Here is a 57,671-nt window from a genome sequence, read left to right as displayed (position 1 = left end):
ATAACTCTTGTGTGTCGTAAAATACACCTGCGGTTACACGCCAGCGATTTTCAGCTGAGGTATTCATACGCAATTCGTGGGTAGTACGAGAAGAGCTAGTTTCTTCTTTATAATACTTAGTCGGGTCAAGACATTCTTGTTCTGCTTCAGGAACGCCTGAATAGTTACAAACATAATAAGCAGAAAACGAACCACCGTTAGTGTAGCCAGTGTAATCAATCGTTGAATTGATATCTCGGTCGAGATAACCACCGGTATAAACCACGGTAAGATGCTCAAGTCGGCCTTCTAATGTCCAAGTCGTTAAACCAAAATCATCATTGTTGTTTTCTGGTACAAAGCGGCTTGTTGATGTTTCACCTTTAAGGTTTGGATCATAAGAAAACACACCTTCGGTATCAAGAGACTGTTGAGTATGTTGAACTAAAAGATCCCAGTCATTATTGATTAAATAAGATAAACCAAAGCGAGCACCGGCATAGCTTGCCGTGTTAAAGTTTTCTTCTACTAAAGCCGCATTTTGTGGTGCGGTAACAGAAACATTTTCAGGATTAGTTAATGCACCACCAGAAATTCGACTAATAACTTCTGCACTACCGGTATAACCATTTTCACCGGGAACATTGAGTACATTATCTATCCAACCACCTTGGTAGTCGTTGTAAGCAGTAACACGTACAGCCAACGAGTCAGATAAAGACATATTAAAATACGCTTCAACAGAGTTACTCATGTCGCCGCCTTTGGTGGTACTTGTGCTGGTATCAAAACCTGCAGCAAAACCATCATGGGTTGGCTTGTTGGTGATTAAGCGTACGGTACCTGATTGAGAGCTAGCACCAAAAAGTGTGCCTTGTGGCCCAGGCAAAACTTCTATACGTTCAACATCAGTAGCATAAATATCTAAGTTACGCCCTTGCATTGATACCGGTTGCTCGTCCAAATAGAAAGCAACAGAAGGTTGTAGTGCTTGAACTGATGAAACTGAGATATTAGTTTGCGTAGTTGCTGCGCCACGAATATATATTTCATTTTGGCCAGGACCTGTACCCTGAAAAACTACGTTGGGTAAAAACTCTACGTATTGGTCAAAATTAGAAACGCCAAGTTTTTCTAAGCTGTCACCTGTTAAGGCGGTAACAGTTACGGGCACTTCTTGAATTGATTCAACGCGTTTAGTTGCTGTAACTTCAATAGTCTCTATTGAAGCTCTTTTTTCTGTTTCTTCAGCGTATAAAGTGCCTGACGCTGCTAGTGCGGTCAACACAGCGTAGTGTAGTTTAGTGAATTTCATATTGATTTTCCCTTGGTATTTTTATTGTGAAGAGCCTAATACGTTTAGAACTCTAACTACAAATACACTTAGAACTCTAAATATAAATACCATTAGAGTTCTAACTATATTTGGTCTTTTGCAGTATCTTAACAAAATATAGGAATTTTTTCAAAAATATAATAGAGTGCTATTTTTTAGTGAAATCTCGTTACACGGGTAATTGTTCACACAAGTGACTATTTACACCTTGATTAACAAGATATAATATCAACACAAATTAAATTTAGGGGAAGGCTTTGTCTTTATCCGCCAATAGTCAATTAAATAAGACAGTATTCGTTAGTGCATCATCTATCATTATTGCGCTTTTACTTTATACAGTAGCACTACCTGAACAGGCTCAGAGCTTGTTTACGCTTATTCAAACAAGCATTGTTGACAACGGCAGTTGGTTCTATGTACTCACCGTCGCTTTTATCTTCTTTTTTGTTATTTTTTTAGGATTCTCTCGTTACGGGGATATTCGTTTAGGGCCTGATCATGCGACCCCCGATTATTCTATGCTGACTTGGCTTTCTATGTTGTTTGCTGCTGGAATGGGCATTGGCTTAATGTTCTTTGGTGTGGCAGAGCCATTGATGCACTATTTGTCGCCACCTACGGCAGAACAAGGCACGGTCGCTGCGGTTCAAGAAGCAATGAAAATGACATTTTTCCATTGGGGATTACATGCTTGGGCTATCTACGCCGTTGTGGCCTTGGTATTAGCTTATTTTAGTTATCGCCATAATTTACCACTAACGTTACGCTCAGCATTATATCCCTTGATTGGTGACCGAATTTATCAATGGCCAGGGCATTTAGTTGATATTTTTGCTGTGGTCAGTACGGTTTTTGGTGTGGCCACCTCATTAGGTTTAGGCGCGTCACAGGTAAATGCAGGTTTCGGCTATTTGTTCGGTATTGAGGTTTCTACGACCAATCAAATCATTATAATGATTGGTATTATTGGACTTGCCATTATCTCTGTTGCGACCGGTTTAGATAAGGGAATTAAAATACTCTCTGAAACCAACATGGTATTAGCGGTTATCTTGTTAACTTTGGTTTTTGTACTCGGTCCAACGGTGTTTTTATTACAGGCTTACTTACAAAATATTGGTGATTATTTAGCTGATATAGTACATAACACCTTTAATTTATTCGCTTATAAAAAGACCACTTGGATAGGTGGTTGGACGATATTCTATTGGGGGTGGTGGCTTGCTTGGGCACCTTTTGTTGGCTTGTTCATCGCTAGAATCTCTCGTGGTCGCACGATTAGAGAATTCATAGTTGGTGTCATGTTAATACCCACCGTATTTACTTTGTTTTGGATGACTATTTTTGGTACCAGTGCCATTGATTTGGTGCATAACCAAGGGGTGGTTGAATTAGGAGAGATGGTCAGTAAAGACTCATCAGTGGCATTATTTGTTTTTCTAGAAAACTTCCCATTATCTACATTGCTGTCTTTCTTTAGTGTCTTGATGATTGTGATATTTTTTGTCACCTCTTGTGATTCTGGTGCGATGGTAGTGGATATGCTCTGTTCACATGGCAGTAATAATACACCCTTGTGGCAACGAGTTTATTGGGCTGTAGGTATCGGCATGGTCGCAGGGATTTTATTGTTAGCGGGTGGACTTGGTGCTCTGCAAACTATGACTATTGCCAGTGCCTTGCCTTTTGCTATCGTACTACTGCTTGCTATTGCTGGCTTGATTAAAGCATTGAGAGTGGAAGCTTTTAAACAAGATAGCCAGCTTATAGCAGCGGTACCTCATTCAAACAATGATCGTGATGATAGCTGGCAGGTGCGGTTAAATAATATTGTTGATTACCCAAATAAGGGCAATGTGAATAAATTTATTAGTAAGACCGTTGTCCCTGCGTTTAAATCCGTTGCTGATGAACTAAAGAAAAACCAAATCAATGTGGTTGTTTCGGATGAAAATGGCCTGAGTTTATTGGTTCAACACGGTGAAGAACAGCAGTTTGTTTATCGGGTGCTTGCTCGAAAGCATTCACAACCGGACTTTGCTAATGAAGACGATGATGATGAACACAGTTATTATCGAGCAGAAGTGCATTTAGGTGAAGGCGGACAAGATTATGACATTATGGGTTGGTCGAAGGCGGCAGTGATCAATAATATTATTGATCAATACCATAAACATTTGCACTTTTTGCATTTGTTACGTTAACAACTAACGGCGTCAGTTTTATCGATATTACTGGCGCTCGTTACATATAATCAGAGCCTATAACAATTTTTGTTATAGGCTCTGTAATTCTAATAGCGGTGCAGCATCTATTTTGTCTGCATCCATCATATTTGATAAACGCTCCATTGAAGACAACAATTGTGATTGTTCCCATTGCTCTAAGTTAGAAAATTTTTCAATAAAATGTTCTTGCAATGCTTGCGGTGCCTTAAGCAAAAGCGCTTTTCCATCATCAGTTAAATACAGGCCGACTTTACGTTTGTCTTGTGTATAACGCACTCTTGAAATAAGGTTTTTATTTTCTAACCGATCAATAATATTGGTCACCGTTGCGGGACTTAAATTAACTTTTTTGGCAACTTGGCTTGAATTGATACTGTATTCTTTATCGATCTCTAACATAATTAATAATTGTGGGCTGGTTAAGCCGGACGTTTTATTAAGATGTTTTGAATGTAAATCAATGGCGCGTATAACTTTTCTTAAGGAAATTAATAATTCCTGGTGTTTTTCCATAACAGTAGACTCCTAACTCCTAACTTTAAAATTCCGTAGTCTAATCAAAATTATAATGACCGACTAGAGAAATTATTGAAATAAACATTATTTAACTAAAATCACTTGGGTGTTTTTAAAATAACGAATAGCTATGATGGCTGAAAAGTCACGATCTCTCAATATAAAAATAACAGAGTAGGTAAATATGAAATTTCCAAAAATAGGACCTGCGTTTCTTGTTACAGCAGCGTTTATTGGTCCAGGGACGATAATTACCGCGTCAATGGCTGGCGCAAATTATGGTGTATCACTTGTTTGGGCATTGCTATTTGCTATGTTTGCGACGTTAATTTTGCAAGAAATGGCGGCAAGGCTAGGTATCGTTAGTCAACAAGGTTTAGGCGAAAATATACGACAGGCGATTAAGCACCCGTTTGCTAAGGCTTGTGTTGTTATGCTGGTGGTGAGCGCTATTGTGGTCGGTAATGGCGCTTATCAAAGTGGTAATATTTCAGGCGCAAGTTTAGGCTTAGTAGGTGTTGCAGAACAGTTAGGTTTTAAAGTTGCTTTTGGAGCTATTATTTTTCCAATCATGATTGGTTCGCTTGCTTTTGTCTTACTTATTACCGGTAGTTACAAAGTCATTGAGCGCGCTTTAGTGGTGTTAGTTGGCTTAATGAGTATTGCATTTATAGTGACATTTTTTTTAAGCAAACCGCAATGGTACGAGTTAATGAGCAGTTTTGTCGCCTTTGAATTACCCACGGGCGCAACACTCACGGTTATTGCCCTCATTGGCACGACCGTTGTGCCCTATAATTTATTTTTACATGCTTCAACGGCCAGTAAAAAATGGCAGTCGGTTAATGATATATCAACAGCAAGGAAAGATTTACTGCTATCTATTCCGCTTGGAGCTTTAATATCAGTAGCTGTACTTTCAACCGCGGCTTCAGCCTTTTTTGGTCAGCAACTCAGTTTGCAAAGTGCTGCCGACATAGCTCCTGCGCTACAGCCGCTATTTGGTGACTCTGCAAGTTTATTTCTTGGCCTTGGCTTATTTTGTGCTGGCATATCATCTGCGATCACCGCCCCTTTAGCGGCGGCCTTCGCGTTAAGTGGTATTTTAAATTTAGACAAAAACCTTAACGCTTTTGGCTTTAGATTGACGTGGATGATTATTTTAATTATTGGTGTTGTTGTCAGTAGCGCAGGTTTTAAACCTGTTGCTGTTATTTGGTTTGCTCAAGTAGCCAATGGTATTCTACTACCTTTGATCAGTATTTTTTTATTATGGATTATGAATACAAAAGTGCTAGGTGAGTACCGCAATAATTTATGGCAGAACATGGCTGCGGCCGGTGTTATTTTGATTACCTTACTCTTGAGTGGGCGTAGCTTGATGTCAGCGTTTGGCTTGCTGTAAGCACTGAGTATTGGTGACGATATAAAAATGCAGCTTATCTAGAACAATATTAATCGTTTGCAATAAATAAAAAGCCCTTAAATCAGCTGATTTAAGGGCTTTTTAGTGTTAACTAATGATTAAAAACCACATTGTTTACCTTGGTTTTTATCTTTTAACCAAGTATGCAAGGGGGCAAAATAATCAAGAATAGCGGTTGCATCCATTTGTTCATTGCCAGTTAATACTTTATAGGCTACTTGCCATGGCTGACTTGAGCCCATCTCAAGGACGGTATTTAACGCGGCACCGGCATCTTTGTTGTTATAAATAGAACAACGATGAATAGGGTCCGTATTACCTGAAATGTCACATAAGGCACGATGAAATTCAAATTGCTGAATATGTGCTAAGAAATAACGAGAATAAGGTACGCCAGCGGGTACATGGTATTTGGCACCCGGGTCAAAAGCATCGATGTTACGATCAATGGGGGCGGTTACCCCCTGGTATTTTTCACGTAATTCCCACCAAGCGCTATTATAGTTTTCAGGGGTGATTTCACCGGAATAAACTTTCCAACGCCATTGATCAACCATCACACCAAAGGGAATAAAGGCAACTTTATCTAGCGCCATTTTCATTAATAACCCAATGTCTTTTGATTCATCAGGAATGGCGTCAATTAAACCAATCTCTTTTAAGTATTTAGGTGTTACTGACAGGGCTATCGTGTCACCAATAGCTTCATGGAAACCGTCGTTAGCACTATTTTGATAATAAACGGGCTGGTTTTGGTAAGCACGTTGATAAAAGTTATGACCTAATTCGTGATGAATAACCGAGAAGTCTTCACCGGTTTTTTGGATACACATTTTAATGCGAATATCATCTTTAGCATCTAAGTCCCATGCTGAGGCATGACATACCACATCTCGATCGGCGGGCTTAGTAAATAATGAACGTTGCCAAAATGTTTCTGGTAAGGCTTCAAAGCCAAGTGAAGTAAAAAAGCTTTCAGCGCCTTTTACCATTTTAATTTCGTCGTAATTATGGCTGGCAAGTTGTTTGGTAACATCATAACCAGGATCGGCATTTTCAGGTGCCACTAAGTCATAAATATTGCCCCACGATTGTGCCCACATATTACCTAATAAATGCGCCGGAATAGGTTGGTCTTGTGGCACTTTATCTTCGCCGTAGGTTTTGCCTAATTCACTGCGCACATAACAATGTAGATCATCGTATAAGGGTTTAATTTGCCCCCATAAACGGTCAAGTTCTTTAGCAAAATCATCAGCAGGCATATCGTAATTAGAACGCCACATTGCGCCTAAGTCTGCATAACCTAGTCCTTGTGCGCCTTCGTTGCCCAATTCTGCTTGGCGAATATATAAGGGCTTCATCGCTGGGCTAATGGTGCGCCAACCTTGCCACATTTCTAATAATTCATCGTAGTTACGAGAGGTTGCCATGGTAGCGGTCATCTCGCCTAAACTTAAGGTTTCGCCCGATTTAGTGGTGTAATTGCCTTTACCATATAGACTATTTAATTCAGCGCCAATTTTTGCTAACTCAGCCGATTTAGCTGGATCTTGTGGTGCTGGCATCACTAAACTCTGCTTTAATATATTGAGTTTTCGGCGTTGATCAGCACTGACTTCTACAGCGTCAAATTTAGCGGCTTGCATGGCAAATCTAACCCCAGCTTCTGTCGACTTTTGATCTGCTGCTGCGGCAAGTGCTGAAGTGTCTTGCGTAATAAAGTTTGAATTGATCCAAGCCGCACGACTGCCTTCAAGGTTAAGTTGCACTAGCTCTTGTTCAGTAGTGGCTAAGAATTTTTCTGCCTCTTGAGCCGTTAACGCTTTATTTACCACAGTGGCCGCTTTAGCTGCATTTTTTACTGTGTTATCACCATTACAAGCACTTAGGCTTGCTGCTACTAAAATAGCGGCTGTGGTTAATTTAAATGTCGATTGCATAAGTATCCATTATTGTTTTTGTTAGCGCTTGATTAACGCTTTAATCAACTTAATCTAGGGTCATGGCTAGTGTAGATTGAGATTAGCAGCTTGGCAATAGTCTTGATTTTGTTGAGTACATTCGGGGGGCGTTGATAAATTTTGGACAAAAAAAAGCCCAGCGAAAGGGGTGCTGGGCCATCATATAAAATATACTAGGGAAAGTATGAAATTTGCGTTTCAAAAATTGCTTCAGGAAATGCCAAAAAATTATAGCTATATTAGGTGTTTTTAACTGTGTTTTTTCTGTAATAGTTTGTAATAAATGAGAAGAGTAATGCAAAAAATTCAGTAATAAAATTTGAAGGTTAAAGTATTATACAGAGAGTAAGTCGAAGTACATTCTTTATCAGCCACTAGGTTACCCGTCACTAGGCAAATATCTATTGAGATAACGTTAAGGTATTAATATTGCTGTAGAGAAAGTTAAATGGGCAAGCATTTTTAATCTAGTGGCCATTAATTGACATTTTTTGGACTTTGTTTGGTATTTTTTTTAGTTCTGCATTTAATCCTAGTTGCGTTAGTTTAAACGCTTGTTTAAACTACCTGTATTAATTTGTTAATTACACTAGAACTACGGCGTTATTTACCTATGAGCACGAAGAATAAAATATTAGATGCAGCAGAAAGTTTGTTTGCAAATAAGGGTTTTAATGGTACCTCTCTACGTGAAATAACCGGTCAAGCCGATGTAAACTTAGCTGCGGTTAATTATCATTTTGGCTCGAAGAAAGAATTAATTAAAGCGGTTATGTCTCGTTACATGAATGAATTATCTCCGCGTTTAGAAAGTGCTTTAAGGCGAGTCTGTGAAATAGAATCACCTAACCTAACTGACGTTTTTTCTGCCTTTATCGATCCGCTATTATCCTTAAACAAGTTTAAAGACAATGGTACCAGTAATTTTTTGCAGCTTTTAGGCCGAGGTTATACTGACAGCCAAGGATTTCTACGCTGGTTTTTAACCACTCAATACCCAGGTGTTATTGATAATTTTGTTTTAGCGGTACAAAAATCCTACCCAGAGCTAAGTGCTGAAGAGATGTTTTGGCGTTTACATTTTACCATGGGCACAGTGGTTTTTACCATGTCTTCAAGTGACGCTTTGATTGATATTGCTAAAAGTGATTTTGACCGTGATCTGCAAATTTCAGATGTTATCCGTAATGTTATCCCCTATGTTGCGGCCGGCGTTGGTGCACCTATGCCTTTGAAACGTTAAGCTGGGCTTGAGCTGAGTTAGCTAGAATATAAGATAAAAATTACAGATTCTGCTTAGTACGCTTATTATTTAATAGCGTTCAAAAACGCTATAATCTTCAGATTTATTTCTCAGATTTATTTCTCAAGTTTATTTTCAGGTTATGACTGGTAAATAGCGCCAACATCTTTGTTTATGCGTGCTAATTAGGTAAAGTAGCAATATCTTAATATTGTAAAGTGTTGTTATGGGTCCAGTCATGTTTGATGTGCAAGGCACATCATTGTCTCAAGAAGATAAAGAAATACTTCAACATCCACTGATCGGTGGATTAATCTTTTTTACTCGAAATTATCAATCACCAGAACAAATGGCTGACTTAAGTCAGCAAATCCGCATGGCAGCTAAAAAGCCTATGTTATTAGCGGTTGATCATGAGGGGGGTCGTGTACAACGCTTTCGAGAGGGCTTTTCTTTAATCCCAGCGATGGGTAAATTATGGCGAATGTCAGAACAAAATCTCGCCTTAGCAAAAGAACTCGCTAAACAAAGTGCGGTCTTAATGGCATTGGAAGTGCAAGCGGTTGGTATAGATATCAGTTTTGCACCCGTATTAGATATTAATAACATTAGCGAGGTTATTGGTGATAGAGCCTTTCATCAACAACCCGATTACGTCACTGAATTAGCTGAGGCATTTATCAGTGGTTTACATCTAGTGGGTATGAAAGCAACCGGTAAGCATTTTCCGGGTCATGGCAGTGTTAAAGCTGACTCTCATATTGATTTACCCATTGATTCACGTACAAGCGCTGAGATTTTCCAACAAGACTTAATACCATTTAAGCAACTTATCAGCAAAGGAAAAGTGGATGCCTTGATGCCTGCACATATTATTTTCCCCGATGTTGATCCTCAAGCTGTGGGTTTTTCTCGTTATTGGCTACAAAACATTTTACGTGAACAACTCGGTTTTAATGGCGTGATTTTTAGTGACGATTTATCCATGCAAGGCGCGGCAAGCATCGGTGGTTATATTGAACGCGCTGAGGCAGCACAAGCCGCAGGTTGCGATATGCTTTTACTATGCAACAACCGTGATGGCTGTGTAGAGGTGCTTGATAATGCCAACATTTCAACATCGTTAGTGAGTAGTGGAAGGCTTGATAAGCTGCTGAAAACGCCAGATAAAAACACTAATTTCTCAAGGCTTAAAGAAAATCTAGTATGGCAACAAGCGAGCGAATACCTTAAGCAATATCGTTGATTTTTAGCCAAGATCGCAGCCATTCAAATTACAAAGCAACAAACTTAAATAATAAAGAATATTAACAACATATCAAAATAAAAATATAATAATAAAAATATTGGATAAATTTATGACACTCACTAAACAGCTATTCATCCCGTTAGCCCCTGTTTTAGCGGTAATATTTCATTTTACCTTGCAAGCTGTTGGCCTGGACAGTAAAGCCTCTATCGCTGCGGCTATTACACTATTAACGGTTATTTGGTGGGTGACCGAAGCACTGCCTATACCTGCTACGTCATTAGTGCCTTTTGCCTTGCTGCCCCTATTTGGCATTGTCGATCATAAAGTGGTTGCATCCGCCTTAGGTAGCCACGTAATTTTGCTCTTAATGGGCGCTTTTATGCTGTCAAAAGCCATTGAAAAAAGTGGCGCACATGAACGGTTAGCGGTTTACATGGTGCGCTTGGTGGGCGTTAATAGCGGCAGGCGAATGGTATTTGGCTTTATGTTAGCGAGTGCACTATTAAGTATGTGGATATCCAACACCGCCACAACCTTAATTATGTTACCTATTGCCTTGGCTATTCTAAAACATATTGATAATCAAAACCTTAAAGTAGCGCTGATTCTTGGTATTGCCTATGCAGCAAGTGTGGGTGGTGTTGCGACCCCTATTGGTACGCCGCCTAATGTGATCTTTATGGGCATTTATGAAGAACAAACCGGCATTGAATTTGGCTTTTTAGAATGGATGAAAATTGGCGTACCTATTGTGATACTTGCTATTCCAATTATGGCCTTTTGGCTTACCAGAAATGTCAAACTTGAACAAGCGGTACACTTACCCGTATTAGGGCCATGGCGCGCGGAAGAAACACGCACCTTGTGGATTTTTGGTTTAACTGCATTAGCCTGGATCACACGTAAAGAACCTTTTGGTGGTTGGAGTGGCGCCTTAGATATTGAGATAGCAGGTGATAGCACTGTCGCTTTATTTGCTGTGGTGTTGATGTTTATTGTGCCCAACGGTAAAGGCTCACGCTTACTCGATTGGGACAGCGCTAAAACTATTCCCTGGGGTATGTTATTGCTATTTGCTGGCGGTATTGCCTTAGCTAAAGGTTTTGTCGCTTCAGGTTTAAGTGATTTATTGGGTGAGTGGTTAGCGTCATTTGCTCACTTACCGGCAATTATCATGATTGTTACTATTTGTTTGGTGGTGACTTATCTAACAGAAATAACCAGTAACACCGCAACAGCCACCTTACTGATGCCCATTTTAGCAGCGGCGGCTATTGCTTCTGGTTATGACCCTAAAGTGTTAATGATACCTGCGGCGATATGTGCCAGTTGTGCGTTTATGCTACCTGTGGCAACAGCGCCTAATGCCATCGCTTATGGCACCGGTGAAATACAAATTAAAGAGATGGTAAAAGAAGGGGCCGTGCTCAGTTTTATTATTTCTTGCTTAGTGGGTATTACTTGTTACTTGTTATTGCTCTAACTGCCTTTAACGTCAAATTTAAATACTCGCGTTATGACCTTGGGTTATAACGCGAGTTTGATAAAAAACGGTTAAAACATTTTCTCTTTTTGCAAACGTGCTAATAAAATAATAGCAAACGCAGCACTATAAACACCAAATATAACTAGCATGACTTGTGGCATGGTAAAGCCTAAGAATTGCCAGTTAATATCACCGCAGTCGCCTGTCGCTTCAAACAAGGCCGGTAACCATTGATGTAGTGGCGCCCAAGTTGGGAAGTTTGGTATAAACTCACAACTAAATAAAAACGACATAGTTGATGATTGCATGTCGACATGTTCTAAAGCAATGATGAACCCCCAAATAGCCCCAGTAGCCCATAAACCATAAGCGGCAATACGTATTAATACAAATTGACAACCTAAAGCCCCAACGACACCAGCTAAAAATATCCCCCAGATGGCGGTGCGCTGATAAATGCACATAATGCAGGGTTCAAGCCCCATCACATATTGAAAGTAGAGTGCGATTAATTCAAAACATAAGGCACTAACAGCGAGCAATTGCCAAGCTCGTTGATTTAAAGATAATTGGCTTAAGAAATTCACAACATGTCGCCCATGATTAATTATTTAAGTAATATTGCTACATATGCTAACAATAATAAAAAAGCGCCACAAGGGCGCTTTTGTTAAATTTTATATCAGCTTATAACTTGAGCAAAACTTATTAGTGACCACCAGGGGCACTAGTTTCAGGCTTTGCACTGTGATGCTGAATAATATTTTCGTCATAAAAATACTGGGTGTATTTGGTTAACTGTCCCGTTGAGATAGCCAGTAAACCAACAAGCGTTAACACTATCGTATAAGGGAACGCCATAATAACCATACGACCATAAGATAAACGAATTAATGGTGCTAGTGCTGAGGTTAATAAGAATAAGAACGCTGCTTGACCATTCGGTGTTGCCACACTGGGTAAGTTTGTACCTGTGTTAATTGCCACCGCTAATAAATCAAACTGGTCGCGGGTAATTTGGCCAGCCATTAGTGCTTTTTGAATCTCTGTAATGTAAACCGTACCAACGAATACATTATCACTTACCATAGAAAGTAAGCCATTTGCCAGATAGAACATAACAAGCTGCATGTTACCTTCAAAGGTTAACACCCAAGTGATAACCGGCGTAAATAAGCCCTGATCGACAATAACAGCAACTATCGCGAAGAACACAGCTAATAGAGCAGTAAAAGGCAAGGCTTCTTCAAAGGCATGGCCAATTTGATGCTCTTCAGTAATACCCGTAAATGCAGTGGCTAGAATGATGACAGATAAGCCAATCATACCAACGGGTGCTAAATGTAATGCCAGACCAACAATTAACCAAACGGCAATCGCACCTTGAATAATAAGTTTGGCATTATCAAGCTTATTACGTTTTTTACTTTCTGCAATATCATAGTCGTTCAAAACATTGTAAACATTTTCTGGTAAAGCAACGCCGTAACCAAACCATTTTACTTTTTCTAAAAGTACACAGGTTATCATGCCAGCAAAAAACACTGGAATAGTTACTGGTGACATACGAATAGCAAACTCAAGGAACTCCCAGCCGGCTTGTTGACCAATAACTAAGTTTTGTGGCTCACCAACTATGGTACATACACCACCTAAAGCTGTACCCACACCAGCATGCATCATTAAATTACGTAAGTAGCCGCGAAACTGCTCTAAATCAGTACGTGAGTATTCAGCTAATTCATGGTCACTGGTATGATCGTGGTCAACTTTAATATCTTTACCCGAAGCAACCTTGTGATAAACCGAGTAAAAACCAATAGCGACACTTATAATTACGGCAATTACGGTAAGCGCATCTAAGAAGGCCGACAAGAAGGCCCCAGAGAAACAAAACAGTAAAGACACCATCACTTTGGAACGAACTTTAGTGACTATTTTAGTGAATAAAAATAGTAACAAGCCTTTCATAAAGTAAATGCCGGCAACCATAAATATTAATAATAAAATCACTTCAAAGTTTAAAATCATCTCATGCATGACTTGATTTGGACTTGTCATACCTATGGCAACTGCTTCAATAGCGAGTAAACCACCGGGTTGTAACGGGTAACATTTTAGTGCCATTGCTAGAGTAAATATAAACTCAACAACCAATGCCCAACCGGCAATGTAGGGGTCGACAACGAAAAATAATAATGGGTTGATTACTAAAAATGTAATTATTGCGATTTTGTACCATTCTGGCGAATTGCCAAGAAAGTTTTTATAAAACGCATTCATGAATGATTGCTGCATGATGAACCTTTTAAAAATTAAGAGCTAGGATTAGTGTGACTTAAACGTTTTTTTAATTATTCTTTTTTAATTATTTTTATAAATTTAAGAGTTCAAGAGTTTAAGCGTTAATTTAACTATTGTAAATAAGTCAGAGCAAGCTTGTTAGGTATTGAAACTGACTGTTGGGACAGTAAATGTAATTTTGGCATAAAAAAGTAAGCTTTAAAAAATGGCAAAATCAGCAGGCATAAGCAAATTTTTTGATTTTAGAACATTTAAAAAATAGCGATAAAGCTAAGGTGAATTTAACACGGTAGCTATTAGGAGATATTTGTTTATGATCAACGCCACTGAAGTTGAGCATTGGATGCATCTCTCACTCATAGCTATCAAAGATTTTACTAAAATGGCTTTTCATGGTGCGGCATCTAAGTTAAGAATAATCTTCACTAGTGACTACTATGTATGCTTTAAAATTATTTTTGATCGATTTTAAAGATTTTTTGATCCCGCTTAGCTTCATAATTTAAATAATATTATTTGATAAATGCTAAAACTATTAAACCACGACTGATTTTTTGATAATGTGACTATTAATTATAGCGGACGATCAGTGTGTTATCTTACGTAGAACGCAACAACTAAATAGCTTTAAAGTTAATTTAACTACTTAGTTGTTATAAAAAAAAGTGGTGTTACCAGCCTGATGTTTGAACGGCTTTATCTGTTGATTCATGTACTTGATTATATTCTGAAATAGATGTTAGTATTTCGATTTCACTCAGTTAGATTATGGGTTGAATCATTAAATGTGTATCTTTAATTATAGCTGTGATCATATTAACTTTTGGTTTTATTGTTAAGTCCCAGTTAAGTGTTTTGACTATATTTTGTCGGTTTATATATAATAGATCGGGTTCTTGAGGGAAATGGCTAGTAGGAAAGCCATAAAGCTGTTTTTAAGCACAATACATTCAACGAGTTATTCAACGATCTATTCAACAAGTTATTCAACAATATTAAAATCATAATTTTTTACTACTAGCTTAAAGCTGATTACTTACCAAGAATCGGTTAAATCACCTTAAGTTCTATGGCCAGTTTTTTTAGACCTGGCAAAGTTCACTAACGTAAAAACAGACATTACATATTGTTTATATAGAGCTTTAATTTTTACTATTTAATATGAGACCTTTTTTATGCTTAAAAACTTTAATAAGTTATCTATTGTTTATCAATTAACAACGATTATTTTTATTATTACATTGACAGTTTTTTCACTATTAACGCTTTATGTTTCTTATGACACCAGTAGAGGCGCAATTAAAGGCGTTGAACAGCAACTGAATCGTGAATTAAAGTCGATATCAGGAAATTTTGAATTTTTTCATGAGACGTTAGAACAAAGGACCAGTCAGTTAGGTGATATTTTCTTTAATATGTTTTCAAGTGATCTGAGCATTGATATGGCTAATATTAGCCGAGTAGGTAACTTTGATGTGCCGACATTAATGCATGGCGATAAAGCAATTAACGGCAATTTTTCATTACCCGATGAATTCACTAAAATGACTGGGGGAAGTGCGACTATATTTATGAAATACAATGATGACTTTATTCGTGTTTCTACTTCTTTACGTAAAGAAAACAATGATAGGGCTTTTGGTACCTTGCTAGGTAAAAGTCATCCTGGTTATTCCACTTTAATGCAAGGCAACACCTATAAAGGATCTGCCTTTTTATTTGGTCGTAACTACATGACTAAATATATTCCTTTTAAAGATGTTAACGGTGCGGTTATAGGAATTATGTATGTTGGTTTTAACTATACGGCATCGCTAGCAACATTTAAGGAAAAATTAGCTAAAATTAAGTTTGGTGATACGGGTTATTTGTATGCAATTTCAGCTAAAAAAGGCCCTAAGCAGGGCACTCTAGTTATTCATCCTTCCATTGAAGGAAGAAACCTTGTCACAATGGAAGATGCGTCAGGCAAAAAAGTTTTTAAAAAATTACTTGATGGTGATTCAGGTGTTATGCATTACCAATGGAATAATGCCCAAGGACAGGCCCAAGATAAATTAGTTGCCTATAAGCATGTTAATGGTTGGGACTGGGTTATTGCTGCAGGAAGTTATACCGATGAATTTATTAAGGAAAGTGTTTCACTGCGTAATAATTTAATTGCAATGACCATTTTGAGTGCGTTGGTTATTTTGGCACTAGTTTATCTTTCGTTAAAGAATTGGTTGAAACCCTTAAATGCCATTGCTCAAAGTTTGAAACTATTGGGACAAGGAGATCTCAGAACGCGTGTTACCGTAAAAGGCTCGGAAGATTTTGAAGATACGTCTAATGAAATACAATTTTTAGCGGGTCATTTAAATAAAATGGCGAAAGAATTTTCAATATTAATTAACAGTATTTTAAGTTCGGTTGATCTGATGGGCATTGCGTCAGAACGTGTCGCAGCGGTTGCTGCACAAACACGACAAGGAGCAGGTCAACAGTTAGATGAAGTAGATCAAGTTGCAACGGCCATAAATGAAATGGCCGCAACAGTGCAAGAAGTAGCATCAAGTGCGGTTACTGCCGACTCCCTCACGAAAGAGTCAAATGATCATGTTCAACGAGGTAACTTGGTTGTTAATAATGTCGCAAGTTCTATTCAAGATTTAGCTATTCAAGTTGAAGAATCGGCAACAGCGATTGAAGCGGTTGAAAGTGAAAGTAAAAGTGTTGAAACTGTTTTAGAGGTTATTCGTGGGATAGCAGAGCAAACTAACTTACTTGCGTTAAATGCAGCGATTGAAGCTGCAAGAGCCGGTGAACAAGGTCGAGGGTTTGCTGTAGTTGCTGATGAAGTGAGAACACTGGCGCAAAGAACACAGACATCAACTGCTGAGATTCGTGTGATAATTGAGCGATTACAACATAGCGCTACACAAGCGGTAGAAAAAATGCAATTAGGCCGAGACAAGGCCAGAAGTAGTGTTGAAGAAGTATCAAAAGCCGACGACGTATTAAATCAAATAACTGAATCTGTTGCATCTATTTCTCAGATGACAGCCCAAATAGCGGTCGCCACTGAAGAGCAATCACGAGTAGCAGAAGATGTGAATCAACGTGTGGTAAATATTCGTGATATATCAAGCGAAACCTCTAATGGGGCAAACGAAATGCTTGAGTCAACATCACAAATGCAAGGTGCTGTAAAACAATTAGAAACCAAGACAACACGATTTACAGTCTAAATTATTTAAAAAATTGAGCTAGCCTGTGACAAATTTTGTGTAACTGCCAGTTTTAAATAAAGTGCTTTAAACGGTCTTCGAATTCAATCATAAATTGATTCAAGGCCGTTTTTTAGTTTTTGTTATAGGGCGTTGTAAATACAAAGGATGCTTCTATAAAAATTTTTGGCATTTTATTACTACTTATTAGTTTTCACTCCTCACTCCTCAACACAGGCTGAAAAAGAACTTATTGTAAAAATACTTCCAGACAAATTAATTTTATCAATAGATTGTGAGGCTAGAACAAACTACAAGTAAAAAATCCCTTGTGTTCTATACTTGCAAAAATTCAGATGATGGCATGTATTTCATGGGATTTCGTTTAAATGATAGCGGTTTAGTCGCCATTTTTAAAAAGAACTCACATAATATTGTTGTTAACTACATTATTGGATATTACAGTCAGGTTAGACCCCCACAGCTACAACAGCGGACTCACATCAAATGAATCAGAAAAAAAGATACTGGCTCGAATACAAATCGGTGGCCAAAATTAATTGACCACTACAATTCTCATTTTTGAAGATATTAACCACTTTCACACAAAAAAACTTTGCCTAAATAATTTTTGAAGTTATTTATGATATCTAATACCTCTGTGTTAACCATTAGAAAAATCAGGTTAAGAGGGGGGAACTATATTTCTTGCTCTTTTAATCAATATTTTAGCCGATAAGCTTTATCAATTTTTTCGCTGTTATGCACCTAAAAATCTCTTGGTGTCCCGTCAATTAAGATGGTTGTATTAGATATTTTTATTTAATTGATATAAAGTGCATTTTAAAATGCTGCTTCCAAAATTCCAAGTTAAATAGTGTTTATAAAAAAGCCATTTCAAATATATTTGTTCAAGAAGAGTTGCTTAAATAATGAAAAAAACCATAAAAATGGACAGATACAACAAGAAAATATTGACTATATTACACCGTGAAGCTGATCTAACAAATGCTGAATTAGCTGAAAGAGTAAATCTTTCTGTTAGCGCGTGCTTTCAACGAGTGAGAATGTTGAAAGAGTCAGGCTACTTTAGAACCTTTCATGCGGATATTAATGTAGAGCTTATTTGCGAACATGTATTAGCATACTTAGAATTTACACTTCATGATAATAGTGCAAAGGTGAGGCGGGAATTTGAAAAAGCCGTAATAAAAATTCCTGAAATAATGGACTGTATGAAATTAAGTGGCGAAACGGATTACTTGTCGTTTTGCTGCTTTACGGATACTCAAAAACTTAATGAAGTTTGTGAGACCTTAAGCTCAAATGAAAGTCTTTCAATTAAAAGAATAACACCAAAGATCATCTTAGATCGACCTAAGTACTTCTTAGGTTTTCCGTTAGATAATCTGAAATGGCATGATGAAATCATTATTGATGAGCAAGAGTAGACATACCAATGCTATTAAAGTATTACCCACTTGTGTTGGTTAAAATAGACCATGTGAGTACTTAGTAAAACCCGTACTCTGAATTACATAAGCTAGTTATTGCTCAGTCGAGCATCTTATCCTGATACCTTCTTCCTCAGCACTACAGGATCAAAAACTTAATCGCATTGGGTTTATTGAGCAGTAGTTGAAATTATTTGGCCAGCGAACAAAACCTAATAGTTCAGAGGCAGGACATTGATGCTAGTTAATGGTTATTTTTGTTAATCACTCTGGCATTAACCTAAAGCTCCTACATCTAGGCAGAAATTTTAGGGTAATGCCAGACGCCGCATATAAGCGGTTAATACTTACTCTTAGAGAGTTAGAACGCGGCAAAAAATTGAAAAATATATTCATTTATCATGGCTATAATTCACAAGTCTAGTTTGCTTGTATAGCCTATTTTAGTTCTAAAGGACTATCTAATAATGCTAAATTTTATTGCTTTCATTTGATGTGGATCGCTTAGAAGATACAGATGATTTTTTAGAAGCTTTTACTAATATCACGTAAACTAGACCTGTGATAAAAATCGCATCTAAAACAGAGATACCGGTTAGATTAAGCCAATCGTAACGGCCATTTAGCACAGAAATGAGTGCACCCATGATCCAAGCAATAAATGCGGGTATAGAAAACTGGCGATTATTAGCAAGGGTCTCTAAGTTATAAGCGTGACCTTTAATAAAGATAAAATCAACGATAATGACACCGGCTACAGGAACAAATATAGTCGATAAGAAAGATAAAAAGCTTAGAAAATTATCCAATATATTCATGAATGCCGCTAACACACCAATAAATCCTAAAACCATTGTTACTATTTTTTGATTAAGTTTTGGAAATGTGGCGGTTATGCTCAAGGTAGTGCTGTATAAATTAAGAGAATTTAATACCCAACAGCCGGTAATAATAATAACAAAAGCCAACAAACCTAAATTTAAACTTAACATCAAATCCAGTACATCTGTGATGCCAGATGCGCTCGCTGAAAAACCGGTAACAAACAGCACCAGCAGTTGGGCAGCGCCATAAGACCAAAAAGCAATTTGAAATCCTCCTGATTTTTGTTTCGAAAATCTTGCTATATCAGGGAGTATGATGGCACCAATAATAATCACACCTACAATTGACGCAACGCCTTCACTTAAACTTAATGTTGATGTTTTCTCCAATACCCAATATTGCACTATACTCATTTCTTCAAGTGAGCCAACAAACATTTTAATAGTCACTAAAACTAATACAGGAATAAGCAGTGTTGATATAATATTAATCGCTTTAAAACCATATAATGTTGTTGTTATCATGCAAATACCAGCGAAAACCTCAATGGGCCATTCTGGTATTATGATATTAAATTGCGCGTTTAATAACCTCAAAACGGCATCTGAAAATAAATCAATATTAACGCCAAACCAACCGAGTAATGATATGGCGAAAGCAATATTCACAATGGCGGCTCCGGTATTACCAAAAGCAATTCTGACTAATAAATACGAGCTTAGTCTACTTTTTATGCCAATAGTGCCCATTATTCCGCCAATAAAAATCAGTAAAAAAGAGCCTATTAATAAGGCAAGCAGAGCATCATGAACGGTAAGTGCCTGCTGAATTTCCAGCCCCGTTATAAACGTAGGTAAAGAAAAGCTAATCATGGCTGATATTGATGCAATTCTGGGCCAAGATACGAGCTCACTGTCGCTGATTTTTAGTTCACTATAGTCATTACTTTCATTCAAAATATGCTTATCCCTGATATATGTGCGGAGCAATATAAATTCTAAAACACTTAAGCCCTAAGACTTTATTTATAATGCTTAAAATTCAATAGGTATTTGATGTCAATCATCACAAAAACGCTATAAATATTTTGCTGCTAATTTATTTGAGTACCAATAATATTTTTCGTTTTTGTTAACTTGGGCAAAATATTTCTAATCGGTGTAAGAACAGCTGCACCTAAAGCCATACTCCTTTGAGCATTCCAACCTTCAATTTTATTCGGTTGATATTTATTATCCGTGAATGGCATCTCGATAGTTAAAGACAAACAATTGAAATATTCACCTACTTGATTACAAGCAATACGTAAATCTCCAGCCCCGGGCAAATTGGCTTTATAGCCGTTTTCAACGCAGAAGTCAGGGGTTGCCTTGTTAAATTGGGCTCGGAAAAATGTATCAAGTAAAGCAAGTTCTTTGGTGTAACTAGGATTACCTTCACTACCAGCAATAAAGGCGTAAGGTATATCTTCATCACCGTGAATATCTAAAAATAAATCAACCCCTATTGATTTCATCTGTTCGAATACAAAGTGTGATTCAGGCGCTGTAAGTTTATTAGGGTTTAACCAAGAGCGATTAAGATCTATGCCTGCTCCGTTGGTTCTCAGATTACCTGCAATAGCACCATCAGGGTTCATATTTGGCAATATGTAGAAAGTAGCGGCATCTAATAAGGCTTTATTTTGTAGACTAGTGCCACTTAATATTTTTTTCAGCAAGCCTTCAATAAACCATTCTGCCATTGTTTCAGCAGGGTGCTGCCTTGCAATAATCCAAATGTTTTTTTTATCGTTTGAGCGGGTACCTATTTGCAATAACTCAATTTGATTGTGCTCAAGGGTTTCACAATAGCTTAATAAAGCGCAGTTATCTTGAGTTAATGACCATGAAATTAAATCAAGGTGCCTTTCGTATGAGTAGGGTTCAAATAAGGCAAAATAGGCAATGTCATTTTCGGCCTGAAGATTAAAAGTTAAAGTTTTACCATTATAGAACGTTGGTACTCTAAACCATTTTTTTCTATCATAGGATGCAACGATAGAGCATGTCGGCCAAGCTTCAGGATAAGAAACGGTGCTTGCATTCGCTATCTCAAAATTACAGCGTATATTTTTTATGCCGGAAGCTCGAAAATAAAACCATTGTTTTTCATCTGACTTTGAATCTTTTTTTATATTTAAACATGCTTTTTCTTTTGAAATATCAATAAGCTCGATATTTCCACCGTCAAATTTGTCATCTACTCTCATCATATCATTCATCTTTATAGGCTAAAGGCATTGCAACAAAGGCTACCTCTGTTGCCATTTTTCTACAAGATACAATCAGTTCTTAAACATTGAACAATGAATATTTTTTGAGAATTACATTTTTTAGAAATAATTTCCTTTGTTGAGATGCTTTTTAAAAAATATTAATTTGCCCCCGTCTTTTATAATTTAAGTAGAACACAATATGTTCATTTGGATATCAATAAATAAGGGCAAATATGAAAAAACTTAACCGTGAAGATCTTTCCGATATTTTATATGGCTGTGCCATTTTAGGTACAGGTGGAGGTGGTGATATTAAAGAAGGTTTTCAGTATATAGATGAAGCACTAGACGCGGGCAAGGAATTCAAACTTATTAGCATTGATGATGTGCCCGCTGGTGAAAATCTTTGCACCCCCTACCTTTTAGGCGCCATTTCGCCATTATCAGCTGAAGAAGAAAAAAAATATAGTTACTTGAAAAAAAGTAATGAGCTGCCAATGATGACGGCCTTTAAACGCCTGAAAGCGTATAGTGGACAAAACTATTATGGCACTATTTGTTGTGAGTTAGGAGGGGCAAATACCGCTATTTCATTTTACCTAGCAGCGATGACCGATAGTTATATTATTGATGCCGATCCCGCGGGTAGAGCTGTTCCAGAAATAACCCACTCTACTTATTATTTTAATGACCTGCCAGCCGCACCGATTGTAGCCGCCAATGAATTTGGTGAGTGTTTTATTTGTGAAAACATTATTGATGATATGAGATCTGAAACGGTTGTTCGCGCCTTATCAAAGGTGAGTAGGAATAATATTTCAGCTATTGATCATGCTCTACCTGTCGAAGTTTTGAAGGGGGCAGTGATTGAAGGCACCATTTCTAAAGCATTAACAATTGGTAAAGCCTTTAGAATAGCCAAAGAAAAGAACACTGATTTAGCTGAAGTCATTGCTGAACATGGCGGAGGTTATGTTGCTTTTACCGGTACTGTAAGTGACTTTAACTTTGAAACTACAGAAGGTTTCACTTTAGGTAATATTCATATTGCGGGAGGTGATGGACATCAAGGAAATACTTATCATATTAGCGTAAAAAACGAAAACATGATGTCACGACTCAATGGTGAAGTTGACGTAACTATTCCAGACCTTATTTGTTGTATTGACCTTGATAAAGGCGAGCCAATATCAAACCCCCATTATACGCTGGGTATGAATGTTGCTGTCATCATTCTTCCAGCAGCAAAAGAATTTACTACCTCGAGAGGCTTACAGGCTTTTGGGCCTGCCTATGTCGGTTTAGATACACCCTATAGACCAGCAATTTCCAATATAAAATAATAACTATATTTACACCTACCATTATACTAGGAAGAAATTATGAACAATAAAGTTACTCATGTTTTTGCAAAGTCGGTTATATGCATAGCTATTACGTCATCTTTTGGTGTTTCTACGTTAAGTTTTGCAAAAGATATACCCACCGAAGCCCAGACTAAAGCCAAAGGTATTGAAGTTATTGCCGTTACGGCTAGTCGACGTAAATCAAGCATCCAAGAAGCGCCGATGAATATCACGGCACTTGATGGTGATACGATGAAAGATCAAAACATCACACAATTATCAGATGTTGCTCGCTGGGTACCAGGATTAACCGTTCCTGACCAAGGTGGTCGAACAGGCTCTCCTATTATTGTACGTGGTTTAAATACCAATGCATCAGGTCCTGATACCGATGGCGGCACAGTTGCCACCTATATAGGTGAAATACCTTTAAGTGTTGATATGAAAATACTTGATGTTGAACGTGTTGAAGTATTAATTGGTCCACAAGGCACATTGTATGGTGCTGGCACTTTAGGTGGTGCAATCAGATACTTACCGAATAAGCCAGTATTAGATGAGACCTCAGGTAGCATTTATGGTCAGGTATCTTCTTTAGCACAAAGTGACGATACTGGCTCAGAAGGCGGTTTCGTTTTTAACACCCCTATTATTAATGATAAATTCGGTGTGCGCATCGCGTTTAACTATTTAAATGACCCAGGATTTATTGATTACAATTATTTGGTTGGTGAACCCGGTGTTTCGATAACCGATCCAAATTGGTCTGATGCCGATGAAGTCAACAGTAACATAAAGCGTAAAAAAGATGTTAATGACGAACAAACCACAACGGCGCGTATTATGTTTCGTTGGACTCCTAATGACGATATAGACACCACGCTGTCTTATTTTTATCAAAAACAAGACATTGGTGGACGTTCGATTGCTCATGGAAATAGTTTAAGTGATGATAATCCATTGTCTAATATTATTGGTGACTATGAGTCGGCTTATCGTGTTGAAGAGCCAATGACTAATGAAACCTCGTTAATCAGTTTAGAAATCAGTGCTGATTTGGGCTTTGCTGAATTGGTTTCAGCAACGGGTTATTCAAAATCTGATTCAGATGGTCAACGTGATCAAACCGATTTATTAATTAGCTTAGATTATAGCTACGAAGAATTTCCAGCATTTACGGCGTTTACCCGTGACATAGATAGCAAAAAAGTCTTTACCGAAGAACTTCGCCTAGTATCAACAAGTGAATCTGATCTCTCTTGGGTCGTGGGTGCTTTCTACAATAAACAAGAAAAAACCAACGAAGGTAAAGAATTTACCCCAGGTTTTGGTGAATATGCTGTTGAATATTGGGGAGGGGATCAAGCAAGACCTGATAATTTAGAATATATTCAACAAAGAGAAGAGGAAATTATCGAAAAAGCCATTTTTGGTGAAGTAAATTATCAAGCCACTGAGCAGTTATCATTAACATTTGGTGCACGTTTTTATGATTATAAAGTTACCTCAGCCATTGGCACTGATTTACCATTACTCAATACGTTGTTTTTCGGTGCTGGCCCTGACGACATTTTTGTCGACTTACAAAGTAGCACCTCCAGCGATAGTGGTAATATCTTCAAGTTTAATGCTGATTATAAATTCAATGATGATGTTATGCTATACGCTACCGTCAGCGAGGGCTATCGCTTGGGTGGCTCAAACGGTGTTCCGGCTTGTCTTAATGATGACGAGGTATACCAAAATATCTGTGGGACACCAGATGAAATGTCTTATAAGCCTGATGCAATAACTAACTATGAACTTGGTTTTAAGAGTACTTGGTTAAGTAATCAATTTCATTTTAATGCCGCTGTTTTCATGGTTGATTGGTCTGATGCACAGGTTGGTACTTTCGCAGAAACTGGTGGTGTTGATGTCACGGTTAATGCTGCAGCAGCAGACGCGCGCGGGTTAGAAATCTCAACTAGAGCACTCATAACCGATCAGTTAACAGGTTTTGCTACCTATGCTTATACCTCATCAGAACTTTCAGCTGATGCGCCGCTGTTAGATGATGGCCTTGGTAATAAGGCATTGGATGGTGCAAGATTACCTGGTACGCCAGAACATCAATTCTCGCTTGGTTTAACCTACATGACAGAAATTACTGATGATATTGGTTTAGATGTTAATTACGGCCTAACTTATCAAAGTGATGTTTATTCTCAGGTCGGTTTGTTAAATATGGGTGAAGCGCTTCCGGGCTATGCATTAAGCAATATGTCAGCGATTTTCAGCAAAGATAACTGGAAAGTTACCTTATATGTAGACAACATGTTTGATAAATATGCCTATGCTTCGGTGAGACGCACATTTGCAGATATTACCGTTAATAATGATCCTAGTATTCAGCGTTATTATGGTCATTATGTGGTAACTCCTCGTAAAGTTGGTTTACGTTTTGAATATTTATTTGATTTATAAAATTTATTGTTCAAATTTAATATTACTTAAGTAAATGAATGAATAAGGCTCTAGGCTATCGTGGTTTAGGGTCATTATCATGAATTAATAGCGGCTAAATTATATGGCACAAACAATAAGTGTTTTACATCAACAAGCACAGCAAGCTATCAATAAAAGCGAGTATCGATTAGCACATCAATGCTTAATTAAAATATTACAGCAAGACAAGCACTTTTCTGATGCTTACTTTTTACTGGCAATGATTGCCAGTGTTCATCACAATATTGACAAGGCTATTTTATTAATTGAGCAAGCTATTGTGCTTGCTCCAAATAATAGTGAGTTTTTAGCACAACTAGCAAAACATTACGCGTTGTCTAAAAACCATCTATTGGCACTGAAAAATGCGAAATCATCACAAACACTTAATCCCACCTCTGCATTAACATGGGACACTTTAGGGGTTACCTATAGTCAAATAGGTCTTCATCAACTCGCTGTCCCATGCTTTGAAAAAGCTATAAAAAAAGATAAAACGGTGACCGAATACTTCTTTAATTTAGGTGCCTCTCAAAAGTTTAACGGTGATTTTATCGGCGCACGTACCAACTACGAACAATGTGTTTTGTTGTCGCCAATGCATTGTAAAGCACATGCTGCATTAACGAGTTTGGGTCAAGTATCTGCTAGCGATAATCATATACCAGCCCTAGAACACCTACACAAAAATATAGCTCAAACCGATAACTTGCTTTATATATCTCATGCATTAGCACGAGAATACGAAGCATTGAAAAACTACGATAAAGCCTTTCATTATTTGCAAAATGCAAAACAAAAAAAGTTAACTCAGCTCGATTATTCAATTAATGATGATAAAACAATGTTTACGGCGTTAGAGCAAACGCTTAAGCAACAACAAGATGTTAAAAAAGGCTTTGCATCAAGCGAAGCGCTATTTGTTGTTGGTATGCCAAGAAGCGGCACCACACTAGTCGAGCGAATAATATCACAGCATAGTGAGGTGACGAGTGCCGGTGAATTACAACACTTTGGTTTGCTATTGAAAAAAATGACAAAGACTACAACGAATAAAGTCATTGATGCTGAAACAGTGCAAGCGGCGTGCAACATCGATTTTTGCCAGTTAGGTAAAGATTATATAGACAGTACACGTGCTATTACCGGTAAAACGGCAAAATTTGTCGATAAAATGCCGTTAAATTTTCTATATGTCGGATTTATTTTACAAGCGTTACCAAACGCCAAAATTATTTGTTTAGACAGAAATCCACTCGATACTATTGTGAGTAATTTTAGGCAGCTATTTGCAGTCAATTTTTCTTATTATAACTATGCATATGATTTATCAACTACCGCAGAATTTTACGTACTATTTAAAAAGCTTATTTCATTTTGGCTTGAGCTATATCCCGATAATTTCTATATCGTTAATTATGAACAATTGGTCAACAATCCAGAAGCAGAGGCCAAAAAACTGGTCGAGTTTTGCGCTTTGTCTTGGCAAGAGGCTTGTTTGCATATTAATGATAATAAGGCACCTGTAGCCACGGCAAGTGCGTTACAAGTACGTGAACCTATTAATAATAAATCGATAGGGAATTGGCAAAAGTATGATAAATATCTTGATGAAGTCAAAGCGCTATTAACCAAGAATCATGGCCTTTAGGCCGTTCTCATTATGTTGTTAGACTAGGGGTTTTGCTAAACGGTTAGTGTTTTTTGTTGTTTAGATGATGGCTCTTGATGCTTTAACTATTAATACAACAGGTTATGATCAGTTTGAAAGCAAGTCGTACTAGTCAATTAACTACTTATGCCCAGAGTAATAAAATCACTACGCTAGTAATGATTAAAGCCATCCCTAAGAACTCTACTAAGGATATTTTTTCTTTAAATATTCTATAGGTAATAAACAAGGTGATGAAAAACTCAACTTGCCCTAATGCTTTGACATAAGCCGCATTTTGAAAGCTTGCTGCTGTAAACCAACCGATAGAGCCTATTACGCTAGTTACGCCAACAAACAAACAAATACGCCAATACTTAACCATTAACAATAATTGATTTTTGTCTTGAAAATAGACATAAACAAAAGATATGACTGATTGAACCGTGATCATAAATACTAAGGTGACCGCAGCACTGAGTAGTAAATCGGTTTCTAATGCTAAACTTGATTGCCTTATCAGCAATGTTGTTATGGCTAAACCTAAACCAGCAGCAAGGCCAAATCCAGCACCCGGGTTACGAAATACATCGTCAAAAGTAAATTTTACTTTTGAAACGAGTAAAACACCGACAACACCAACAGCAACAGAAAACCACCCTAAATAAGTTAAACTTGTTGAAAAGAGTAAGGCGCCAACAACAGCAACTAGAATAGCCTCTGTTTTTGCTAAACTAGAAGCGACGGAAAAATTACGATATTTAAAAGCAATAACTAAGCAAACTGTGCCAATGATTTGGGCAAAACAAGCGATCAGTGCATATTTTAGGAAGTTTGGATTAATTGTTGGCATGTCTAGCTGGCGATATTCAAGTATCCACCATAGATACAACCAAGCAAAAGGTAGCGCATATAAGTAGCGTACACCGGTATTTGCCATGGCATTTAGGTGGCTTGAAAGCTGCTTTTGTCCAGCGGTGCGAATAGCTTGCATAAGCGCCGCTAATAAAGTGAAGTAAATCCAAATGTCCAAAAAAATTCCTAAATATTATTTTATGCTGTTTAATAAATAAAAAGCACGATACAGCAGTTTACCCTATTGGTTAAGTAGCAGTACCGTGAAAGTGAACGTATGGCTTTTATTTTTTAGGTAAATGAATACCAGCCAACATACAGCGAATAGACCCGCCGGCGAGTTCTATTGTAGGTACATCAATAGGGACAATCTGAACGTAATTTTCAATCATCAATACCTGGCTTTCAGTTAACGAAGTATAGGCGGTTGTAGACATAGCTAAAATATTACCGTTAGGTGTTGAAAGCTCTAATGCATTACCGGCAAAGTTACATATTTGCTCATAGGTTAGTTCAATGATTTCTTTATCACTTTGTTGAAAACGTTCGATTAAACTTGTGCGCACTACTAGATTTTTAACACAATCTAATCCAATTAATACAAAGTCAGTCGCCATACTCATTAAAACATTAGTATGGTATACAGCGACATTATCGTCATCTGTGGCCGTAAAGGCGACAGGCTGATAATCAAAGTCTTTACAAAATTGATTCAGCACACGTTCACTCATGCGATTTGAAATAACGGCATAAGCATATCTATTTGAGTGGTCTAACACCATAGAACCAGTGCCTTCTAGAAAAAGATGCTGTTCTTCTAGCATTGAGTAATCGATAACTTTATTGACTTGATATTCTTTTGATAATAATTTTATGATTTCTGGGTTTTTTTCTTTGCGACGACTCTCACAATACATGGGGAAAATGCCAATAGTGCCATCTTCATGTGTTGTAAACCAATTGTTTGGAAAAACAGAATCTGGTGTGTCTTTCGTAAAATCATCAAAAGCATGTACGGTAACACCATGTGATCTCAATATTTCAATCGTTTTTTGAACCTCTTTTCCTGCTTCGGCTGTAATATATTCAGCTGACACATCAGGACTTGTCTGTTGAAATACATTATCCGCTGCGGTTTCTGGATTCGCTATGAAATGGTGCGGACGGATCATAACAACAGCAGAAGGTGATTGATTAGCGTTTTTCATTAAGGTGTCCTTTAAGCTGGCAATAATAACTAGTTCAGTAATTCGAAGAGATTTTTTTGATCTGTAAGCTCAGGCACTAACTCAATAGTTTCGCCAATTTTATGTTCCACGATGAGATCCTTGAGTAATCTCAGTGCTGAATAATCTTCTAATGCAAAACCAACCGAATCAAAGATGGTAATTTCATCATCTGAAGTTCTACCAGAATGCTTGTTAGCAATAACTTGCCAAAACTCAGTAACTGGGTGATCGTCAGGCAATTGTTGAATGTCACCTTCAATTCTTGATTGCGGTGCATACTCAACAAAAATGGAGCCTTTAATCAGAATTTGTGCATCAATTTCTGTTTTTCCTGGGCAATCACCACCCACGCCATTGATATGTACGCCAGCCTTAATCATGTCAGGAGTAATTATCGTCGCTAGTTTTTTATCAGCAGTAACCGTGGTAATAATATCAGCATCTAAGGTGGCTGCTTTTACACTGTCACAAATAATGATGTCTAAGTTAGAGTATGATGAGAGGTTACGTACTAATTTTTCACTTGCCTTACGGTCAACATCAAAGCATTTAATTTTTGTTATGCCTAAAAGGCGATGAAAAGCGATTGCTTGGAAATCACTTTGACAGCCGTTACCAATTAAGGCCATGGTGGTTGAATTAGCTCTAGCAAGCTTTTTAGCCACCATAACTGATGTTGCCGCTGTTCTTAAGGCTGTTGTTAACGTTAGCTCAGATAAGAGTACAGGATAACCCGTATCTACATCAGCTAAAACACCAAATGCCATCACAGTTGAGAAGTTTTTTTGTCCATTATCTGGATGACCATTTACATATTTAAAAGCGTACTGATTAGCATCTGATATTGGCATGAGTTCAATAACGCCCGATTCGCTATGGTTAGCCAATCGAGCTGATTTATCAAATTCTGCCCATCTTAGAAAATCGGACTCTAAATAAGTAACAAGTCTTTCGATGACATGTTCTGTGCCTATTTTTTTTGTCAGTGCAGCGATTGTTTTAACGTCAGTAAAAATGGTCATAATAATTCCTCTGTTTAATTAATAGGAATTATGAACCTGATAAGCGCCAACTATTAGTATAAGCTTTTCACTAAATTGATAACTAACTATGCAGTTTGCTATGTGTTTGTTTTATTTTGATAGGTTTGATTGTGGCGAGCAGGTAAATTTTACACTATTCATTAAAATATAACGCTCAAAGAGTGATATTTTACTATGATCTAATTTGATGGGATGAGAGTAAAATGCTGGTTTCAGAAGCCGAAATTTCGGATATTCCTCTTATTCGACATAATATCCTATCAAACTCTTCAAGTGAGCTTGTTTGCAACTCAACAAGCATATCCCATCGACCATTGGTTGTATGAATAGTACAAACACTAGGCTCTGACATAAGAGCGAACTTAACATTTTTAGTTGAACTGCCCTTTATTTCAATATTCATATGAGCACGAACCAAAGACATTTTATCATCAGTTTCTGTCGAGACTAATATAGTATAACCTGTGATGATATTGCGCTTCTCTAACTTGGTTAATCTATTTTGTACCGTTGCTCGAGAAACATTAATTTTTTTAGCTAAATCGGATACAGAGGTACGAGCATCTGTTCGAAGTATGCTAATTAATTGTCTATCGATATTATCAAGTTCGCTCATATTGAAAGAAGGCCTTAGCAAATTGTAATTCTATTGTACAATACTAGTTAATTTACGAACTAATTAAAAGCAAATGTTTGTGGCACAATAAGTTCATCGATATTAAAAAATAAAAAAATAAAAAAAGAATAATATGAAAAAAATCTTAATTGGCATAATAACATTTTTTATAAGTTTAAGTGCAATGGGCGCTGAGTTAACTATCGATCAAAAGATTGATCAGCTACTTATCCCTGTCGCAGATTTATTTACCGGTATCATTTTTTACAGTGTTGATGTGGCCGGTACTCAGTTTCCGCTTATTGTTCTGTGGCTCATTGTTGCTGCTGTGATTTTTACCTTCTATTTTGGTTTTCTTAATATTCGTGGATTTTCTCATTCTTGCAAGGTTATACGTGGTGATTTCTCAAACCCTGATGATCCAGGTGAAGTCAGCCACTTTCAAGCATTAACCACAGCACTTTCGGGCACTGTAGGTTTAGGTAATATTGCCGGTGTCGCTATTGCGGTTTCAATTGGTGGACCTGGCGCGACATTTTGGATGATCATCGCTGGTTTTATGGGCATGTCGACAAAATTTCTTGAATGTACTTTAGGTGTGAAATATCGGCGCATAAATGCGCAAGGTCAGGTTCATGGCGGACCTATGTATTACCTTAAAGATGGTTTAGCCGAATTGGGTTTTAAAAAACTCGGTAAAGTATTAGCGAGCTTTTTTGCAGTGTGTTGTGTCGTGGCGTCATTGTGTGGCAGCAATATGTTGCAATCAAACCAAGCCTTTCAACAATTTGTTATTGCTATGGGTAATGAAACCAGTTTTTGGGCAGACAAAGGTTGGCTCTTCGGTAGTATACTCGCCGTTGTTATTGGTGTTGTTATTATTGGTGGTATTAAAAGTATTGCCAAAGTTACTGAAAAAGTTGTGCCTTTAATGGCGGGACTTTATTTGTCAGCCGCTCTTTTTGTTTTGGCCTATCACTATACAGAAATTCCGCATGCGGTCAGTCTTATCATTAATGGTGCATTCAATCCTACAGGTGTTGTTGGTGGTATTATTGGTGTGATGATACAGGGCTTTAAACGTTCAACATTTTCAAGTGAAGCCGGTGTTGGTGCCGCTTCAATTGCTCACGCAACCGCCTCTACAAAAGAGCCTGTTAGAGAGGGTTATGTGGCGTTACTCGAACCTTTTATCGATACCATTGTTATTTGTACTATTACTGCATTAGTGATTGTTATTACGGGGGCTTATCAAACAACAGAGGGTATTGATGGTGTTGCGTTAACGTCTAGAGCTTTTGCCAGTGTTATATGGTGGTTTCCGTACGTGCTTAGTGTTGCCGTATTGATGTTTGCCATTTCAACCATGATTTCATGGGCATATTATGGTTCTATTGCTTGGGGATATTTGGTGGGTGAATCGAAAGTGTTAGATTTACTTTATAAGGTTGTTTTTTGTATGTGTACTGCGCTAGGTGCTTCGGTAAGTTTAAATGCTGTTATTGCCATATCAGATTCAATGTTCTTTTCGATGGCCATTGCAAATATCATCGGATTGTATTTCTTAGCACCACAAGTCAAAGTTGATTTGAAGCAGTACCAAAAAACATACTGCCCAAAATAATATCACCCCATTTAAAGATTAAATGCTGAAATAGTATTTAATCTTTAATCTTTGATACCAAGCCATCAGCACTTTTAATTTTTGTCTATAGACTTTCTATAGACAAAAATGAGTGAGTAACGCGCGGCTAACGAAACTTCAAAGGTTCCCGTTTTATTTTTTATTACTATCTGTTATGCTCCTGTCAAACCTAAGCAGTTTCGATGTGAGGACGACCTCACCGCTCTATTTATATCAGAGGACGACCTCTATATTATTGAGTGCTTACATGTCTTGGTTTATCTTATTTATTGCAGGAACCTTAGAAGCTGGCTGGTTAGTTGGTCTTCAAAAATCCGAATCTTTTACGAAACCCTATTATATAATCTTTGCAATTTTCTCGATGACACTTAGTTTAGTGTTATTTTCAATTGCTTTAAAAGAAATCCCTATTACTACAGCTTACATTGTTTGGTTGGCTGTTGGTGCATCATCCATTTCTATCATAAACCATTATTTTTTTGAACAACCAATTACTATTCAGCAATTATTCTGTTTTTGCTTAATATTTATTGGCGTGCTTGGCTTAAAAATATCTAATTAATATAATCAACAAAGTGAGTAAATAAATATGTCTGGTGAAATCGATCTAAAAAAACTAATTGCTGCAATGACGCCCGTTCTTGCTGAAACAGAATATGTTTTTGGCACGCTTGAGACTAATAGCTATGAAAAGCTAGCCCAGTTAGAACCTATTGGTACGTTTCAAGAAAAAGAAGGATTAACGGTTATCGTTAAAAAAGAAAAAGCGGAGGAGTTTAATATTATACATTCAGGTAGATTTAAATGTATCACTTTAGCTGTACATTCTAGCCTTGATGCTGTTGGTTTAACGGCTGCTGTTGCAACCAAATTAACGCAAGCAAATATTAGCGCAAATGTTATAGCGGCGTATTATCATGATCATATATTTATTGCATCACAAGATGCCGAAAAAGCATTGGCTTGTCTAAATGAACTTGTCCTTCAGGAACAATAATAAGGTAAGCCAAGTTATGTGTTTATCAGTAAAATTTGCTGGGTAGTCGCTCAAACTTGACCTGAGGCTTTTAGATATCAGGGCTTAACTAAACCTGCCGGTGACGTTTACTTTAAGCACTTTAAGTGATGTCACACGGCGGAAATATAAGCTTGTCGGGTGATTTTTTGGATTGTAAACAAGTATAAGGTCTACTTTATGCTTGGCAATAATATATCGCCCATAGATTGCCAAAACGTCTGTATATATCTTACGGCATAGCCTATAAACACATTTACTGGAAGCTAATATTGAATGTGTTTATAGGCTAAATAAAATATCGCTTCTAATAATATACTTCACGCCTTGAGTAATCATTTGAGAGCTATGTAAGCAATGTAATGGATGCGTACCATGTGGAAAACATAAAACACCACCAACCGGTGTGCGAACACCTTTTAATTGTGCATTGTTAGGGGTTCTAGCAGGGCGTGTAGGGTCACTTTTATCCACTAAAAATTGTGTTTCTCCACCGGTAAATTCGTCACTTAGAAAAATCAAAAAGGAGTATAAACTATAGCGGTCGCCAAAAGCATCGGTAACGGGTTTTTCATTAACTATTTTACTGCCTGGCCATGCACCATCGGTATGAGTGGAAAAATAGTCACCTTTTTTATAACGATAAAAACGAAAACGTTGATTTAATCCTAATGGTATTTTACCCGCAAAAGGAGGGGTACTTTCTACGTTGACTAATGGAGCTACTCGCAACCAAATAAGTCGTTCAGTGCTTGTATCTACAATACAACTTAGGCTCATGTTATGGCGAATATTACGGCCTAACGATACTGCCGCATCTTCTGTATATTCGATGCTTTCGGTCGTATCAATTAATGCTTGGCATTCTTCTGCGCTTAATACATTTAATAACTAATGACGCGGCAACATGATGAAAAGATAAAGTAGTGACACCTAGAGTGAGCTTGTTTGATACCTTACTTTTCATTATATTTTCCGAATAAGGTGAAGACTAAAAGGTTTTATAAAAAGGTTACAAAACCTTTGGTAACTACTTAAGACAAATATTGCTTAAACGATTACGGTCATTTCATTTAAAACAAACTCTTCAACACAACCTTCTGTTGCCGCCATATAATCAGCTAAATGCTGGTTGGCCATATGTGTTTGCCAAAGTTCACGTGTTTGCCAGTTTTCGTACAACATAAAATGTGCCGGGTTGGCATTGTCTTGATGTAAGTCATAATTGATACAACCAGCTTCAGCACGGGTAATGTCAATAAGCTTTAAAAGCTCTGCTTTTACTAAAGCAATTTTATCTGAATTTGCTTTGATGTTTGCTACTATGGTTAAAGTTGTCATGTTAATTTCCGTTGTCTTTTTAATGCGTTTAATTGTTGTTAACGTTTTTAAATATTTACTTTTAAAAGGTTTTTAAAAACCTTCTAACACTATTTTTCCGATTGATTTTCCTGATTCAAGTTCTGCATGAGCAGCTCTTAAATTTTTGGCATTGATAGTGCCTAAGTTTTTACCCACTGTGGTTTGGATATGACCTTGGTCAATCAAGTCAGAAATTTTATTTAGTAGGCGATGTTGCTCGCTCATATCGTTAGTTTTAAACATAGAGCGGGTAAACATAAACTCCCAATGTAGTGACAAACTTTTTAATTTAAGTTTGCTGATATCAAGGGATTTTGGATCGTCAATTAAGGCAATTTTACCCATAGGCGCTAACAACTCAACATAGCTATCTAGGTATGAATCTGTGTGAGTTAAACTAGCAACGTGCGTTACTTGCCCAATATTTAATTGTTCAATCTGCGCCGTTAATGGTTTGGTATGATCGATAACATGATCAGCACCCAACTTTTTCACCCAGGTTGCCGAACTTTCACGAGAGGCAGTTGCGATAACGGTTGCACCTGTGAGCTTATTCGCTAACTGAACGAGAATAGATCCTACACCACCGGCAGCGCCAACAATCAAAATAACCTCGTTTGACTGTGTTGTTGAGTCAGGTTGTTGCTGTTTTATGGCTAAACGTTCAAACAATAATTCCCAAGCGGTGATGGCTGTTAGTGGTAACGCAGCGGCTTCGCTATCAGATAAGCTTTTCGGTTTATGACCAACGATTCGCTCATCTACTAACTGATATTGAGCATTACTGCCTTGGCGATTTAAATCTCCAGCATAAAAGACCTTATCACCGGGTGTAAAGTGGCTAACTAATTCACCTGTCGCGACGACTTCTCCAACAGCATCCCAGCCGAGTACTTTGTATTCACCTTCTTCTGGTGCAGCATTCTGACGTATTTTGTAATCGACAGGATTAACCGCAATTGATGAGACTTTTACTAATAAGTCAACCCCTGAAGCGGTAGGCTGTGGTAGTTCAATATCAATTAAAGAGGCTGAGTCGTTAATAGGTAATGATTGAGTGTAAGCAATTGCTTTCATGTTTTCCCCTGAGTATGTTTCAATTAATCGTTAAGTTATCTTGGCAGTAATACTAGGCCTTGCTTGATAATAAAGAAACTGCATAATGATTGAATCTTTATCAAATTATTTTTGACAATCATGTTATTAGAAGATCTTAATGTTATTTTAAAAGTCGCTGAATTTCGCAGTATTACCGCAGCAGCAGCGAGCTTAGATATGACTACAGCCACCGCCAGTGCGGCAATTAAACGCGTTGAACGTGCACTTGACGTTGAACTATTTATCCGAACAACTCGGCGTTTAAGGCTGTCTATTGCGGGTGAAAGATACATTCCACACTGTGAACAAGCATTACAAATGCTCGACCAAGCTAAGCAAAATGTTAAAGACGACTTAGATATTATTGATGGTGAGTTAAGAATATCAGTACCGTCTGACTTAGGTCGGCATTTAATTTTGCCCTGGCTTGATGAATTTATGCAAACGCATAAAGGGGTTAGTGTAAAACTTCATATTAGCGATAGTAATATCGATTTTTATCGTGACCCAGTCGATATCGCGCTACGTTATGGCTCACCCACTGATGCTAATTTATATGGTTTCAAAATTTGTAATGTGCCGCGAGTACTTTGTGCAACACCTAAGTATTTAGAAAAAAATGGTGCCCCTAAACATCCTCATGATTTAACCACACATAATGGTCTATTATATCAGCTGCATGACATTATTCATGATGTTTGGGCGTTTTCCCAGCAAGGTAAAATCATTAAAGTAAAAATGCAAAGTAATCGTACGTCAAATGATGCTGAACTGGTTAGACGATGGTGCGTGAGCGGTAAAGGGATAGCGGCGAAATCTAGTTTAGATATGTCAAATGATTTGCTTTCAAATAAGATTATTCCAATATTAACCGAATTTACCCTTAACCCGACTGAGTTATGGCTTATTTGCCCAAGTAGACAAACCATTACTCCTGCCGTTAGATTACTTAGGGAGCATTTAAAAATGAAATGTGCTGAGGTATATAGCCAACTTATTGATAAAGGGATTGTAACTAAGGCAGATGTTGATGAGCGGAGTCAGTTTAGTGTGTAAATGTTATGCTCTCAATATGGCATTTCAACAAAGTGCTCTGAAATGTACATAATAAACTTTCTAATATTTAGCTCTCGTTGTTGAGGTCATGGTGGCATGAGTAAACTGAGGAAGGTTTAACTTAACTGTTACAGCTTTCCCTCTAGACACTGAGTATTTGAAAATTTTCGTATCCGTATCCGTATCCTTATTTTATCTTATGTTAGTTAAGCTGATATGAATAATGCTAGGCAGGAGAATATCCCATGAACATCAGGCTGTATTTTTCAGCACGACTTCGCCAAGGTATCAAGGAAGATATGCTGATAAACTTCGTTTGCCTATTATCAGTTAATTATTTATAAACACAATTTTCTTAATGGCAAACTTGAGGCGCCGACGGCTACTGGATTTTCTTGCACTCCAGCGGTTACAATTTTTGGTCTTGGTCGTTGAGATCCCCGACGAAATTGCGCATATACTTCAATTCTTGGAATCAATTTATCTGCCAAGGCAACAGGTATATGTCCGCCTAGTACAATGGCTTGAGTATCAAGCAATGCAGAACAAGCTGTGGCTACCAAATCTAGAGAATCTTGTACTTTATAAATCCACTCGTCTACACCTGGCCAATTCACATCAAAATGTTTATGCATATCGTAGATTGAATTTACCTCAATATTATTTTTGATTAAAATTCGCTTTAATAATGCCATATTAGGGTGGGAGTATATTTTAGAAGGCAACATATCACCCAACTCCCCAGCATTACCGTAGGTGCCAAGTAAAATTTCATTGTTTGATACTAAGCCACCACCAAAAGCATACGAAATGAAAAAATAAACAAAGTTTTTATAGTTTCTGCCAACGCCGGCAATACCTTCACCTGCCGCCGCGCCAGTTGCATCATTGACAACCCAAGTGGGTAAGTTGAAACGTGATGAGATAATTTCAGCAATATCGACTTGTGCCCATTCTTCAATCAGATGATGGGTGTTCATTTTGCCGTCCATCGAGCTAAAGAAGCCAGAAATTCCTACTCCAATACCTAGTACTTTTGATTCCTGAATATGATTTTTTTTCATTATCTTGGCAATAATGACCTCAGAATGCGATAAGACATTTTCAATACTCATGTCTTTAAGCTCTTCCAATTGAGTCTCAATAACATTTCCTGCAAAATCCATTAATGCTATACCGATTGCATCAAGCAAGATGGACAAGCCGAAGCTGTAGGCAAATGACGGGTTAGCTTCCAGATCAAAACTTGGATTTCCTCTGGATGTCGACGATACTCTGTCAGTTTGACATAATACTCCCCTATCTAAGAGGTTCTTAACCATACGTGATACGGTTTGTTGTGGAATTTTTGTGGTCTCCACTATGGTTCTTTGATTGACGTTTTTTGACCAAAATACTAACTTTAGAACTTCTCTTTCGGCATCTTGAAATAACTTGCCACCTTTACTAAGCTCAAAACCACTTCTTAGATGAATACTGTTCTTTGATGAAAGCATAAAACCACCTTGTTTTAATTTAGCCTAATATAATACAGCAAGCGTTGTAGAAATATCAGTTTTAAACTTTATTATTTATAACCTTTTTTTTACAAACCATTTTGTATTATATTGCCTCGTATCTGCTTGAGTTAGTAGTATAAATAACCTTAAAAGGGATCAATCATAATGACTCTAAAATCATTTACATTAGTATGTGTAGGGCCTGTAATAATTAAATCATTAAGTGGTTTAAAAAAGTTGTAGCTATCATTTGACGCTAAAAACTGTTCTGGTTGTAGTGCTTTTTCCTGAGCACGAGCTAAGGTTTTTTCATCAATATACGCTCCAGCAATATCTTCACTGCCATCAATACCATCGGTATCGCAGGCAAGCGCACAAATACCTTTTGCGCCGTTAAGGGCAATTGCTAGCGCTAGCATGTATTGCTGATTTGGCCCACCTTGACCCGCATTTTTAGCTAAGGTAACTGTGAGTTCTCCTCCTGAAAATAACAGTGTTTTTTGTCCACTTTCATACGCCGCTAACGCAAGCGCTGCGTGTTGCTTAGCAACTTCATTCGCATCGCCTACTTCGTCATAATTGATCACGTGAATTTGCCACTTTGATAAATCAATAGAAGCAATAACTTTATCGATAGACTGACGTGCATTAGCCATAATACTTAATTTATGTCTATTAGCCTGAGTATCGATATTCTTTACTTTATTGGTATTAGTTTGCAATAGTGCTTTTTCAACCGAAGATATAGGCTGCCAGCCATATTTAACTAAGGTCGATAGCGCTTGTGCACCCGTAGTTGAGTTTTCTACAGTTGGACCTGAGGCAATAATTTTAGGATCGTCACCCACAACATCTGAAATGATTAAGGTGTGACTTTTCCCTTTGATTGCTTGTAAAAGCTTTCCACCTTTAACTTTAGAAAGCTGTTGGCGTACCCCATTAATTTCATCAATAGAAGCACCACAACCCAAGAGAAATTTATTGAGTTGCATTTTCTCATCAAAGGTTACTTCATCTATCGGTAGTGACATTAATGCAGAGCCACCGCCTGAGATGAGAAAAATCACAGGAATATCTTCAGGTGTATCTTGGGCAAGTGCTAATATTTCTTTACCCGCAGCTTGACTATCCTTGTCTGGAATTGGGTGACCCGCTGTTAATATCTTAATAGTACCAATATTTTTTTCTGTGGTATAACCGTGGCGAGTGACAACCGTGCCATAACACTTATCACCAAAATATTCATACATGGTTTTTGCCATATCAACCGATGCTTTACCTGCACCAATAACACATAAGCCTTTACTGGCGTCAATATTTGACAAGTATTTAGGCATACAAACAGAGGGTAAACTCTCGTTGACTGCGATAATAAACAAATCTTGTAAAAAGATTTTTGACGAATTCATAAATTTGCCTTGCTGATGTATTAAAAGTGAAAGTAAAAGTAAATTGATTTAGCTAAAAAGCATTGGAATAGACATACATACCGCAATCATAGCCACAAAATAGGACACGAGAATAACAATATCTTTTGTCGTTAAAATGTCATCTTTATTGGAAAGCAATGTTAACGAGGGGTTGTATTTTATCCGGTCATTATTGGTAAATAACAGCACCAAATAGGCCGTTAAACTGGTTACAATTAAACCCACTAGATTCCACCAAAACCAAAAAAGTTGCGGTACACAAAGCCATAGGAAAATATTAAAGGCAACACCCGCTAATAAACCGACATTAATTTGAATAGCGCTTAGTCGTTTATCAAAAACAGCTAAAATAAATATCGCTAAAATAGGACCATAAAATACCGAGCCTACTTTATTAATCGCTTCGATTACCGTTGCTGCAATATCGCCAGCATATAATGAAAGAGTTAGCGTAACTATACCCCAAAATACCCCGGTATATTTTGCATAGGTCATGTAACTTTTATCATCGGGTTCTTTGTTGGTAATACGGCAATAATCTTCAACTGATACCGCTGAAAGCGAGTTGATTGTTGAGCTTAAAGACGACATTGCGGCAGACAAAATAGCAACAATTAATAAACCAATCATACCGTGAGGTAAATAATTGATAATAAAAACAGGCATCATCATGTCACTTTTACCCTCAGGGATCAGTTGAAAAAAGTTAGCGTCCGTTATGGCTAGCGTGCCAATAACTAATCCAGAAAAGCAGTAAAGTAAGGTAATAGGGAAACGTAAAAGACCATTCGCCATCATCATCTTTTTTAAATCTGTTGTATTCTTAGCTGATAAAGCACGCTGCGCCTGTGTTTGATCACAACCATAGTAAGATGCGTACAAAACAATGCCACCAAAAACCATAGGTAAAAAGCCAAAACCATCACCTTCAGTGCCAAACGAAGAGAAATTGATAGCTTGTAAACGAGAATGGTCAACATTAGCAACTAACTCATCGATACCGCCCAAGTTACTTAAGCCAAAATAAACACAAGCGATAGTACCTAATATGATAATAACCATTTGGATGGCATCACCATAGACCACCGCCTTCATGCCACCTTGCAATGAATAAAGAAGCGTTATAACCCCGACAATAACAATAGATTGCCAAAGTGTAATCCCCATAGTGGCAATAAGTATCAGGGATACTGCATAAATCATAATGCCGGTAGAAAATGCTCGACTAAATTGAAATACAAAACTAATTAATAAACGAGAAGAACGACCAAATCGTTGTTCTAAATAATCATAAATACTAACAACACCTGAACGATATAATACCGGTAGTACTGTTTTTAGTACTAAAATCATCGCAAGTGGTACGGCGAGTTCGTAAGACAGCCATTGCATGCCGCCACCTTCTCTTAGACCAACAAATGCGGGGGCTGAAACAAAACTGATTGCAGAGAGTTGCGTAGCCATAACAGATAAAGTTAACGGTTTCCAACCTACCGTACGCCCACCTAAAAAGTAGTCAGATTTGGTGGATTGACCACGTAATTTATACCCCATAAAGATGAGTAAAAAGAGGTAAATACAAATAATACCGTAATCAAAGTAATTCATGAAAAGTGTATCCTAAAGTGAATATTACATTGAGATAAAGCATACCAATTAACATTGCTATGCTTGAAGATTACATTGAGATAGAGCATGCCAATTAACATGACATGCTCTTAGGTTAGCGATTACCGATTAAAAATCGTATCGTGCAGTAATGCTGAATCTACGTGGCAAAATAGGACGACCAACGAAGAAATCTCCACCAGAAACCTGACTATTTCCTTGGCGCGGTGAACCTTCAGTAATTCCCTCACTGTTAAAAGCGTTAAACACCCCTAGACCTAATCTAATTTGCTCATCATTAGAAAATTCCCAAGTATAACCAACATCAAAGGTTGCAATGCTGTGGCTATCTAATTCTACCGTATTACTGTTATTGGCAAAATTATCGCCAAAGTAACTTACGGCTAAACGTGCATCAAGAAAACCATTGTCGTATGCTAAACCAAGGTTACCAGAGAACTCTGGTTGTCTGGCAGGTTCTAGACCATCATTAGCACCTTCTGAGAATTCAGCATTTTGATAAGTAACATTACCATCTACCGTAAATTCATCAGAAATATTCCAACGAGCAATGACTTCAGCCCCTTGGGTTGCTGTTGAAAGTGTAGTAACAGTTTCCTTAAGGCCGCCAGAACCATCATTTACAAAATCAACGTTGCGTCTATTATCCAAGTTGGCCATAAATAATGAAGCATCAATGTATAAGTCATCAGGGAAATATTTAAAACCAATAGACGCTAGCGTGATATCTTCACCTTCGTAGCTTTGTGGTTCGCCATTAGTATCGAATTTAATACTTCTTAGTTGTGGGAAGAAATAACCTTGTGACGCATTAGCGTAAATATTAAGGTTTTTGTCATCCATTTTATAAAGCACAGCCGCTGAGAATGCCGCTTCAGTAGTTGACACTTCACCGTAAGTAAATTGGCCATTACCTGCTTTATTAACTTGTAGGTTAGGCGCTAAACCAGGATCGTTAGAAACAGTTACAAACTCACTTCCTTCAGATTTTTGTGTACCTGTTGCCTGCTCAACCCTAACACCCAAATCTATTGCCCAGGTATCATTTTCCATTTGATCTGTGACGTAAATCGCTACGCGATCAGATGTTAAACGCTTATTGGTATAACTAGTACCAGGACCTACAACACCATTTTTAGAGTATTGAACTTCATTGCCTTGGTCATCAGTGAAAGACAGATCAACCAAGCGAGCATTTTTACCGTTAGAAAAATCGGCTAAATAACTTGATATAATATTGTAGTCCATTTGCTCTGCGTGAATAAAGAAAGTCCCTATATTAACGGTATGATCAAATGTGCTGCCTTGTAATGCACCGGTAAGGTTAAATTCAGTACTATAGAAGCTACCATCACGTTGGCGATCTAATAAACGGTTACCAAATAAAAGATAATCGTCAGGTAAAGCATTACCTGTTTCAGACCATGTGTAGTTAGCTGTTCCGTATAAATCAGTTAAAGATTCACCACCGAAACCATGACTAGGGTTAGCAGCATAACCATCTTGCGGCTCAGGTGAGTTGGCTACGCCGTCACCATCAAGGAATAAGTTAAACGTATGTATGTAATCTGCCGCTTTTGCCTTACCAGTTAAAGTCCAAGTATTAGTAAGCTCTTTCTCAAAGTGGACAGCAAGTGAACCACCTTCTGTTGAAACGCCATCTCTAATTGTTGACTCATACTTACCTGTTGATGTTGGGTAAGATAGTTCAGCAGCCGCTACTGTTTGAGCAACGTATACCGTCTCACCGTCGTTACCGGTTAAACGCTCTCGGCTTCCTCCATCTAAAGGTAAAGGTAAGAAAAATTGTACTGAATCATTAATTAACTGACCTGAAACCTTCAAAAATCCATTGTTGAATTCTTTAAGAATATTACCGCGTAATTGATAACCTTCAGTTGCTAATCCTGTATCTAATGGGCCTTCATCGTGACGATAATAACCAGACATAGCATAGTATAAATTTTCATCACTCGATAAGGCGCCGCCAGTGAAAAAATCAGTTCTCATGCGGCCATCTTCTGCAAGTTCAACTTGAACAGTGCTTTCAGGAACATCAGATCCCGTTTTTGAAATATAGTTAATGATACCGGCCACTGAACCAGGGCCAAATAAGTTAGAAACACCACCACCAACAAATTCTACTCTTTCGATACCAATATCAGGTCTAAAGTAAACATCTTGTGCTGAAGATGACATACCCGATTGAAATGAAGGCATCCCATCATAATTTAATGGCGTAAATTGAAATTGCCCGCCAGAAGGTAGCCCTCTAACAAAAGCATTGGTTGCAACTTCACCACCACCACCTTCTACTTTGATACCCGGCACACTCATTAGAATATCAGCTTGGCTAGTAAAACCTCGACGAGATATATCTTCATTGTTAAACAAGGTTGTTTTAGCGGGTGTGTTTGCTTCTGTACGTTTTACACTAGAGCCAGTGACAATAATTATTTCTGTATCATCTTTTTCTTTTTTTATTTCTTCTGCTGCCCATGCTGTACTTGCTGATGTTGCAAGCGCCATCATAATGATTTTTGATAATTTAGTTAGTTTCATTTTATTTCCCCATTTCTCATTTTACATGTTTATGTTTATTTTTTTTAGTCATATTATTTTCAGCAATTTATCTATCAAAACTGAACTCAATATTTTTCACTTGGTTTAATTTTGTTCACTAATTACTCACTACAGTTAAGCATATAGTTTTTGCCATTACAACCCAAAATAAGTATTAATATCTTGATAAGTGACTTTGAATAGTGCTTTAATACCCATATCGGGTTTTATGGTGTGAAAAAAGTGGGGATATTATGAAGAACAATGAAAAGTTAATAGAGCAAGCAAAAAATATTTTATATAAAAATGATGTAGATGGTTATACCGTACCAACACATGGTTTATATCCATTTCAATGGAATTGGGATGCAGCAATCACCGCGTTAGGATGGATGAAATTTGATGAACCTAGAGCATGGCAAGAATTAGAATTTTTGATTAGTGGGCAATGGGAAGATGGCATGATCCCACATATTCTTTTCCATAAAGAATCTGATACCTATTTTCCAGGTCCTGATGTTTGGGGATCAGACAAGCTAGTTAAAAGTACTTCTATCTCTCAACCTCCAGTATTGACCACAATAGTCAAAATGCTTTTTGAAGAAGCAAAAGACGCTGAACTTAGAGATGAAAAACTAGCAAAAATTTTACCCAGTTTAATTCAATATCACCTCTGGTGGTATCGAGACAGAGATCCAGAAACAACAGGCTTAGTTGTAAGTTATCATCCTTGGGAATCAGGCATGGACAATAGCCCTGCTTGGGATAGTGCACTTGATGCTGTTCCTCAGGTAACTTGGGAATATCAAAGACAAGACTTGAATCATATCGATGCATCTGAAAGACCTCATAAAGAGCAATATGATAGATATTTGTACCTTGTCGAATTTTTTAAAAATAAACATTTTGATAGTAATGACATTTACCGTGATTGCCCTTACAAGGCGAATGACGTAAGTCTTATTTCAATTTTACAACGTGCGACTTTAGATTTACTTGCACTGTGCAAACAACTTAACGTGACAGGACCAGACATTGAAAGCTTAAAAGTAAGTGTGGGTCTAACAAAAAATGCAATAAACGACTTATGGTGTGAAGAAACTTCTTTCTTCTATTCTAAAGACTTAATAACAAACTCGCTTTGTAAAGTGAAAACAAATGCCGGATTTTTAACGTTATTTGGTGAGTTAGCTAACGATGAGCAAGCAGAGAAATTGGCTAAAGAAGCTGTTGAGTGGATGTCTGCTAGCGCTTATGCCATGGCATCAACAGACCCAAGAGAAAGCAAATACGAGCCACAACGATACTGGCGTGGGCCCGTTTGGTTACATATTAACTGGATGATTGCTTTGGGTCTTGAGTTGAATGGTTATTCTGAAACTGCTGCACAAGTTAAAGAAAAGACAGACATATTATTTAAAAAGTCTAAATACTTTGAATACTTTAATGCAGAAACTGGCGAAGGGTGTGGTGGCGACAACTTTTCTTGGACTGCGGCAATAGCTTTACATTGGTTGTTATAAAGTTTAGGAGAATAAAATGAATCCAGTAATTTGTTTTGGTGAGGCATTGATTGACTTTTTAATGATCAATGCACTTGATGAACAACCGTTATTATTAAATGAGTTTCGCCAATATCCGGGCGGAGCGCCTGCAAATGTTGCGGTAGCCATTGCCAAACTTGGTGGTAAAGCATTATTTGCGGGTCAAGTAGGTAAAGACTCCTTCGGGGATTTTTTACAAAATGCACTTGAGGTTTATCAAGTAGATACTAGATTAATGAGTCGTCATCCACAGGCTAAAACGGCCTTGGCTTTTGTTATGTTAGATAGTGTTGGCGAGCGAAGCTTTTCTTTTTATCGTGATCAAACGGCTGACTTGTTATTTGATAAAACTCAGGTAGGGCAAGACTGGTTCACCCCAGCGTCGATATTTCATTTTTGCAGTAATACATTAACGCAAAAAAATATTGCTGACACAACCCAATATGCTTTGTCATTGGCAAAGTTAAAAGGAGCTACTATTAGCTTTGATGTAAATTTAAGAGCTAATTTATGGCCTGAAGGCGTTGTTGAAAGAATAGAAGTAAATAAACTGGCCAAGCAAGTTGACGTATTAAAGTATTCTAAAGATGAACTGCTTTATCTTGCTGAAGGTGATGAAAAAACATATATCAATAATTTGATTCACAATGGTGTTTCATTAATTTTAGTCACTGACGGTGCAGACATTATTCATTATTATTGCGCGAATGAATCAAGTCAGGTTGTTCCTCCAACTGTCAACGCTATTGATACCACTGCTGGCGGAGATGCCTTTATTGGTGCATTTTTATTTGGCTTAAGCCAAGTGAGTCAACCTAAGAAATTTCTGTCTCAAGCAAAATTATTTGTGCCATTGATATCATTTTCAGCACATTGTGGTGCTCACGCGGTTGCTCAACAAGGAGCATTTCCTGCATTACCTACGTTTGCCGATGTCAGTTCACATTGGCAAAATGTGCAAACGGAACAACTTTAGAGAGGTTACCAATGAATTTTTATAATGCTGAATTTTTAACAAACCATAGTCAATCTATTCTAGATTTTTATGATCCACGTGTTGTAGACAAAACGGGCGGTTATTTTCAAAATTTTTATGATGATGGTAAAACATTTAATGCCGGCTTTCGCCAATTAGTGAGTAGCACACGCATCATCGTCAATTATGCCATGGCGAGTATCGCTTTAAATAAACCCGAGTATCGTGAAATAGCCAAACATGGTCTTAATTATTTAGAGCAGGTTCATTGGCAAGAAAACACCCAAACCTATGCCTGGACCCTCGAAAATCACCAAGCGGTAGATATGACGCAACAGGCTTATGGTTATGCCTTTGTGTTATTGGCTTATGCGGCCGCCAAAAAAGCCGACATTATTAGTGCTAATGCGCCACTTATTGCCACCTATGACCTACTTGAAAAACGTTTTTGGCAGCCAGAGTTTGGTTTGTACGCGGATGAAATTAATGTCGAGGGTGTTTTAAGTGATTATCGTGGCCAAAATGCCAATATGCATTTGTGCGAAGCGATGATAGCGGCTTATGAAGCCACCAACGAGATGATGTTTTTAGACAGAGCATTTTTGATTGCTGAAAATATTGTTCAACGTCAAGCCAGCCATACAGATGGTTTGATTTGGGAGCATTATCAAACAAACTTCTTACCTGACTGGGAATATAATAAAAATGACCCTAAAAATTTATATCGGCCTTGGGGATTTCAGCCTGGACATCAAACAGAATGGACCAAACTGTTATTAATGCTTCATCGCCATCGTCCCGCTGATTGGTTAGTTAAAGCGGCTAAAAGCTTATTTGATCGAGCGATGGAACTTGCTTGGGATAAAACACACGGTGGCCTTATTTATGGTTTTGATCCCCAAGGTAAATGGTGTGACGATGATAAGTATTTTTGGGTGCAAGCAGAAAGTTTTGCTGCTGCCGCTATGTTGTATCAAACCACCAAAGATGAGGTTTATTTAACGCATTACAATAATCTTTGGCAATACAGTTGGCAGCACATGATTGATCATCAACACGGTGCATGGTTTAGGTTACTCAATCGCAGTAATCAAAAATACTCGAACAAAAAAAGCAGTGCGGGTGCCAAGTGTGATTATCACTCGTTAGGTGCTTGTTTAGAAACGTTACGAACATTTTCGCTTTAATATATAGGTTTTTCTTATGAATAAAAATAACTTGCCTGCCAATCGAGTTTTACTCGAAAGCTGGAAATCTTTGGTTGAACATGCCAAGGAGATGAAAACTCAGCATATGAACGACTTGTTTAATGCAGACAAAGATCGCTTTGAGAAATTTTCGGTTCAATTGCCAGCAATGCTACTTGATTATTCTAAAAATCTTATTACCGATGAAACCTTAGCTAAATTAATTGCTTTGGCAAAAGATTGCGAAGTTGAGTCTTGGCGCGATAAAATGTTCGCGGGAGAACGTATTAATCGCACAGAAGATCGTGCGGTTTTACACACAGCTTTACGCAATAGAAGTCAACAAGCGATAATGCTAGATGGAAAAAATATTACCGACGATGTTGAAGTATCGCTGAGTAAAATGAAAGCTTTTACCGATAAAGTACGGCAAGGAAAATGGCTAGGTTATTCAGGAAAACGCATCACAGATATTGTAAATATTGGGGTGGGTGGTTCAAATCTTGGACCGCAAATGGTGACTGAAGCATTAAAGCAATACAGCGATGACAGTGTGAATGTTCATTATGTTTCAAATGTAGATGGTACGCAGATTGCCGAGGTTTTACGTCCATTAAAACCTGAGCGGGTATTATTTATCATTTCAAGCAAAACTTTTACCACCACAGAAACAATGACAAATGCAACCACTGCGCTAAATTGGTTAACGTCTTCCTCTTTTGATTACAAAGCCGTATCAAAACATTTTGTTGCTGTTAGTTCGAATAAAACTAATGCTATGGCCTTTGGCATTGATGAGAATAATATTTTTGATATCTGGGATTGGGTCGGAGGGCGCTTTTCATTATGGTCAGCCATTGGTTTACCTATCGCATTGGATATCGGTTTTGAAAAATTCATCGAACTCTTAGAAGGTGCGTATGAGGTAGACACCCACTTTCGTGAAGCACCTTTAGCAGAAAATGCGCCAGTTATTTTGGCCTTATTAAGCGTCTGGAATTGCACGTTTTTAGGCGCACAATCTCAAGCTATACTACCTTACGATCAATCATTACACATGCTATCGGCTTATATGCAACAGGCCGAAATGGAAAGTAATGGTAAGTCGGTCACTTGGGATGGTCATGAAATTGATTACCCCACGGTTCCTTCTATATGGGGTGAGTTGGGCATTAATGGTCAACATGCTTTTTATCAATATTTACATCAAAGTAATAATATTGTTCCTGCCGATTTTATTGGTTCTGTAGAAAGTGTGACGCCCGTTCAAGGACACCATGAAACATTAATGGCTAACTTTTTTGCTCAAACTCAAGCATTAATGTCTGGCGTGAATGAGCAACAAGTTAGAGAGGATCTTAAAAGATCTGGGCGGCCACAAGCCTATATTGACAAAGTAGCACCTCATAAAGTACATAAAGGAAACAGGCCGACTAATACCTTATTAATGAAGCGAATATCGCCTAAATCGTTAGGCAGTTTAATCGCCTTATATGAACATAAAATATTTGTTCAAGGCATTATTTTACAGGTTTGCTCTTTTGATCAATGGGGTGTTGAGTTGGGTAAAGGCTTAGCTAACGCCATTGTGAAAGAGCTAACAAGCGGCGATATTAACAAGAGCCATGATAGTTCAACCAAAGGCTTACTTGAATATTATTGTTCGGCAAAGTAATAAAATAGAAAAGACTGTTGTACGGCAGGAAAGGTTTAAATTAAATAATGATTAAAGGTAAGGGAACTTTAAAGCATATTGATGCTCTTACCACATGAAGACATTTATTTCCCTGAGTGTTTCATGTTTTTATAATGCGTTTACTTGATTTCAGGTAAACGCTTTTTTTTGTCTGAAATATAGTTTAATACAGGGCTTAAAGCTTTATAAACTTTTTTATCAAGTATCAAGTATCAAGTACCAAGTATCAAGCAGCCGAGTGTCTTCGCTATTTTCTCTTCATTAATACCTTCAAGATACCGTATGATCAAAAATCTGCTAAGGCTAATCAGTGCACGGTTGATTACCTCGAAGGCTTTAACGGATATTTGTAAGTGGATAACGTTGCGGGTTATGAATAAAAGCACTTAAAAATCGTCAGTATGAAACTCGCTAACTAGTATTTCTGGTCGAATAAAGGCGGCGACTCGTTGATGATAAAAGACGATTTACCAAGCGCTTGATAAGCGATTTTAATCAAGTTGATGATACAGCTAATAAAATTATTTAGACATATGCCAATTCATACCGGTAGAATAACGGTGATCAAATCCTTTCCATGGTTTTGGTGTTTTTCCATCAACAGCAACTTGATTCGAACTGCTAGATAAATCAAGGTATTCACACTGATCTAATTGTTGTTTTAAATAACAGTCCATCATAGCGAGTGTGAAATGCTTATTGGTGTTGTTTAATACCAAACTATCCCAAGAGGCCTCATAGTAATGGCCGATGTCTATTTCACTTATTTTAGAAACTGATGGAGCAGGGTGAGGCGCTATATTGTGTCGTGCATTTTGATAGGTTAGTAAATATTTATCTTTACTGCCTGTTTTTTCATAAAGTGATTTAATGCCGTCATAACCAGAAATATCATCTAATGATCCACCAACATATAAAATTGGAGTATTCATTTTCGCCATCGCTTCTTGCTTAAACAGATTATGTTGTCCGCCCCATGGAGCCATAGCAACAACAGCCTGCCATTTATGGTCAACGCTTGCATTTTTATATTGACCACCTGCACAACTATTCAATAATGACATGACTTTTTGTACTTGCTCGGGATCTTTTAAACCTGTGAATGCTGATGCAGTCGCTGGAGTAAAGTTATAACAAGCGCCAATCGTATTAATAGCACCAAAACCACCCATTGAATAACCCACTAGACCTGCCTTATTATTGTCGATAGCGGCAGAAGCAAAGTGTGTCATCTTTGTTAGGTAGTTAAGGGTAAATTGTTGGTCACGAGAGCGATTTAATAAGGTACTGAAAAAGCCTGATACTGGATTAATGTTAAAATCAACGTCAGCATTAGTTGAGTCTGTATGATCAATAGCGGCAACAATATAGCCATGTGAAGCTAAGTGCTCTGCCAAATAAAACATGATAGTGCTATAACCGGTATAGCCGTGAGAGATAACAACCAAGGGGAATTTAGTGTCATCGTTTGGTGATAATACAACAGCATCCCGATAGGCATTAGCTTGTAGCGAAAACTCAATGCCTGTGCGCGTTTCATTTTCATAGCTGGTTTTAATACTAGTGCTAGTCGTATTACTTGGGTACCAAACTTCAACGACTAATTTTCTATCTTTTGTTGTTTGTGTCGCAGCATCGAATTGGTCAGGGTTGACGATCTCTATTGTTTTAACACCGACCTTAAATTTTCCGAGTGAAGCCAGTTCAGGAACAACATCTGAGGGTAAGGGTGAGTATAGCTGCTCGGGTACTAGCGTTAGCTGAGTATTTGATGGTGTATTCGCAAGTACGGTATGTGAAAATTGTAAATAACAACATAGTAGCGTACTGATTATTAATGTTTTTTTATTTTTAACTCGCATAATAGTTCCATGTTTTTTTGTTTATTACTAAGACTCATTTGCGTATTTAAGACCCCATTGGGCACGAATGGTATCCATGGTTGTTATCATGGCTAAGGTTTTAGCCAGTGGTAAAGTATCACTTTGGCTTTTACCTTGGCGAATACATTGCATGGCGTCAGCTATTTCAAAGGTAAAACTTTCATCTTCATCAAAAGGAAACTCTAACGTTTGAACCGCTTCGTTGCCTATATACAGTTGTAATGTTTGAGCGGCAAGAAAATTCGGCAATCGGATATAGCCTTTACTGCCTGATATAATCGCTTCGGTCGGCGCATTATCTATAAAAGAGGAGGACAGCGCTGCTCGCTGTCCTTGTGCATATTCAAGCAGATAAAAAGAGCTTTCATCAACCTCTGTTTCCCCTAGCACTGCAGAGCTCTTTATTTTCGTTGGCTGTTCATTAAAAACAAGGGCCGCTAAGGTTAATGGGTAAATACCTAAATCGAGCAAAGCTCCACCGGCAAGATCTTTGTTTCTTAATCGATGTTCAGGAGAAAAATCCCCTGAAATACTGAAATTAGCTTTAACTGTTTGCACATCGCCAATAACGCCTTGTGCCAACAAAACGTTTAAATGCTTAATAGCCGGTAAAAATCGAGTCCAGACACATTCCATCATGAAACATTGTTGCTTTTTAGCTAAAGCTACCAGTATTTTTGCTTGTTGCGCGTTGACAGTGAAAGGTTTTTCACAAAGTACATGTTTACCTTTTTCTAAACAAAGTTTAATGTTTTCAAAGTGAAAATTATGCGTGGTAGCGATGTAAACGGCATCAATTTCAGGATCAGAGGCTAAAGCTTCATAGTTAGTATAAGCGCGTTCAATGCCAAATTTTTTAGCGAATGCTTCCGCCCGTCCTGCGGTGCATGACGCACCAGCAAGCAGGTTGCAATGCGCTAACCTTTGCACACCTTTAACAAATAATTGAGCAATGCTCCCACAACCAATAACCCCAAAATTAATCTGTTTAATATTTTACCCCGGTACTTTTTAAATTTATTTTAAGATATCAATGGCTTTATAATACGGTCACTTGTAAACCGTCACCTGCTTTACCAACATAGATAGACGCCTGAATATTAAAGCGAGAAAAATAGTGTTTCTCTACGGCACTTTTAATCTTATCGATATCTGAATGGCGACATAAGCAGACAATTGCTCCGCCAAAACCACCGCCTGTCATACGGACAGCACCTTTATCACCCAACGCTTCTTGACATATGTCCACCAAACCATCAGTTTCAGGTACGGTTACTTCAAAATCATCTCTTAAAGATTGATGAGAAGCCGTCATCAGCTCTCGTAACTTTGGCATATCATTGTTTTTTAAAGCTTGGGTTGCCTTAATTACACGTGAATTTTCAGTGATAACATGATGAGCACGTTTATACTCATTGTCTGACATTGCAGAACGAGCAGCATTTAATTTTTTAATGTCGGCATCACGTAAAGTAGCAATAGACATTTTTTTTGCGGCTTGTTCGCAATCAATTCGACGTTGATTATATTCACTATCAACCAATTTCCTAGGATAATTTGAATTAACAATGACAATAGATAAATCTTCAGGAATTGCGACTGACTCAGTTGTTAAACTTTGACAGTCAATGAGTAATGCTTGGCCTTTTTGTCCGTTAGCAGATACGAGTTGATCCATAATGCCACACTGACAATTCATAAAATCATTTTCAGCTTCTTGGCCTAATAGTGCAATCTCTTCACCTGACAAATTCAGTTGGCATAGATGATTGAAGACACCTCCGACAGCAACTTCTAAAGCGGCAGAAGAGGATAAGCCACTGCCTTGTGGTACCGTACTATCAATAAGTAAATCAACGCCAGATAACAGATGGCCTTGACGTTTTAATACATACGCCACGGCACGAATATAGTTACCCCATTGAGAATCACCACGGCTAATTTCGTCATCAATACTAAATTTGTCACATTCCCCAGGGTAATGTAACGAGTGGACAATAACTTGATTATCATCGCGTTTTCTAAAAAGTATTCTTGTCGTGAACTCTAAGGCACAAGGTAAAACAAAACCGTTATTATAATCGGTAAATTCACCTATTAAATTGACACGTCCCGGTGCTGTAGCTAATGCTTCTGCAGGCTTGTTATAAAGTTGTTCAAACTTAGTATTAAATAAATCAACTGGCATGAGTTTGGTCTTTTTTATAGTGAGAGGTACTGGCTGAACGTAATATTTTAGCAGCGGTTTCAGCCGTTAAGTCTCGTTGACTCTCTGCTAGCATTTCATAGCCAACCATGTGTTTTTTAACCGTTGATGAACGTAATAGTGGCGGATAAAAATGGGCGTGTAAGCGCCAGTGGCTATTGTCGTTAAGGTTTTCAGGTGCATTGTGCCACCCCATAGAATAGGGGAAACTGCAATTAAATACATTGTCGTAACGTATAGTCAATTCTTGCAATGCTTGAGCTAAGCTATTTTTATGTTGTTCATTTAATTGACCAAAGTGTTGAATATCGTCTTTAATAACTAATAAGGTTTCAAAAGGCCAAGCCGCCCAAAATGGCACAACTACTAACCAATGCTCATTTTCAACTACTATGCGATCCTTTTGTAGAATTTCATGTTCTACATAGTCAGCTAATAATGCTTTCCCATGGTTTTGCTGATAAGTCAGTTGTTGCTGATCTTCTTGTGCTATTTCAGTTGATAAATGTTGATGTGCCCATATTTGTCCATGTGGATGTGGTTGAGAGCAACCCATTACGGCACCTTTATTTTCAAATATATTAACGCAAGCATAAGTTTTTGCTAATTCAACATAGTTTGATTGCCAAGTATTCACAACCTTTTCAATTTCAGAAACCGTTAGTTCGGGTAATGATTTATTATGATCGGGAGAGAAACACACGACTCTACATTCACCATTGGCAACATTGGCCTGAAATAAGGGATGTTGACCATCACTTTCTTCAACGGACTCAGCTTGTTTTTCGGTCAATGCACCAAAGTCATTAATAAAAGCATAGGTATTTTGATAATTAGGGGTTACTGCATTGTTTGCTCTGTCATTACCTGGACATAGCGGGCAACTTGCATCGTATTTGGGTAATTCATCAACTGCTTCTGCTTCTGTAGCGCCTAACCAGGGACGATTATTTCTGTGTGGCGAAACTAAAACCCAGTCTCCGGTTAATGGATTTTTGCGACGGTGTGTACATTCTAAATTTTTCATATTAATCTTCCAAGCCGTTAGGGTATTTTGATTGCCAACGCCAAGTATCGTCAGTCATTGCTTTAATGTTTAGTTTGGCTTTCCAGCCTAGTTTTTCTTGTGCTAATGATGCGTTAGCAAAATTACTAGCGATATCACCAGCACGTCTTGGCGCAAACTTATAATTGATTTCAACATTTGCTGATGATGAGAAAGCAGTGATTATTTCTAAAACCGTGTAGCCTTTACCTGTACCTAAGTTATAGACAAGTGATCCTGAATCTTTTTGGTGTGTTGAAAATGCGGCAACATGTCCTTCAGCTAGATCCATAATATGAATGTAATCTCGAACGCCAGTGCCATCTTCTGTGTCATAGTCGTTTCCAAAAATGTTAACAAATTCACGTTGGCCAACAGCTGTTTGCGAAATATAAGGCATTAAGTTATTAGGAATACCGGTAGGGCTTTCGCCGAGTAAACCGCTAGGATGAGCCCCCGCAGGGTTGAAATATCTAAGCGCAATGGCAAGGTTCTGCTCATTAGCTAGGCACCAATCATTTAGAATTTGCTCCACCATAACTTTTGTCCAACCATAGGGGTTTGTCGCAGTTATTGGGTGCTTTTCATCTATAGGTAGATATTGAGGATCGCCATAGACAGTCGCCGAGGAACTAAATATTATTTGCTTAACTGCTGACTTTTGCATAGCAGTAAGTAGAGTGACGGTGCCTGATACATTATTATCGTAATAGCGTAATGGTTGCTCAGTTGACTTGCCAACAGCTTTTAAAGACGCGAAATGAAATACAGCTTTAATATTATAATCGTTCAATGTGGCTTCGAGCTTATCCCTATCATTAATATCACCTTCTACAAATTCAAAGGTATGGTTGGCAATAATTTTTAATTGCTCCAATACTTTAATACTTGAATTCGACAAATTATCGTAAATAATAGGGGTGAAACCTGCTTTATATAATGCTAAACAGGTATGACTGCCTATGTAACCCATTCCACCAGTAACTAATATATTCATTATCAACGCCTCTTATAAATCTTATTTATAAGATAAATAATAATAGTGCAAATAGCAACTGTTATTTGTTGGACTCTCAGTTGTTCAGTTGATCAGTTATGCTGTGTGTAGATAAGCTTGTGAGAAAACAACAAGAGTAGTTAAAGCTGATGTATATAAAGTTTTCCTTGCATAAAGTACTTCAGTTGATTTGATTATTGCCTTTATACTTAGCCATCGTTAGGGATTTGTTGCAGGGACAAGTATATCCAGCGAATGGAAAAATATGTGGTGTTATTGAACCTGGTATACCGATCATTGAAGTTATATCAAATGAATACCGCATGAATATTCCATGCGGTATTTGCTTTAAAGTAGGGACTTAAATAAGCCACTACTCACTAGAATCAATGATAGTTTACGTTACATGATTAGGTTACTTTGAATCATGATGACTTTTTTTTGCAATAATTGTTGGGTCAGCGTTAAGCTAGTTTGTTATTTCATTAACTTACTGCTATCTGAAGATGTTGCTGAAGCAAGATCGTTTTGTTCGTATAAAAATACTTTAAGACTTATGCGTCTGCGGCAGCAGTACCTGTGTCATTGCTCCCTTGATGCCAGCAGCTATAACTACAACGTCAAATAACGCGCTTTCTCCTTTCATTTTTTATCCTAATTAAAGCTAATTTGTGTGATAAATAAGATGTTCGTTATTTTCGCTTTACTTTTCGTTTGAGTTCGAATTTAGTCGTTAATATTCACTACCTAGGATAGTGAGCATTTTTTACAGCAAAAAATGACCTAGCTAATTGTTATTTAGCAGGTTATAAATCAATGATACGCATTAAATAAATAAAATTAGTTGGTTTTATTAGTCAGTTTTCCTGGTTAATTTTAGAGACTAAACGGTATGAATTTATATGTTGTTATTTGAAAGTATCTCTTCTATTTTTATCGGCGGTTTTGTATTGGAAAATAAATGGTGGATTTGAGTCATAATATTATCCTGTTTTATCATTGCGTTTCGAGCAAGTTTCAATTGAACCGCGGCAAGAAAACATTAATTGAGTTATTTATTATAGCTTGAGCAACACAAACTTCTCTAAGATAAATGTCAAGTAAATAACCATCATTACTAATTCAACTAATTCAACTAATTCCACTGATGGCAATAATATCAAAATCTCTTTACAGCTGATTCATAAAATCACAAGTAGCTTCACCAATAGTGCCACTATCTCTATGCCTAATGTCTCTAGTAGTGGTGGTGGTAAGTTATTCTTTAGTAAGGAAAATATTATCGATATGAATGTTATTTGTGATAATGTTTAAGGCTTTTCAATTAAACAAAGCATGAGTAATAGTTTCTGTTGTGGTACCTATATTAATAAATAAAGCAGCCGTATTAAGAAGCGTTTTTACTAACTCACCAGCGAGACTCTCTTTCGCTGCTAAATTTAATATCTTACGCGACTGGTATGAAGTGTTTTCAGTGCTTGAAGAATTTTCTGCTCCACCATGATAACGGATAATTATACCTAAGCTAACGAGTAAGTTAAGATCTCTTCGAATAGTTTGAGGTGTTACAGCGAAATTATTTACCAGTTCATCGATAATTATAAAGCCTTTTGCATTAACTAAATCTGCTAGTGCAGTTTGGCGTTGATCTAGTCCCGTAAAGGCGGCCGCTATTATTTAAAAGTTGAAATATAATAAAATTATTCTAGATGTTAGATATTTTCCAAAAAATATTATTACAATATGATGTTCGAAAGTGAAAATATTGATTGCCAATTTTAAAATAAATGTGCATTATCGAATGAATGTTTTTATTAAGTAAGATAAATAGTGACGATGTCGAGATTCATATTATCTATAGATCAAGGTACAACTAGTTCAAGAGCCATACTTTTTACTGAGCAGGGTAAAATTCATGCTGTAGCGCAGGAAGAGTTTGCTCAACACTTCCCTCAAGATGGTTGGGTTGAACATAATCCAAACGATATATGGAAAACAGTACTCAACACTTGTCGAAAAGTACTTGATGAAAATAATGTACAGGCGAAAGAGATAGCGGCTATAGGCATTACTAACCAACGAGAAACAACTTTAGTGTGGGACCGTAATACCGGTGAAACACTCTATAACGC

General features: G+C 37.5%; 43 protein-coding genes (2 of these 43 cut by a window edge). 19 read left to right on the top strand and 24 right to left on the bottom strand.

Annotation, left to right across the window (positions count from 1 at the left end; all coding sequences use genetic code 11):
- Nucleotides 1-1,294: the 5' portion of a TonB-dependent receptor gene (locus tag H4J59_RS05535; RefSeq protein ID WP_182237493.1), read on the bottom strand. 1,379 nt of this gene lie to the left of the window's left edge; only the first 1,294 of its 2,673 coding nucleotides appear in the window; the start codon lies at nt 1,292-1,294; its stop codon lies off the left edge, out of view.
- Between the two features lie 278 nt (nt 1,295-1,572).
- Here H4J59_RS05535 and H4J59_RS05530 point away from each other — a divergent pair, with 278 nt between their 5' ends.
- The gene (locus H4J59_RS05530) at nt 1,573-3,522 is read left to right on the top strand and encodes a choline BCCT transporter BetT (RefSeq protein WP_182237491.1); all 1,950 of its coding nucleotides are present in this window, start codon (nt 1,573-1,575) and stop codon (nt 3,520-3,522) included.
- Nucleotides 3,523-3,594: 72 nt separating this feature from the next.
- On the opposite strand, the gene H4J59_RS05525 is transcribed toward H4J59_RS05530, so the two are convergent.
- Nucleotides 3,595-4,059, bottom strand: coding sequence for a MarR family winged helix-turn-helix transcriptional regulator (locus H4J59_RS05525; RefSeq protein ID WP_182135159.1), 465 nt, complete (start codon nt 4,057-4,059; stop codon nt 3,595-3,597).
- 187 nt (nt 4,060-4,246) lie between these two features.
- On the opposite strand from H4J59_RS05525, the gene H4J59_RS05520 reads away from it, so the two are divergent.
- Entirely contained in the window at nt 4,247-5,467 is a 1,221-nt protein-coding gene (locus H4J59_RS05520; RefSeq protein ID WP_182237490.1) for an Nramp family divalent metal transporter, read from the top strand.
- A gap of 119 nt (nt 5,468-5,586) precedes the next feature.
- Here H4J59_RS05520 and H4J59_RS05515 read toward each other — a convergent pair whose 3' ends face one another.
- Entirely contained in the window at nt 5,587-7,431 is a 1,845-nt protein-coding gene (locus H4J59_RS05515; RefSeq protein WP_182237488.1) for a M2 family metallopeptidase, read from the bottom strand.
- Nucleotides 7,432-8,065: 634 nt separating this feature from the next.
- Here H4J59_RS05515 and H4J59_RS05510 point away from each other — a divergent pair.
- From H4J59_RS05510 to H4J59_RS05500, 3 genes are all read left to right on the top strand, one after another.
- Complete coding sequence (locus H4J59_RS05510; protein ID WP_182237486.1) at nt 8,066-8,695, top strand: TetR/AcrR family transcriptional regulator; 630 nt, start codon at nt 8,066-8,068, stop codon at nt 8,693-8,695.
- Between the two features lie 226 nt (nt 8,696-8,921).
- Nucleotides 8,922-9,941 (top strand): beta-N-acetylhexosaminidase, encoded by a 1,020-nt coding sequence (gene nagZ, locus H4J59_RS05505; RefSeq protein ID WP_182237484.1) that lies wholly within the window; start codon nt 8,922-8,924, stop codon nt 9,939-9,941.
- A gap of 112 nt (nt 9,942-10,053) precedes the next feature.
- Nucleotides 10,054-11,430, top strand: a complete 1,377-nt coding sequence (locus H4J59_RS05500; protein WP_182237482.1) for an SLC13 family permease — start codon at nt 10,054-10,056, stop codon at nt 11,428-11,430.
- 71 nt (nt 11,431-11,501) lie between these two features.
- Here the strand turns inward: H4J59_RS05500 and dsbB are convergent, their stop codons facing one another.
- Nucleotides 11,502-12,020: a disulfide bond formation protein DsbB gene (gene dsbB, locus H4J59_RS05495; protein ID WP_182182987.1), complete on the bottom strand. Its 519-nt coding sequence runs from the start codon at nt 12,018-12,020 to the stop codon at nt 11,502-11,504.
- 121 nt (nt 12,021-12,141) lie between these two features.
- Nucleotides 12,142-13,731 (bottom strand): sodium/proton antiporter NhaB, encoded by a 1,590-nt coding sequence (nhaB, locus tag H4J59_RS05490; protein ID WP_182237480.1) that lies wholly within the window; start codon nt 13,729-13,731, stop codon nt 12,142-12,144.
- 1,181 nt (nt 13,732-14,912) lie between these two features.
- Here nhaB and H4J59_RS05485 point away from each other — a divergent pair.
- Together H4J59_RS05485 and H4J59_RS05480 are read left to right on the top strand one after the other, a co-directional pair.
- Nucleotides 14,913-16,967, top strand: a complete 2,055-nt coding sequence (locus H4J59_RS05485; protein ID WP_182237478.1) for a methyl-accepting chemotaxis protein — start codon at nt 14,913-14,915, stop codon at nt 16,965-16,967.
- A 911-nt stretch (nt 16,968-17,878) separates the two neighbouring features.
- Complete coding sequence (locus H4J59_RS05480; RefSeq protein ID WP_182237476.1) at nt 17,879-18,397, top strand: Lrp/AsnC family transcriptional regulator; 519 nt, start codon at nt 17,879-17,881, stop codon at nt 18,395-18,397.
- 473 nt (nt 18,398-18,870) lie between these two features.
- Here the strand turns inward: H4J59_RS05480 and H4J59_RS05475 are convergent, their stop codons facing one another.
- Both H4J59_RS05475 and H4J59_RS05470 read right to left on the bottom strand, forming a co-directional pair.
- Nucleotides 18,871-20,181 (bottom strand): cytosine permease, encoded by a 1,311-nt coding sequence (locus H4J59_RS05475; RefSeq protein WP_259369394.1) that lies wholly within the window; start codon nt 20,179-20,181, stop codon nt 18,871-18,873.
- A 137-nt stretch (nt 20,182-20,318) separates the two neighbouring features.
- Nucleotides 20,319-21,479 (bottom strand): carboxypeptidase family protein, encoded by a 1,161-nt coding sequence (locus H4J59_RS05470; protein WP_182237474.1) that lies wholly within the window; start codon nt 21,477-21,479, stop codon nt 20,319-20,321.
- 236 nt (nt 21,480-21,715) lie between these two features.
- On the opposite strand from H4J59_RS05470, the gene H4J59_RS05465 reads away from it, so the two are divergent.
- From H4J59_RS05465 to H4J59_RS05455, 3 genes are all read left to right on the top strand, one after another.
- Nucleotides 21,716-22,825: a DUF917 domain-containing protein gene (locus tag H4J59_RS05465; RefSeq protein ID WP_182237472.1), complete on the top strand. Its 1,110-nt coding sequence runs from the start codon at nt 21,716-21,718 to the stop codon at nt 22,823-22,825.
- A gap of 39 nt (nt 22,826-22,864) precedes the next feature.
- A complete protein-coding gene (locus H4J59_RS05460; RefSeq protein ID WP_182237470.1) occupies nt 22,865-25,294 on the top strand; it encodes a TonB-dependent receptor in 2,430 nt (809 codons plus the stop codon).
- 103 nt (nt 25,295-25,397) lie between these two features.
- Nucleotides 25,398-26,966 (top strand): sulfotransferase, encoded by a 1,569-nt coding sequence (locus H4J59_RS05455; RefSeq protein ID WP_182237469.1) that lies wholly within the window; start codon nt 25,398-25,400, stop codon nt 26,964-26,966.
- Nucleotides 26,967-27,111: 145 nt separating this feature from the next.
- On the opposite strand, the gene H4J59_RS05450 is transcribed toward H4J59_RS05455, so the two are convergent.
- The 4 genes from H4J59_RS05450 to H4J59_RS05435 all read right to left on the bottom strand — a co-directional run bounded on the left by H4J59_RS05450 (nt 27,112) and on the right by H4J59_RS05435 (nt 30,709).
- Complete coding sequence (locus tag H4J59_RS05450) at nt 27,112-27,999, bottom strand: DMT family transporter (protein ID WP_182237467.1); 888 nt, start codon at nt 27,997-27,999, stop codon at nt 27,112-27,114.
- 106 nt (nt 28,000-28,105) lie between these two features.
- The gene (gene ctlX, locus H4J59_RS05445; RefSeq protein WP_182237465.1) at nt 28,106-29,029 is read right to left on the bottom strand and encodes a citrulline utilization hydrolase CtlX; all 924 of its coding nucleotides are present in this window, start codon (nt 29,027-29,029) and stop codon (nt 28,106-28,108) included.
- Nucleotides 29,030-29,058: 29 nt separating this feature from the next.
- Entirely contained in the window at nt 29,059-30,072 is a 1,014-nt protein-coding gene (locus tag H4J59_RS05440; protein WP_182237464.1) for an ornithine cyclodeaminase, read from the bottom strand.
- Between the two features lie 193 nt (nt 30,073-30,265).
- Entirely contained in the window at nt 30,266-30,709 is a 444-nt protein-coding gene (locus H4J59_RS05435; protein ID WP_182189731.1) for an Lrp/AsnC family transcriptional regulator, read from the bottom strand.
- A gap of 133 nt (nt 30,710-30,842) precedes the next feature.
- Between H4J59_RS05435 and H4J59_RS05430 the strand changes: the two genes are divergently transcribed.
- From H4J59_RS05430 to H4J59_RS05420, 3 genes are all read left to right on the top strand, one after another.
- A complete protein-coding gene (locus H4J59_RS05430; protein ID WP_182237462.1) occupies nt 30,843-32,333 on the top strand; it encodes a sodium:alanine symporter family protein in 1,491 nt (496 codons plus the stop codon).
- A gap of 268 nt (nt 32,334-32,601) precedes the next feature.
- Nucleotides 32,602-32,916, top strand: coding sequence for a multidrug efflux SMR transporter (locus H4J59_RS05425; protein ID WP_182237460.1), 315 nt, complete (start codon nt 32,602-32,604; stop codon nt 32,914-32,916).
- A 27-nt stretch (nt 32,917-32,943) separates the two neighbouring features.
- On the top strand, nt 32,944-33,351 hold the full coding sequence (locus H4J59_RS05420) for an ACT domain-containing protein (RefSeq protein ID WP_182237458.1): 408 nt from the start codon (nt 32,944-32,946) through the stop codon (nt 33,349-33,351).
- Nucleotides 33,352-33,651: 300 nt separating this feature from the next.
- Here the strand turns inward: H4J59_RS05420 and H4J59_RS05415 are convergent, their stop codons facing one another.
- The 3 genes from H4J59_RS05415 to H4J59_RS05405 all read right to left on the bottom strand — a co-directional run bounded on the left by H4J59_RS05415 (nt 33,652) and on the right by H4J59_RS05405 (nt 35,808).
- Entirely contained in the window at nt 33,652-34,149 is a 498-nt protein-coding gene (locus tag H4J59_RS05415) for a hypothetical protein (RefSeq protein ID WP_182237456.1), read from the bottom strand.
- Between the two features lie 270 nt (nt 34,150-34,419).
- Complete coding sequence (locus tag H4J59_RS05410) at nt 34,420-34,710, bottom strand: putative quinol monooxygenase (protein ID WP_182183005.1); 291 nt, start codon at nt 34,708-34,710, stop codon at nt 34,420-34,422.
- A gap of 72 nt (nt 34,711-34,782) precedes the next feature.
- A complete protein-coding gene (locus H4J59_RS05405; RefSeq protein WP_182237454.1) occupies nt 34,783-35,808 on the bottom strand; it encodes a zinc-binding alcohol dehydrogenase family protein in 1,026 nt (341 codons plus the stop codon).
- A gap of 120 nt (nt 35,809-35,928) precedes the next feature.
- On the opposite strand from H4J59_RS05405, the gene H4J59_RS05400 reads away from it, so the two are divergent.
- Complete coding sequence (locus H4J59_RS05400) at nt 35,929-36,885, top strand: LysR family transcriptional regulator (RefSeq protein WP_182237452.1); 957 nt, start codon at nt 35,929-35,931, stop codon at nt 36,883-36,885.
- Nucleotides 36,886-37,223: 338 nt separating this feature from the next.
- Here the strand turns inward: H4J59_RS05400 and H4J59_RS05395 are convergent, their stop codons facing one another.
- The 4 genes from H4J59_RS05395 to H4J59_RS05380 all read right to left on the bottom strand — a co-directional run bounded on the left by H4J59_RS05395 (nt 37,224) and on the right by H4J59_RS05380 (nt 44,005).
- On the bottom strand, nt 37,224-38,381 hold the full coding sequence (locus tag H4J59_RS05395) for an ROK family transcriptional regulator (protein WP_182237450.1): 1,158 nt from the start codon (nt 38,379-38,381) through the stop codon (nt 37,224-37,226).
- A gap of 149 nt (nt 38,382-38,530) precedes the next feature.
- Nucleotides 38,531-39,793, bottom strand: a complete 1,263-nt coding sequence (locus tag H4J59_RS05390; protein WP_182237448.1) for a glycerate kinase — start codon at nt 39,791-39,793, stop codon at nt 38,531-38,533.
- A gap of 48 nt (nt 39,794-39,841) precedes the next feature.
- Nucleotides 39,842-41,422, bottom strand: a complete 1,581-nt coding sequence (locus tag H4J59_RS05385) for a sodium:solute symporter (RefSeq protein WP_182237446.1) — start codon at nt 41,420-41,422, stop codon at nt 39,842-39,844.
- A gap of 129 nt (nt 41,423-41,551) precedes the next feature.
- A complete protein-coding gene (locus H4J59_RS05380) occupies nt 41,552-44,005 on the bottom strand; it encodes a TonB-dependent receptor plug domain-containing protein (protein ID WP_182237444.1) in 2,454 nt (817 codons plus the stop codon).
- Nucleotides 44,006-44,259: 254 nt separating this feature from the next.
- Between H4J59_RS05380 and H4J59_RS05375 the strand changes: the two genes are divergently transcribed.
- The 4 genes from H4J59_RS05375 to pgi are packed head-to-tail and all read left to right on the top strand — an operon-like array spanning nt 44,260 to nt 49,387.
- Nucleotides 44,260-45,528, top strand: a complete 1,269-nt coding sequence (locus H4J59_RS05375; RefSeq protein WP_182237442.1) for an MGH1-like glycoside hydrolase domain-containing protein — start codon at nt 44,260-44,262, stop codon at nt 45,526-45,528.
- Nucleotides 45,529-45,544: 16 nt separating this feature from the next.
- The gene (locus H4J59_RS05370; protein WP_182237440.1) at nt 45,545-46,525 is read left to right on the top strand and encodes a carbohydrate kinase; all 981 of its coding nucleotides are present in this window, start codon (nt 45,545-45,547) and stop codon (nt 46,523-46,525) included.
- Nucleotides 46,526-46,536: 11 nt separating this feature from the next.
- On the top strand, nt 46,537-47,712 hold the full coding sequence (locus H4J59_RS05365; protein WP_182237438.1) for an AGE family epimerase/isomerase: 1,176 nt from the start codon (nt 46,537-46,539) through the stop codon (nt 47,710-47,712).
- A gap of 16 nt (nt 47,713-47,728) precedes the next feature.
- Nucleotides 47,729-49,387, top strand: coding sequence for a glucose-6-phosphate isomerase (pgi, locus tag H4J59_RS05360; RefSeq protein WP_182237436.1), 1,659 nt, complete (start codon nt 47,729-47,731; stop codon nt 49,385-49,387).
- Nucleotides 49,388-49,929: 542 nt separating this feature from the next.
- On the opposite strand, the gene H4J59_RS05355 is transcribed toward pgi, so the two are convergent.
- From H4J59_RS05355 to H4J59_RS19790, 6 genes are all read right to left on the bottom strand, one after another.
- Nucleotides 49,930-51,270 carry a dienelactone hydrolase family protein gene (locus H4J59_RS05355; protein WP_182237434.1) on the bottom strand — a complete coding sequence of 447 codons (1,341 nt, stop codon included), beginning with the start codon at nt 51,268-51,270 and terminating at the stop codon, nt 49,930-49,932.
- Nucleotides 51,271-51,297: 27 nt separating this feature from the next.
- On the bottom strand, nt 51,298-52,275 hold the full coding sequence (locus H4J59_RS19625) for a Gfo/Idh/MocA family oxidoreductase (protein WP_310733165.1): 978 nt from the start codon (nt 52,273-52,275) through the stop codon (nt 51,298-51,300).
- Between the two features lie 55 nt (nt 52,276-52,330).
- Nucleotides 52,331-53,479 (bottom strand): galactokinase, encoded by a 1,149-nt coding sequence (gene galK / locus H4J59_RS05345; protein ID WP_182189173.1) that lies wholly within the window; start codon nt 53,477-53,479, stop codon nt 52,331-52,333.
- Nucleotides 53,469-54,524: a UDP-glucose--hexose-1-phosphate uridylyltransferase gene (locus H4J59_RS05340; RefSeq protein ID WP_182237432.1), complete on the bottom strand. Its 1,056-nt coding sequence runs from the start codon at nt 54,522-54,524 to the stop codon at nt 53,469-53,471. The genes galK and H4J59_RS05340 overlap by 11 nt, the downstream gene beginning before the upstream one ends.
- 1 nt (nt 54,525) lies before the next feature.
- Nucleotides 54,526-55,539: a UDP-glucose 4-epimerase GalE gene (gene galE, locus H4J59_RS05335; RefSeq protein WP_182237430.1), complete on the bottom strand. Its 1,014-nt coding sequence runs from the start codon at nt 55,537-55,539 to the stop codon at nt 54,526-54,528.
- Nucleotides 55,540-56,859: 1,320 nt separating this feature from the next.
- Complete coding sequence (locus tag H4J59_RS19790; RefSeq protein WP_404852003.1) at nt 56,860-57,213, bottom strand: DeoR family transcriptional regulator; 354 nt, start codon at nt 57,211-57,213, stop codon at nt 56,860-56,862.
- A gap of 162 nt (nt 57,214-57,375) precedes the next feature.
- On the opposite strand from H4J59_RS19790, the gene glpK reads away from it, so the two are divergent.
- On the top strand, nt 57,376-57,671 hold the beginning of the coding sequence (gene glpK, locus H4J59_RS05325; protein ID WP_182237428.1) for a glycerol kinase GlpK. Its footprint extends 1,183 nt past the window's final position; only the first 296 of its 1,479 coding nucleotides appear in the window; its start codon is at nt 57,376-57,378; its stop codon lies beyond the right edge, outside the window.

Origin of the sequence: Colwellia sp. MB02u-10 (assembly GCF_014077185.1) — a bacterium.
Classification (GTDB): domain Bacteria; phylum Pseudomonadota; class Gammaproteobacteria; order Enterobacterales; family Alteromonadaceae; genus Cognaticolwellia.
This window is presented reverse-complemented; position numbering and strand designations above follow the sequence as displayed.

What these genes read in the sequence shown, in the direction of transcription:
- galK (WP_182189173.1), bottom strand. Translation starts at nt 53,479, where the DNA reads ATGCCAGTTGATTTATTTAATACTAAGTTTGAACAACTTTATAACAAG.
- H4J59_RS05370 (WP_182237440.1), top strand. Translation starts at nt 45,545, where the DNA reads ATGAATCCAGTAATTTGTTTTGGTGAGGCATTGATTGACTTTTTAATG.
- H4J59_RS05435 (WP_182189731.1), bottom strand. Translation starts at nt 30,709, where the DNA reads ATGAGCGAACTTGATAATATCGATAGACAATTAATTAGCATACTTCGA.
- H4J59_RS05395 (WP_182237450.1), bottom strand. Translation starts at nt 38,381, where the DNA reads ATGCTTTCATCAAAGAACAGTATTCATCTAAGAAGTGGTTTTGAGCTT.
- pgi (WP_182237436.1), top strand. Translation starts at nt 47,729, where the DNA reads ATGAATAAAAATAACTTGCCTGCCAATCGAGTTTTACTCGAAAGCTGG.
- nhaB (WP_182237480.1), bottom strand. Translation starts at nt 13,731, where the DNA reads ATGCAGCAATCATTCATGAATGCGTTTTATAAAAACTTTCTTGGCAAT.
- H4J59_RS05515 (WP_182237488.1), bottom strand. Translation starts at nt 7,431, where the DNA reads ATGCAATCGACATTTAAATTAACCACAGCCGCTATTTTAGTAGCAGCA.
- H4J59_RS05480 (WP_182237476.1), top strand. Translation starts at nt 17,879, where the DNA reads ATGAAAAAAACCATAAAAATGGACAGATACAACAAGAAAATATTGACT.
- galE (WP_182237430.1), bottom strand. Translation starts at nt 55,539, where the DNA reads ATGAATATATTAGTTACTGGTGGAATGGGTTACATAGGCAGTCATACC.
- H4J59_RS05460 (WP_182237470.1), top strand. Translation starts at nt 22,865, where the DNA reads ATGAACAATAAAGTTACTCATGTTTTTGCAAAGTCGGTTATATGCATA.
- H4J59_RS05385 (WP_182237446.1), bottom strand. Translation starts at nt 41,422, where the DNA reads ATGAATTACTTTGATTACGGTATTATTTGTATTTACCTCTTTTTACTC.
- H4J59_RS05420 (WP_182237458.1), top strand. Translation starts at nt 32,944, where the DNA reads ATGTCTGGTGAAATCGATCTAAAAAAACTAATTGCTGCAATGACGCCC.
- H4J59_RS05510 (WP_182237486.1), top strand. Translation starts at nt 8,066, where the DNA reads ATGAGCACGAAGAATAAAATATTAGATGCAGCAGAAAGTTTGTTTGCA.
- H4J59_RS05355 (WP_182237434.1), bottom strand. Translation starts at nt 51,270, where the DNA reads ATGCGAGTTAAAAATAAAAAAACATTAATAATCAGTACGCTACTATGT.
- H4J59_RS05500 (WP_182237482.1), top strand. Translation starts at nt 10,054, where the DNA reads ATGACACTCACTAAACAGCTATTCATCCCGTTAGCCCCTGTTTTAGCG.
- H4J59_RS05365 (WP_182237438.1), top strand. Translation starts at nt 46,537, where the DNA reads ATGAATTTTTATAATGCTGAATTTTTAACAAACCATAGTCAATCTATT.
- H4J59_RS05400 (WP_182237452.1), top strand. Translation starts at nt 35,929, where the DNA reads ATGTTATTAGAAGATCTTAATGTTATTTTAAAAGTCGCTGAATTTCGC.
- H4J59_RS05410 (WP_182183005.1), bottom strand. Translation starts at nt 34,710, where the DNA reads ATGACAACTTTAACCATAGTAGCAAACATCAAAGCAAATTCAGATAAA.
- H4J59_RS05440 (WP_182237464.1), bottom strand. Translation starts at nt 30,072, where the DNA reads ATGACCATTTTTACTGACGTTAAAACAATCGCTGCACTGACAAAAAAA.
- H4J59_RS05430 (WP_182237462.1), top strand. Translation starts at nt 30,843, where the DNA reads ATGAAAAAAATCTTAATTGGCATAATAACATTTTTTATAAGTTTAAGT.
- H4J59_RS05525 (WP_182135159.1), bottom strand. Translation starts at nt 4,059, where the DNA reads ATGGAAAAACACCAGGAATTATTAATTTCCTTAAGAAAAGTTATACGC.
- nagZ (WP_182237484.1), top strand. Translation starts at nt 8,922, where the DNA reads ATGGGTCCAGTCATGTTTGATGTGCAAGGCACATCATTGTCTCAAGAA.
- H4J59_RS05455 (WP_182237469.1), top strand. Translation starts at nt 25,398, where the DNA reads ATGGCACAAACAATAAGTGTTTTACATCAACAAGCACAGCAAGCTATC.
- H4J59_RS05485 (WP_182237478.1), top strand. Translation starts at nt 14,913, where the DNA reads ATGCTTAAAAACTTTAATAAGTTATCTATTGTTTATCAATTAACAACG.
- ctlX (WP_182237465.1), bottom strand. Translation starts at nt 29,029, where the DNA reads ATGAAAAACGCTAATCAATCACCTTCTGCTGTTGTTATGATCCGTCCG.
- H4J59_RS05340 (WP_182237432.1), bottom strand. Translation starts at nt 54,524, where the DNA reads ATGAAAAATTTAGAATGTACACACCGTCGCAAAAATCCATTAACCGGA.
- H4J59_RS05415 (WP_182237456.1), bottom strand. Translation starts at nt 34,149, where the DNA reads ATGAGCCTAAGTTGTATTGTAGATACAAGCACTGAACGACTTATTTGG.
- H4J59_RS05425 (WP_182237460.1), top strand. Translation starts at nt 32,602, where the DNA reads ATGTCTTGGTTTATCTTATTTATTGCAGGAACCTTAGAAGCTGGCTGG.
- H4J59_RS05405 (WP_182237454.1), bottom strand. Translation starts at nt 35,808, where the DNA reads ATGAAAGCAATTGCTTACACTCAATCATTACCTATTAACGACTCAGCC.
- H4J59_RS05380 (WP_182237444.1), bottom strand. Translation starts at nt 44,005, where the DNA reads ATGAAACTAACTAAATTATCAAAAATCATTATGATGGCGCTTGCAACA.
- H4J59_RS05465 (WP_182237472.1), top strand. Translation starts at nt 21,716, where the DNA reads ATGAAAAAACTTAACCGTGAAGATCTTTCCGATATTTTATATGGCTGT.
- H4J59_RS05520 (WP_182237490.1), top strand. Translation starts at nt 4,247, where the DNA reads ATGAAATTTCCAAAAATAGGACCTGCGTTTCTTGTTACAGCAGCGTTT.
- H4J59_RS05470 (WP_182237474.1), bottom strand. Translation starts at nt 21,479, where the DNA reads ATGATGAGAGTAGATGACAAATTTGACGGTGGAAATATCGAGCTTATT.
- H4J59_RS05390 (WP_182237448.1), bottom strand. Translation starts at nt 39,793, where the DNA reads ATGAATTCGTCAAAAATCTTTTTACAAGATTTGTTTATTATCGCAGTC.
- H4J59_RS05375 (WP_182237442.1), top strand. Translation starts at nt 44,260, where the DNA reads ATGAAGAACAATGAAAAGTTAATAGAGCAAGCAAAAAATATTTTATAT.